Here is a 57,671-nt window from a genome sequence, read left to right as displayed (position 1 = left end):
CAACCATGCCTTTACCCAATATAGGTAATGGACTGGCGGTAGAGGATATCACGATATCGGCTTTAGGTAGATAGTCAGGTATTTCTTGTAGCGTAATTGCTGTGGCATCGAACTCTTCACACATGGCTTGAGCGCGTTCAACCGTTCGGTTAGCCACCACAATACCAGCAACTTCATTGTCTTTTAAATGCTTAGCAACCAACTCAATGGTTTCACCTGCGCCAATTAGCAATACGTTAGTGGTGCTCAGTGACGAGAAAATATGTTTAGCCATACTAACAGCGGCAAATGCCACTGACACTGCGGCGGCTCCGATTTCAGTTTCGGTGCGCACTTTTTTAGCAACAGAGAAGGTATTTTGAAATAGGCGATCAATCGTGACAGCAGTGGTACCTGCTTCTTTGGCTTTTACAAAAGCTTGCTTCACTTGGCCTAAAATTTGAGGCTCACCCAGCACTAACGAATCAAGTCCAGAAGACACACGCATTAAATGCTTGGCACACTCTTGATCCTCGTAACTGTAGATACAAGGCATTAATTCGTCATGGGTCAAGTCATGATAATCTTCTAGCCACTCAATAATGTCTGCTTTAGATCCATTATTACAATAGAGTTCGGTGCGATTACATGTTGACACGATCACGGCTTCACCAGAACTAGTGCGACTAGCCAGACTCTTCATGGCGTCATGAATCTTGTCTGGTGAAAAAGCGACTTTCTCACGAAGGTCGACCGTGGCGGTTTTATGATTTATTCCGATTGCTACTAGGCTCATTTGACTCGTTTTAAGTTCTTCGCGGGATCATTAATTAGGCTATTCTACTTAATTGCCAAAACTAAAAACACAATTGGCTTAACAAAACCGAATAATTGTCTATATTTTTTCTAAATATTCTATCTTGTTAACAAAACGATAGGAAATTTGACCCATTTAATTAAACATTATGATGCCTATAAACGCCTAACAAGCAAAGCATTCTTACTATATTTACTTCTGTAGGTTAGGGTCTGTTGTTCTTTTAAGGTTGTTTTTGCAGCAAATTGTTGACCATTTGTACAAGGCAGAGACTTTGTGATGTAGTTATTCTACATAAAAAGTCGATAACGCAGTAAAAATAGTCAACAAACACTGCCCGAAGGGTTCGACTAAAAGCGCTTTACTCTTTGAAGTAAATAAAGAGTTGCTTAGATTGCTAGGCGGCAATCCACTCACCTCGGCTAAAATGCTTTTATTTCGAACAAAACTTAACTGCGAAAGAACAACAGGCCCTGATAAAAATGCAAAAATCAAAATGGATTTTTACAATCATGGTCTAGGTCAGTATTATAAAGCAACACTATATATAGGTAGCGAACTCTTTTGCGATATTTAACATTTTCCTTCCAACGCTTAATGCTACTTTGTTGTCTTTTTCTTGCAGCTTGTTCGGTTAAGCCTCCCCATACTCTGACCAATATTGACGTATCACAAGCCAGTGAAGCTAATGCCTGGGAGATACAGGGCAAGCTTGCATTTCGCTCGGATGCAGACAAGTTCAGTACCAATTTGTTTTGGTTCCATGACAACACCTTTAGCGAGCCGCAAGATGAGTTAAAGCTCACGACAGTGATAGGTACAACGGTATTATCATTAACTTCTCAATACGGTTTAGCCAGTATTGATGTGCAAGGTAAAACGTATACCGATAGCAATCCGCAGCAACTAATTACTCGCGTCAGTGGCATGCAAATACCGTTAAATAAATTGCCATTGTGGATCACAGGTCAAGTCACTGAAGATGATCAGGTTTTAGAATATAACCAAGATGGCACTATAAAAGCGTTCACCAGTAAAGATGTCGGTGAAGACTGGCAGGTTAAATTTATCAGCTACCAGCAACAAAGCGGCGCGAGTGTCCCGCGGTTATTACAAATCAATCGCGCTGATGTGCAAATTAAAATTCAGATAAACCAATGGCAAGCATTAGGGCCTGTGGTTACTCCTATTTAGCGCTATTCTGTTAACCCAATAGCGTTAAGGCATTACAAACCAGCTTATCTAAAGCCTGTATTTGGTTAACCAGAATTACGTTCAAACTTTATATTGTCACTAAGAAGCATTTTATGACCACAAACCCAAGCAACACTGCCAACATTTCAAAAAATTGGCCTGCGCCAGCAAAGCTTAATTTATTTTTGCACATCACAGGTCAACGCGCTGATGGTTATCATGAACTGCAAACCTTGTTTCAGTTTGTTGATCAATGTGATTATTTGGACTTTTTACCCACTGAAGATAAATCCATACGGTTACATTCGGAGTTATCAAAAGTTGTCGCAGAAAAAGATAACTTAATTCTAAAAGCCGCAAAATCATTACAAGAATATTGCAATTATCAAGGCGGCGCTGAGATTTGGTTACGTAAAAACTTACCTATGGGTGGCGGTTTAGGCGGTGGCTCTTCAGATGCAGCGACCACATTAATTGCCCTAAATAAGTTGTGGCAACTCAATTTACCTCAACAAACTTTAGCTGAAATCGGCCTCAAACTTGGCGCGGATGTCCCTGTTTTTATTAATGGTTTTGCAGCTTTTGCCGAAGGTGTAGGTGAGCGTTTAGTAAATGTTCAACCGCCAGAATTATACTATTTAGTCATAGTGCCAAATGTACATGTATCTACTCAGGCTATTTTTCAAGATCCACTACTCCCCCGTAACACGCCTAAGTTATTAATAGAAACATTAATGCATAATAAATGGACAAATGATTGTCAGAACTTGGTCGCAGAAAAGCACCCTCAAGTTGCCAATGCATTAAGCTGGCTGGTAGAATATGCGCCGTCAAGAATGACCGGAACTGGCGCATGCGTCTTCGGTGAGTTCGAACTGCAACAAGCAGCGTTAGATGCTCTGGCAAAACTGCCTAAATCTATGCAAGGTTTTGTTGCTAAAGGCTTGAATCAGTCACCTTTGTTGACCCGATTAAGCCAAAGTTAAAATATTTCTAAAAGTGTATTACGATAAAGTTTACTGTTCAGTTCACAGTTATTTATCCACATTTTTAGCCACTAACATTAAAGCCAACACCTGAGGTTCATAAAGTGCCCGATATCAAGCTCTTTGCTGGTAACGCTACCCCTAAACTAGCCAAAAAAATAGCCGACCGTTTATTTTGCAAACTTGGCGATGCAGTAGTAGGCCGTTTCAGCGACGGTGAAATCAGTGTTCAAATCAATGAAAACGTACGTGGTGCTGATGTATTCATCATCCAGTCTACTTGTGCACCGACTAACGACAACCTAATGGAACTTATCGTTATGGTTGACGCGTTACGTCGTGCATCTGCAGGCCGTATTACTGCCGTTATTCCTTACTTCGGTTATGCTCGCCAAGACCGTCGTGTACGTAGTGCTCGTGTACCAATCACCGCGAAAGTTGTTGCAGACTTCCTTTCCAGTGTTGGTGTTGACCGCGTACTAACTTGTGATTTACACGCAGAGCAAATTCAAGGTTTCTTTGATGTGCCTGTTGATAACGTGTTTGGTAGCCCAGTGTTACTAGAAGACATGTTAGGTAAAGAACTTGATAACCCAGTTGTGGTTTCTCCAGACATTGGTGGTGTAGTACGTGCTCGCGCCGTAGCTAAACTACTTGATGATTCTGACTTAGCCATTATCGATAAGCGTCGCCCACAAGCGAACGTTGCTCAGGTAATGCATATCATTGGTGACGTACAAGGTCGTGACTGTATCATCGTAGATGACATGATCGATACTGGCGGCACACTTTGTAAAGCGGCTGAAGCATTAAAAGAACATGGCGCAAACCGTGTTTTTGCTTACGCAACTCACCCAGTATTCTCAGGCAACGCAGCAGCTAACATTGCTGAATCTGTTATCGATGAAGTTATCGTCACCGATACTGTACCGTTAAGCCCTGAAATGCTTAAAGTTGAAAAAGTGACTCAGCTGACTATGTCAGCGGTACTTGCAGAAGCTATTCGTCGCGTAAGCAACGAAGAGTCTATTTCTGCGATGTTCCGTCACTAATTAAGCAAGTTATTTGCTAGTCGTAAAAAAACGCACTCCATGAGTGCGTTTTTTATTGGCTCTTATTTATTGCCAATGATTTATTGCCTATATTTCAATCATAAACAAAGGTAAATCAATCTAGATATATCCCCCATAACTCAGTACCCTATTGGACATAACAATATTAAGAATTGAGTGTTCAACTCCATGTTCAATTTCAAACCAAAACTCTGCTCATTGGTAAGCTTATGTTTTATTAGCCTGCTATTACCTTCTCAAGCGTTGGCTCAGTGGCATCAAAAAAGCTTTAAAGTGATGGGCACTCAAGCCCATGTTGAATTTTGGCTTGCTGATAAAGATTCGACAATTGAAAGTACAAGCTCTGCATCTGAACTGATTAACGCAGTCGAGCAAGAGATGAACCGTATCGACAGGTTAATGAGTCCTTACAAAGCAGACAGTCAACTAAGCTTGGTTAACCAACAAGCAGGCATTGCACCAGTTAACGTCAATCAAGAGCTGTTCGATTTACTGATTGACTCACACAACATTGCAGAGCTCACCCAAGGCACTTTTGATATCACCTACGCCTCAATCGGCTATCAATATGATTACCGCCAAGGTCAAAAACCTGCAGACAATGACATTCATCAAGCTCTTGATGCCATTGATTACCGCGCAGTGATATTAAATAAACAGCAATCTAGCGTTAAATTCAAAAACCAAGATGTCAGAATAGATCTAGGCGGCATCGCCAAAGGCCATGCAGTAAAGCAGTGCCTCGCCATACTAAAAGCCGCAGGTGTCGAACATGCCCTTGTTAGTGCAGGCGGGGACACAGGATTATTAGGCGATAGACGCGGCCGTCCTTGGTTTGTGGGGATTAAACACCCACGCGCCGCTGATAAAACTGCAGTGCAACTACCTTTAAGTGATGAATCAATCTCAACCTCAGGGGATTATGAGCGTTATTTCATAGAAGATGGCGTTCGTTACCATCACATCATTAACCCAAAGACGGGTGATTCAGCTAGAAAGGTTGTTAGCGTATCGATAATAGGTAAAGACTCAACTTACGTTGATGCCCTATCTACCGCAGTGTTTGTTAAAGGCTTACAAGAAGGCATGGCACTGATTAACCAACTACCAGAATACGAAGCGATTATTATTGATAATCAGCAAACCTTACATGTGTCTAAGGGATTGCAAGAGAATTAGTTTTAACTATTAATTGGAATAATTGGAATAATTGGAATAATTGGAATGTTTGGAATAATTGGGAGAGATTTTGATCTTCCCCACTTATTTGTATTAGTCTCGACTTGATCTGAAAAGTACAAAATCATGTGTTTTTCTATTAATAATATAGTTTATTGCTATGGCTCAAATTGTTCTACAAGTTCTATTACATGTTCAATTTTTGTCACGAAAGCGACGTCCGATTTTTCATAGTATTCGATAAATACACCAGCTAAATAGAACTCATTAACTTTTCTTTTATTTGGAATAAACCAGTAAGGGCCTCCACTACAACCTCTAGGATTAAGTGTTTTTTGACCATTTATTTTTTTAGACCAATGTATTGGATAGTGCGAACCAGGAATTTTATTATATTTAGAAAAATCGCAGTTTTGAAAGAAGTTAAATGAGAACGTCCATAGTACACCTGAGAAGTGCTTAGTCTGATTATTAAGGCGCTTTGCTGTTTTATTCTTAGAAGAAGGAAAACCCTGTAAAATTTGCATATCCACTTTTGAAAAGTGCCTGTTTAAAGTTGTTTTAGATACAGGAATAGCTAGTTTTATGCAGCGATTGTAATAATTACTTTCAGGTAGGATTGGAATTGCAGCTATATCAAATTGACTATCCGCGACTTCAGTGCCTATTTTCACAGTTCTCTTAGAACCAAGCAAAGACAGTGAAAAAATTTCCGTTTCTAATGCTATAACAAAGCGGCTTTCAGCAAATTGAATGGCATCTATGACGTGAGATGCAGTGATAAAATAAACTCTGAGGTTTTTCTCAATGAAAAACCCTGTTCCTTCCATTTCCGGACGGTCAAACTTATCTAAACAGAAAATAGGAATAACATAGCTATCAAGAAGCTCACCAGCTTCTTTTAATATCTCACCATATTTTTCATGAGACTCTACTTCTAACATTGAAACTTCCTTGATTTGACGCGCTAATAATGTGCGACAAGCTCTAAATATTTGCTATGTGAATTATGACCGTTTACCTTGACCAAACGCACCTCCAGATACAACGTGTCTATTGTACTTTTTAACCTCTCCAAATAAAGCATTTCCCTGAACAGGCTTTTGCAATAAACGTTTGTAATCCTTTTCCTTTTTAATATCTATAGCTTTTTGTTGTTCAATTACTGCCTGGTCGTTTAAACGTTTAGTTACACGAATAGACTCTTGAAGTAATTTAGAAACCAAAACCTGACGATTAAGCCGCATTTCCTTAGCTGTTTCATTGAATACCACTTCTGACTCTAAACGCCTAACTTCTTTCTCTAACGCAGCTTGGCTTAAAGTTCTCTTAAGTTCAATATATAGCTTGTTAGACTTTTTGGGGCTGCGGCTATTTATTGCCCACTCATAAGTTCCAACTATAGAGGCTCGGGTCTGCCTCACAGCTTTAGGAAGCGACTCTATAAATGAGGGCTTCAAACTATAAGCAAATTTTTGGCATTTTGGTTGATGAGTTTCCATTGCTTTTTCTGATTCAAAATCGCAACAACAGTATTTACATTTCCGTGGTTTCATAGTTAATCAACTCAAATAAAATTTAATCAGTGCACTTAACTATCAGCCAAAACGCACACGTACTTTTGATAGATCCATTCTTAAAACTTTGCTATCCCAAACCCATTGATTAATAGTCACTCTAGCAGAGGCCTGTTCAATAAACGAGTATCCATATTGGGTTACAAGCTTTTATGGTAATGGTCTATTTCATTGCTTCATTTCCAAACTTCGTTTGGATTAAGGTCAACGTCGTGGCGCTTCGCCCACACCCGACGAAAGGGAAACAACAGCATTTCCCTTTTCGATATCCCTTGCCGCCCCTAAGAAATTGCTCTTAAAAGCGAGCAAGCCTCATGCTTATTCGAAAATAGCTAACGCTTTAGACTGGCCATCCATGGCCAACTAAAGCTAGCCTGACGTCCTGTCAGGCTTACGCTATTTTCTTCAACGCATTTCAGCAATTTCAACGGGATTCTTTGTGCCCGCAGATTCATTTGTTTTAGCTAAAGTCATTAAGTGATGTTGTAGACTATGAATGTCCAATTTGAATTGAGGTAGGCAAGAAAATCGCGTGAGTCCAGACATGGATGTCTGGCTAGATTTCGAGGGGAAGGGACGCCCCATCGTAAGCGTTAGTGATTTTTGTAGCTTGCTGAAGCGGGCTCAAAATGAAGTTTGAAGCTGGATGATTCTCCGTTGGAAATTTTGCTGTTTAAATTTCGCCGGAGCTGCGGGGTGTAGCTCTTAGCAAAAAGTAAGAGGGAGTCGCAGTTCACTCCCTTTTAGTCTGGTGTGGGCGAAGCGCCACGACCTTGATTTAGATTTTGACTTTCATATAACTAACTGTCGAATCACTAAATCATATAAAAATACCAAACAAAAAAGCTCAGAGGAAAACCTCTGAGCCTTTCAATTCAACCAGCAAAATAAGCCTAGGCTTCAATCAAACAATCGGTTGAAACGCTGTCAGTGAATCCAGCATCGTACTGTTCCCCAAACCTTGTCTTGGGGCTACCGTATTAAACTGGCCTTGTTCGCCATGAAGTGCCATGTAGTTAAGTAACACTGTATCCACTAACAAGTTCACGTTATTCGCCGATGGCGCTGATGCGGTGTCCACTGAGGCGTCAGAGCGCATAAATCCTATCTGTTGGCTTTGTGCCATTTGATCCGCATTAGCCCCCATCAATTGTGGTTTACCTGAAGGGTTATAAACTAAAAAGAACGATGCGCCTGTTGATGAGTTATCACCAGTCCATTCGCCCTTGCCTCGCCCTTCCATTGACTCATCGATGCGGCCATTACTAGCAACTGAGCCATCACTAAACACATACATCATTAAAGGTTGGTTGCGCCTTGCAGCGTACTCTAAACAAGCGCCCATACACCGACCTGCACGTAAATCTCGTAATTCACCCGTGCCGCGCTCACCTGTATGGTAGTCAAAGCCGCCCATAGTGACGGTGCCAGCACCAGAAAAACCATTAACCACTAGCTTCATAATCGATGCGGTTTTTTGAAACTCAGATTCAGAGTCAAATTCGTTAATGGTAAATATACCGCTCGGGCCAACTATATCAGGATCTAGCACTGGGTTAAGGGTCGATGGGTCGCCAAATCGATCGGCTAAATCGGCACTTTTGACATAGCCGCAATTAACTAAGTCTTTAATGACATCATCGCGGGTCACTTGGGTATTCACAGCTCCCATTTTTTGGGCACTGATCCGTTGAATACTTTCCATCACGGTAACGGCGTCACGCTGTGACAGCAGGCTGAATAAATCGCCCACATCCACTAAACCTGTTACGTCTGACGGGCGGTCAATTTTGGTAGGACGCATGCTTAAGTCAATGAAGTTATTCGCTGCCATTGAATTGCCGCCAGAATCAGTGCTGCGCGAGCCAATGAGTGGCATTAACGAGCCGTTAGCCCCAGCTGCAGCAATGGCATACATGGGGTTATGTGGGTTATTCCCTGTGTCGTTATCTGAGCGGCATGGGATCACTGCGCCGTTAATTCGTGATGCGGTATCTGCTGATACTTTCTCTAAAATGCCCCGTAAAAATGCAGAGTCAGAATGAAAAGCCAAACCTAAATCTGTATTGATAAAATCAGACATACCAACATCAGGGTTTGCAATCGAGGGTGCCATATCACCGGGTAAACCTAGCTTGTTATAACCTGCGGTGGAGAGAAAATCTTGCTGGCCACCAGCGCCGCCAACCAATACATTTGAGCCTGCGATATTAGCTCCGCCCGCTAAATCAAAGCTGATAAACGGAATTTTGCCCGCGCCTTGAACGCTTATCCCGCACGAGTCTCTAAGTGCTTCTAAGTCTGATGATAAAACGGCATTGGCTTGGTTTGGGTTCGCAAACATGCTCATTAATGATAAACCCGCAACCGCTTGGCCACCTTTCGCTAGCCCGGTTGAGATGAACTCGCGGCGAGTCATGGGTTTACGATGATCGGAAAACAATAAAGGACTGTCAGGATGAAGATGAGTACGTTTAGTCATGTTGAAGTCCTTTCATACTGTTTTTAATCACACTTACTTTGTTGGGTCTTTTCTCACTCAGGCGCTTAGTACTGAGGCTCTGAGCATAAGAATGAGCATTTATTTGATTACAAACCAAAGCCGTTAATTGAGTCTTGCTCATGATTGCCAAGGGAGTCATATCGATTTGATTAGTCATTATCAGTCTCCTATTGGATCAGCATAACGGCACTGGCTAATACTGCCGCACACGATGCTTTAGCAATGGTCTGAGTTCGTTCAGGGTCGCAATTGGTGCCGCACACTGACAAGTTAGTGACCAAGGAATCAAGTTCGCCATACACCAATGCACTGTCAGGTTGGGTCGATAAACTCAGCGGCATTAACTGGCTAATTAATGGGTTTAAAAAATCAGCTCGGTTACTGGCACTGAGTGCATCTGCTGGCGCTTGAGTGAAATCGATACTTGGGAACCAGTTACTGCGAATATCGTCATCATCGATAGCGACATCACAATATGCGATAGCAAGCTGAGTCACACCCATCTGCTGCGCTGAAATAAAGGTGTCGATATTTTCAATACTCGGCAGTTGGCGCTTAACCAAATCATAAGTCGTGAACACTTTGGCAGTATCTTGCGCAACACCAGTGAGCACACTCATGGAGTGGTTAATTTCAGCAAAATTTCGCAAACCGATATGGGCAGTTTCAGTAGTTGCTGGTAACTCATCAGGGGTGACAATGACACCCGGAACTACCACATTGATATGCTCGCCGATTTGCTCGAAAGTTAAAAAGAACTCATCCTGACTTGCGCCTTTTTCAAGGCCGATAATCGTGCCTAACGCTGATAACGGCATTGGTTCAGCTAATGCTTGGCCACTGGTAATGGATAAGTCGATATTTGAATATGCCTGACCTTGAGCGCTTTCTTTACCATTCATGCCAATGCGAATAGAGCGCATATCGAATGGTTCAGATACTGGGGTACCATCAATATTCACTAACGAAGCGCCCGTAAATAAGTAGCTATAATTATCGAACTGGCTTACCTCAAACATCACGTATGTTTCAGGCAAATCAATTAAATGACTGACCGAGAAAAGTAAGAAGAATTTCTCACCGACGCCAACATCATAATTTTGGCTAATCTGCTCTTGTTCTAATACGCGGTTATAAATGGCGAGTAGTCGAATATCGCCTTGCCATACATGCTGATTCGATGCTTCACGACCTAAAATCAATGCGAAACTGTCGTCCCACGAGGCCAGCGGGGCAATGTCTTCATCAACCACTTCGATTAAATTGCCGTTAACGTATATACGACGACCTTCTGTGGCGTTATAGGTTAGCACCACATGCTGTAGCGTCGCTTGCAGCACTTCATCTGCATCAGGCGTACTTAATGAAGGCTCACCATTAACACTTGAGCTTTCGGTTCGCAGCATAAAGTCATAGTTATATTGGGTCTGACCTAAAGTGAAGTTACGGGCATCATCACCAGCTGAATAAGTGATGATTCTTGCAGGGCCTTCTTGAGTCACATTATTTGGGGTAACCCAAGCTTCAATAGAAAACTCACCTGTTGAGGTGATTAAGTCGTGCAGTTTTTTACTGTTCGCTGTGCTCGCTTGTGCTTTGCCGTTAGTAAACGATAAGCCCCAACTGCCAAGCCATTCAACATCACCAGTCAGTGATAAGTTAGCTTCAGGTGCGATACCAGAAGTATCGTATGCCGTTGTCCCTTCACCGGTTTTAAATTGATAAAGCGCAATAACGTCAGTTTCAAATCGACCGCCACTTGAAGCCGTTATCCCGTCTGTCAGCCTTAAGGATTTAGATACCACCATCTCAGGCGATATTTCATCAAGTTCAATGGCATCACTCATGGCTGTAATCGCTGCCAACATTTCATTACTGTTTTCTTGGCAATTAGTCCAACAGTTATGGAACTCGCTACCTAAGCGCACGACCAAACGTGACTGCGCAGGCTCATCGATGTTGATGACATTTTTAGCTGACTCGTAAGCTTGAGTAATATCGTTACTGGCAAAAAATGGGGACTGAGCGAAAGTCGCTCCTTCGTTATGACAATCAGCGCAGTACTGACTAACAATAGGATAAACATGTTGAGAAAATAAACCGCTATCATCAGGGAAGCTTTTACTTGAACCAGGCTCCCGAATAACTGGCGCAGTCAATTCAATGGTATTGGCACTGCTAACTCGTTCATCCGACCATAATTTTATCCACGAGGTCATGGTTTCGCCACAGGCGCTATCACTGTCTAACCAGCAGTTATGACCACCAGCAACTTTTTCAACTAAACGTGAAGCAGCAGGATCAGCTAAATCCACCAATGGATTGGTTGCAGCATAAGCATCATTAACATCTTCGCGGCTAGCAAAGTACGGCGCTTGATTGCCTTCTGTATGACAAGCACCACAGCGATTTTGACCTGAAATGTTATCCCACAATGACACCTTATATTTTTGAATATCTTCGGTGGCAGGCGCAGGCCCTGTGTAAACATCAGAGTCAGGATCTTGCTGCTGAGGAGGGTTACTTTCTACATCGCCACCGCCACAGGCAGTTAATACCAGTGACAGGGTTAAAACTGAGAATAGCGATAGCTTTTTATGAGTAAGTTTCACCGTTATTCTCCCATACAGTAATTGCCAACTTCAGCGAATACCCGCTTAAGTTGATAGGAATTTTGTTTGAAAGATTCAGTGGTGGCAGCTATTTGAGAAAGATCATCATTCGATTCAGCATCTCGTAAGCACACAGTTTTAAACACTTTCTTAACTTGGCATTGAGCAAAAGTTTGGCTATTAGCAAACTCTTCACCTAAGGATTTTGCTCCAAAACCTTTACCATCTAGACTTTGATCCCAACCTAGCTTTTGGTTAACTCCTTCACGCCAATAGTTATTCCACTCATCATCTTCAGTGACATAACCATAGGGAAAGCTGGTCGAGTTGATGTGATATTTGCCTTGCACTCGGGTGCCAGTATCAGGGTCAACTTGACCATTTTGATTGTAAGCAATCGCACCACTGTCGCCATCGGGATCGGCTTCGACATTAAAATCATACTGATAAAATGCAAACGCCTGCGCCAATGGGTCCATGCCACTGTGACACGCTAAACAGTTATTAATAAACAAGCGACTATCGCCGCCAGGGCTACGACTGACATCTTGACGGATCCTATCGGGTGAACGGGTATTGTCTTTAAGCGGTTCTAAATCGGTACACAAATGGTTCATTAAGGTAAAACGGACCATGGCGCGATTTGTGCCTAAATAAAAGAAGGCTTTTGCTGCCGCTCGACTTGTTAGCACACCTGCAGTCGCATCGCTTGGCAAGCCATTTAAGCTAGACTGACTGGTGCGCTCTAATCCATCTTTTAAATCAATGAACTGATCTTCTAGTGCTTGGTAATGCTGGTTATTACTGGTGCTATATGCTGGAAGGTTAAGACTATTGTCACCTACGTAAACCATATCAGCCTGTAATAACTGCCTAAAGTCTACGTCATCTCTTACCGCACCTATCACTGTGGCGCTGTAATCATTTAGCGGCGCAAAGCTATCTTGATCAATATTGGTCCAAGGCGTGGCAAATAATTTGAGGGTAGTTGAATAAAAAGCAGGGTTTTCCATGGCTAAGTAAGCGGCTTCAATTGGCTTACTGTCACTGAGTAATGCAGCTATATTATTGAGGGTTTGCTCAGAGGCTGGCACTCCTGCAATTCGGTCATGTAACTGTTTTGCTTGTTCGAGGGTTCCTGCTGAGCTGATTGCTGAAAAAACAGCCACCCCACCTAATGCAACAAGCTTAAAAACACGACTGCAACGCTGCGAATGCTCACTAAAACTACTAGAAAAATGCCGACTTTTTTGCGTACAAAGTTGCCCCTTCATACTGTCTCCTTGTCAATATTTTTAGCTAACAAATGCTTTATATAGCAAAGGGATAAAAACACAGACAATGATCGGTAATTCTAAAATCATAAAGCTTATTGTTTTTATTTTGTTAACTTTATTTTTTTACTTGGCAAAATAAAATTTGCTAAAAAGTATTGAAACACTGGGGCTAGGGGGCAATAATGTCAAGAGTTATTACATTTTTACTATGTAACAATAACAATAATAACAATTATATATTAAGGGTAATAAATGAGGCCATTCGTAGGCTCTAATGCTTTAGGCTGTAAAGCTTTGCTGGCCTTTGTTCTTCTTTCTGGTTGCAACACCGACACTGCCATCAAAGATGAACAACCCGATCCTGTCTTGGTCGAATACCCTGTCGTTTATATTCAACGTGATTTGATAGTCCAGGCGGATGATGACGATCCCCAAGGCGCCAGCTTCGAGTCCAGAAATCCAGCCCAATTCAACCCGGGTGCACAACTATTTGTAAAGCGTAATGCCTTTACCGACTCCCCTGTCACCAATATTACCGCTGAACTATTCGCTGACTTGTTAGGCGAAGACGCCGATCCTGAAACTGTTCAACGCATCGATATTCGAGACCTATCTGTCTCTGATGATGGCCAACAATTTTTAGTGTCAATTCGTGCACCTGAAATTGAAGGTGTAGATGAGATGGAGCAACCTAGTTGGAACATTTGGCGTTACCAGTTAGCTAGCCAAACCCTTGAGCGGGTTATCACTAGCGATACTACGGCAGCTCAAGGTGATGACTTAATGGCATCATTCTTACCTGATGGTCGGATTGTATTTGCATCAACTCGCCAGCGTTTATCTCGCGCCATATTGTTAGATGAAGGTAAGCCACAATACACTGCGCTTGATGAAAGCCGCGATACTGAGGCTTTCAATATTCATCTGATGAACCCCGATGGAACGGGCATAGAACAGCTGAGTTTTAATTTAAGCCATGATTTTTACCCATTAGTTCTGCAGAACGGTCAAATTCTTTATAGCCGCTGGGATAACATGGGTGGAAATAAAGGCATTAACTTATACCAAATGAATCCCGATGGGACTGACAATCAACTGATGTTTGGTTGGCATTCGCATCAAGTGGATTTTGACGAACAAAGCGAGCTCATTGAGTTTATCAAGCCGCAACAACTTCCCAATGGTGAAATATTAGTTTTACTGTCATCACAAGATGACATGAGTTATCAAAAACGTCCTGTGGTCATCAATATTGAAGAGTTCACTGATAACCAACAAGCCACAGCGCAATCTGGCGCCAACGATAACGCCATTAATGACTTAGAGATGAGCTTTGACTTTAATTTTAACTTTTCTAATGCACTCTCTCCTTCTGGTCGATTAACTCACCTTTACCCGTTACCCGATAATAGCCAGCGCTATTTGCTGAGCTGGGATTTATGTCGGGTGGTGGTTGAAGAGCAAATCCGTGCCTGTGGTCAGTTAACCGACGAGCAGTTATTAGATCAAACCCTTGAACTTGCCGAGCCTTTGTATGAACTATGGTTACTGAATGATGCCGACGGCACTCAGCAATTAGTGGCCGACAGTGAAGTAGGTAAAGTCATTACAGAAGCATTGGTGATGCAACCTTCTTCACAACCTAAAACCTTTATTGCGGATAAAGTCATTGGTAATGAACTTGACCCTCAATTACATGAAGAACTTGCCGCAGCGATTCATATTCGCAGCGTTTACGATTTCGATGGCCAATACAGCAGCAGTAATCTTGGTGGAATTGCTCAATTAAGCGATCCTTCCTTAACACCAGCAAGCGAGCTACCCGCACGCTTTTTGAAAGTTGTCCGCGGCGTACCCATGCCATCTGATGAAGTAAGAGATATTGCTAATACTGATTTTGGTCGAAGCCGCAATCAGCTCATGCGCGAAATCATTGGCTACACGCCGATTCAGCCAGACGGTTCAGTAAAAATTAAAGTCCCCGCTAATATCCCTTTAGCCATTAGTGTGCTTGATATTAACGGCCAGCGAATTGGCGGACGTCACAGCCAGTGGATAAGTTTAAAAGCGGGTGAAACCCTGCAATGTACTGGTTGTCATACTGCAAACAGTCAATTACCCCATGGCCGATATGCTGCTCAAGCAGACAGTATTAATTCAGGTGCCATCGGCGGCTCAGCCTTCCCTAACGCCAGTCAAAATATCATTCCAATTCAAGGCCAAACGATGGCGCAAGCTGACGCCATGGTCAATGGTATCGCTGAGTTAACATCAAGCTTAGATTACCAAGACCGTTGGACCAACCCTGATATTTCGGCTGTTAACAACAGCGTAAATATTGCCTACGAAAACCTGCAAACCCCAGCGCCCAATGGCAGCGAATGCTTTAATAATTGGAATACCTATTGCCGTATTCAAATCAATTACGTCGAGCATATCCAGCCAATTTGGGATTTGCAGCGTCTTGCAATCGATGAGGTCACTTTAGAAGTCCTTGCCGACAACACTTGTACAAGCTGCCACAACATTGTCGATGATAATAACCTTGCTCAAGTACCAGCGGGGCAACTTGAGTTACTGGCAACTCCGTCAATAGATCAAGTCGCCCATCTCACCAGCTATCGAGAATTATTTTTCAATGATGTTGAACAAGAAGAGATTGACGGCATCATCGTCGACAAACTCGTCGTTGTGCTCGATGCAGACGGCAATATTGTTTATCAAGTTGATGCTGAAGGCGAACTGATACTCGACGCAGAAGGTAATCCAATTCCTGTGATGACCACAGTGAATGTGCCAGCCATTATGTCGACCAATAGTGCCAGAGCCAGCGCTAACTTTTTTGACACCATGAACAACGAAACCCATCAAAATATGCTGACAGCAGATGAACTTAAGCTATTAAGTGAGTGGATAGATATTGGCGCTCAGTATTACAACACGCCATTTTACTCTCAGGATTAACTTTAGAGCTAAACAAACAGGGATTGATGATGTTACAACAAGGAAGCCATGCTTAATTATCGCCACATATTCAACACTGTGTTATCAGGTGCCTTACTTTGCCTGACATTATTGAATCCGAATCTAGCTCTGGCAGAATCTGCGGCGGCTAAATTAACCATCGACGTGCCTTTTATTGAACTCCACTCTGGTCCGAGTGCGGGTTATCCCGTGGTGCATGTGGTCGAGCAAAATGAACAAGTTAGCGTATTACTTAAACGCACCTCATGGTTAAAAGTTCGAGATAAGCGCGGTATTGAAGGCTGGTTCCATGAAGATGACTTACTGGGCTTTAGCCAGCATGGTGAAGCTGTCAATCAACAAGTGATAGGAACCGAAGCCTACCTGCAACGAGATTGGGAAGCCGGCGTTATGTACGGCGACCTTGAAGGCGCTAATTTCTATCAACTTCAATTTGGATATGTATTCACCCCAGTGTTTACTGCCGAACTGTCAGCAGGTAAAGCACTTGGCAGTATTTCCGACAGTGATTTATTTGAAGCCATGCTCATCAGCCACCCTTTTCCTGATTTACTCATTAGCCCTTACTTAGGTGTGGGCGGCGGCATTATCAACACTAAGCCCCATAGCGTTATCGCCGACTCTGAATCACGAGAAAGCACCTTAATGAGCGCTGCAGCAGGTATTAAATATCACTTCGCCCGTAACTTTATTTTACGTGCTGAATATAAATTTTCGTTGGCATTAACCGACCGAGATGAAAACGAACAACTTCAATCTTGGAAAGTAGGCTTTAGCGTATTTTTCTAACCCCATTAACGGAACATCAAAGTCGTCATGAAGGTAGCAATGAAAACAATAATAACAAACCGTGCTAAAACCGCGCTCAAAAGCCTATCAACGATAAGCCTTTTAGCCCTTGGGGTTAACTTGAGTACAGGCGTAATGGCTGCTGATTCACAGGCAAGTGTTGGCGTAAAAGCCGACGTTGAGCGCCGAGAAGTGCTTGATGATGTACTTGATACTGAGAACTTTGAAGTAGGCATTCAAGGCGGCTTAATGTCGATTGAAGACTTTGAAAATAGTCCTTGGATAAGTGCACACCTTGGGTATCACATCAGTGAACACTTTTATGTTAAAGCCCGTTACGCTGTTGCTGAAGGTGGAGACACTAGTTTCGAAAAGCTTGCCAATACCGCGCCCCTTCTGACCGATGAAGAACGCGAAATGAGCTATTACGGATTGAACATTGGCTATAACTTTTTGCCTGGTGAAATATTTTTCAGTGAAGACTTAGTGTTTAACAGCGTGTTCTCTTTCGAACTGGGCGGTGGCAGCACAGAATTTGCTGGCGATGAACAATTTACAGTTAATTTAACCGCTAATTATCGAGTGTTTTTAAATGATTGGGTCGCATGGGATTTAGCCATGAGCGACTACATCTTTGACACTCAAATTACCGGTTCATCAAAAACCACCCATAACTTAACGTTTGCGACGGGTATTGCAGTTTATTTTTAGGGGTGCATTAACACTCCCTAAATGCGTAAAAGTCTCGCCATCGACGGCAGACTAAATCATCAAAAACGAAATAAAAAACATAATAAAGGATTATCAATGATGTTTTCAAAGCGCTGGTTTATCGCCTTATGCACCTTCTTAGCCCTGAGCGTGTCGATACAAGCCCACGCATTGTCAGAAGGAGACATGGCACCTGATTTTACGCTCAAGAATATGCAAGGTGAAAACCTTAAACTATCTGAGCAGCGCGGCAATATCATTTTAATTAACTTTTGGGCCTCTTGGTGTGGGCCATGCCGTAAAGAGATGCCTGTATTGCAAAAACTTGAGGATAACTATCAAGACTTAGGTGTCGCGGTTTGGGGAGTTAACGTTGAACAAGAGAACCAAGCTGGTAAGGATTTCCTCGCCGATCTTAATTTAAGTTTCGATATATTTTTTGATGAAACCAACTCCCTTTCTGAAACCTACGATGTAAAAGCCATGCCAACCACAGTGATTGTCGACCGTGATGGCAAAGTGCGATATGTGTTTCTTGGATACCAAGACGGTTACGAGAAAAAATATGCCGCTGCGATTAAAAAGCTGATCAGAGAATAACCCTATGGTGAACCCAATGACAAAACTAATCATCACAGCAACAGCCTTAGCCTCGTTACTGACATTATCAGGTTGCTCAAGCTTAGATATTGAGCCTTGGGTTAAACCCTATGAACGTCAAAACTTAGCCGATCCCATTATGCGCTTTGGCCGCCACCCTATCGCCAATATGCATGTTGCTCACGTATTAGAAGCACGTGAATCTGCCCGCGGCGCTGAAGGAACAGGAGGCGGTGGTTGTGGTTGTAACTAATATGATGAAGTCGCCTTTGATTAAGCTAATGGCTTTGCTGCTAGTGACTTTACACGCTCCATTGTCTTGGGCTGCGGTATTAGAGCCTGATCGCGCTGATGTGCTCTATCATAGCTACGAAGGCGGCGGGATGAAGATTGATGGGCCATCAGTGTTACTTCGTAAAAAAGCCACTGAGTCATTAGCTTTCACAGGCTATTACTACCTCGATACCATTTCTTCTGCCTCGGTGGATGTCATCAGTACCGCGAGTCCGTACAGTGAGAAACGTCATGAAGGCCAAGTTGGGGTTGAATACCTGAATGATAAAACCTTAATGTCTTTTAATGTACGCCAAAGTGATGAAGATGATTACTTAGCTCAGTCGTTTAGTGTCAATGTTTCTCAAGATACCTTTGGCGATCTAACCAACCTAAGCCTTGGTGTGTCTTATGGCGATAATGAAATTCGCCGTAACGGTGATGACCTGTTTGAAGAGCAAAGCCAGCAATACCGTATTCGCGCTGGTATCAGTCAAATCTTAACCAAAAACTTAACTGCACAACTCAATTTTGAGGCAATTGCAGATGAAGGTTACCTAAATAATCCATACCGTACAGTGCGTTATTTGGATAGCAGTAACCCATCGGGTGTGGGCTATCAATCTGAGATATACCCTGAAACCCGTAATTCATTTTCAAGTAAATTATCAGCCAGTTATTTTCTTCCTTACAGAGCCGCATTGTTTTTTCATTACCGTTACTTCAACGACAGTTGGGAAATCAACGCCAATGATGTTGAGTTAGGTTACCGTCATCCTATTGGTGACTTTTTAGAACTTGAATTTAAAGTGCGCTATTACCAGCAAACCCAAGCCGAGTTTTATAGCGATTTGTTCCCTTATCAAGATGCACAAAATTACTTGGCTAGAGATAAAGAACTCAGTGATTTTAATGATTTAACCCTTGGTCTTGGGCTCACATACCTAATGCCTGAAAGCTTATCCTTTGGCGACACTCGCTCAGAGGCCAGTTTGCAATGGGATTATATTACTTTCGATTACAACAATTTTAGAGATCCAACCGCTGATGGCGGTGTGGGAAATGAACCGTTTTATAACTTTTCAGCTAACGTAATACGCGCCTTTTACAGCGTTTACTTTTAATCATGATGCGCACTGTTAGCCATTTACCCATTTTCAAGGCAGAGAATATGAATCAAGTAGAACACGGATTTACAAATCCGCAATTGATGTTTAAAAGCGTATTTTTCAAACCGTTTATATCGAAGCTTTTGTCAGCGATAACGCTATGCACCATGCTCATTAATCCAAGCTATGCGAATGATGACGTTGATGCCAATCTTGGTGCTAATGTTGATGCTAATGTCAAAAATCTCTCAGCAAATAGCGCTGTCGCCAGTGAGCTAGAAGACATTAAGAGCCAAGTTATCAAGCTTAACCGTGACCTATTTATCCTCGAAGAAGATCTATTGTTTCCAGCCAGTACTCAAGTTGCGGTATTTGTGTCAGTGGATGTCGGGCGATTTTTTACCCTAGACAGTGTTGAGCTTAAAATTAATAGCGACAATGTGGCAGGATTTTTATATACCGAGCGTCAACGCCGCGCATTAGAAAAAGGTGGCATACAAAAGGTTTATATGGGTAATTTGAAAACAGGCCAACACCAGCTCACCGCCATTTTTACCGGTGCAGATGCTGAAGGACGACCAGTTCAAAGAGCCGTTAATCATGAGTTTGAAAAAAGCGATGAAACCGTCATGCTGGAGCTCAAGCTTGAAGATAACGCATCGAGCTATCGCGCTGATGTGAAAGTTGAAGAGTGGGTTTTATAACTGATTATGCCAGTTTACTTAGCAAAAACTCACCGCTCGTTAATGGGATCAATGATTAACTCGTTAACACTAGTTGGTTCGTTAACACTAGCTCGTTCGTTAACACTAGCTCGTTCGTTAACATCAGTGAGCTCATTGCCACTACTTAGCAAAAACCTTAAGTCTGCATTACCGCGCTTTGTAGTAGCAAGCTGTCTTATTGTTTCTTGCTCGGTCAATGCCGCACTAGCTATTAACGAGCAGACTAATACAGCTCAGATTGAAAAGTCCGCTATCGCAGAAGAATCAGCAGTAGCAGCAACGCCAGAGCAGCAGGCAAGTTTTCGAAATAAACTCTATCGCCAAGCCTTATATTATTACTTCGAAGGCGACTATAACGCCGCATTAAGACAAGTTGCCTTTAATCGACAACGCTTTGAAGCCGACACAGCTAAAAGTCATTTATTTGAAGCTGGCTTACAGGTTTCTATTGGTTTACATCATCAGGCAACTGAGACATTAGCCACATTTGAACAAGTGTTAATAGAACAGCAAGCTAAAGACAAACTGGCAGGATTATCGCCACAGTCAACTGATAGCACTAACGACAATAATAATGAAAGCACTAATGACAATCATAATGAAAGTAACAATGCCAAATCTAACACCTCAGCTGCTGAGCTTAAATTAATTGCCCTTTTGCAATTGTCAGAGCAACAAATCGAGCAAGGAAAAGTAACCGCAGCCCAGCGCACATTAGGCAAAATAGATAAGCTACCCGCGTCTTATGCCGAACAATATCTGATTTTAAATCAACTAGCCCATTGGCCTGCCATTAATACGCCTTCCGCTAATATCATAGGTGAAGCATCCAGCAAGTTTGCAGTTAACCTGGATGATGAAACTGAGGCGACTGGTTATTCATCGCTATCAGCTTACGTGATGCTAAACCAAGCATTACAAATGATTGAAGTCGGTGACTTTAAAGAAGCAGAGCTGCTGCTGACGCGTGTTAAAAATATTCGTTTAGCGCACACTGAAACCAGTTTTTGGCAAGACTTATTTACCGAAAAAAGCCTTCAATCGGTTAATCGCGATGAAGACAGCGCAAACGATAAAGTGCTACAACAGCAGGCCATAAAAGATTATGCGCAGCTATTACTTGCGCAAATGTATGTTAAACAAGCGCAATATCAAGCCGCATTTGATCAATTAAAAGACTTCCCGCAGCACAGTCCATATATCGAGTCGGCTCTATTTTTATTTGCTTTTTCAGCCCAACAAGTTAACCAATATAGTACTTCAACCGCCCTGCTTGATTTATTAACTCGTCAATACCCGCATTCACAACTTGGCTGGCAGTCAGCATTACTTTTATCGGCGCAAATCAAACAACAAAATACATTGGCAGAAAGCTTAACCAGCTACCAACAAGCCGAGCAGCTTTATCTTGAGCAATTAGCCGATTTAGCTCGCTTTCAAAAAGACATTAAACAGCTTAAGTTCGCCACTATTTTCGATAAACAAAATCCACTGACAACGCAAAATGATAGCCAAAGCTTATGGCTACAAAAAGCGTTACAAAACCCTGAACTTAAAAACGATGTCGATACCTTAACCGAGCTGACATTACTCAAGCAAAACCTCTTAGAGCAGCAACAAAAAAATGCTTGGATAAAGGAAACCATTGAGCTTAATAAGCAACGCCAAGCACGAATTATTCAGCAGCAAAAACAAACGCCTTATGCTGAACTGATTCAGCAACTAACACTTCAACAGCAGCAACTCAGTATCACCATTAGTGAGGCAGAGCTGCAGCAAAATGCTCGCGTTTTTGCCAATGAGGCTGAACAAGACTGGCTTAACCGAGTTAATCAAAGTCATCAAATAATCGCTGCAGTGAATGGTCAAAGAAATACCGAAGACTATCAACAAAGACTTGCTCGGGTTGAAGCAGTATTAGATTGGAAGCTACAGCAACAATTCCCGCAACGATTATGGCAACATAAAAAACTGTTAAAAGAGGTTGAACAACAACTGATTATTGCCACTAAGCAACAAAAGCGTTTTGCGCTATTAGCTAATACTCAGCAGCAAACTAACCCGTTTGAGCAACGTCAGGTACAAGCTGAGGTAGCACTGACTAAGGTGACCGAAAACATTGCTCAACTCACAACAGCTACTGAGCAAAAAATCCAGCAAAAAATAACCGTATTTGTTACACAACAACAAAGCCAACTGCAGCAATTGTTACTGACATCTCGCCACGAAATGGCTGCAGTTTTAGAGCAAATGTCACAGATGGACTCAGTGCCTATGGCAAGTTCAGCTCCAAAAGCAGCATCTTCTTTAGTCAATACTAAGGAGGGATTGTAATGATTCAGCCTAGATTTAAATTATCAGTATTAATCACTTGCATGCTCACTGCTGGTATCAGTATTAGCGGCTGTAAAAGTACCTCTGATACATCAAATGTGGGTCAATCCCAACGGGCAACATTGACTGATTTAGCCAAGCAACAACCCGCATTAAATTTGGATTCAGCCGCTTTAACTAAAGCGCAGCGTACTCAAGCTTTAGCAAAAATTTATCAGCAGCTGCTAACTTTAGAACCGAATCCTGAAGTGCGAACCAATGTTGAATATCGTCTAGTTCAAATCAAGACCGAAAACCTTGAAGAGCAAATGTTTGGTGGGTTTGACGCTGAGCTTGAGACATCTAATACCAACCCAACAGCAGTGGCACTTATTACTGAGAAAACAAAAAGTACTGAACAAGCAATAAGTACTGAGCAAGCAGCTTTAGCTCAGTTCAAACAAAATGATCAGCAGCTGGCCAAGTTAATTAGTGAATACCAAGGATTATTAGCGCGTTACCCGAATAGAGCAGACAATGAACACTTGCAATATCAGCTTGCAAAAGCATTAGATTTACAAGGTGAACTAGATGAAAGTTTACTTGAAATGGAGTCCTTGTTAGCTCGATACCCTAATACGCAATACCTTGCTGAACTCAATTTTAGGCGTGGCGAAATTTATTACAATCTGCAAGATTACCCTGCTGCGATTAGTGCCTATAAACAGGTTCAGTCGGCTGAAAATAATGAAAAATACTTATTAAACAGCATCTATATGTCTGGCTGGTCACTATTTAAATTAAACCGCTTACCTGAAGCTGATAAAACTTTCTTAGCTGTATTCGATACCATTTTAGCTAATCATATATCAGCAAGTTCTTTGGATGACGCAGACAGTGATATTGGCAGTCAAGCAAACCAACTACACTCAACCAGTTTTAGCTTTGACAGCCTGAGTAGTCGAGAACAAAATCTCGCGATAGATGCTCAACGCGTGTTAAGTATCTCACTTAGCCAACAACAACAAGCTGAATCACTAGTCGAGCTGGTTACATCGCAACAGACGAATACCAGTTACTTGCACATTTATCAGCATGTATTATTTGATAATTTAGCTAAATTTTTGCTTAAGCAAGATTTACAGCATGATGCTGAATTGACTTACCAAGCCTATATCGAATTGGCCAAAGACAATATCTGGTCGGCTCGCTATTCGCTGGCATTACTTGAGCTTTATCAGCGTCAGGGCAAATTTGCCTCGATGCATAAACTTAAAAATAACTATATCACCCAATACGGGCTCAACAGCCGCTTTTGGGCTCAAGCACCTATTGAGCAGCAACAAGAGTTGTTGCCTCATTTACTGAGCTTTAGTGATGAGCATAGCCGTAGAGTTTATGCTAACGCGCAGCAGCAACCAGCTGGCATAAACCGAATCAATGCCTTTAAAGATGCAGCAAACGCCTTAGCTACTTACCTAGAATTAGCCAAGCTTCCTCAGGCAGCGCAGTTACTTACCAAAGATATATTAGCCGATGAATATCTTTATGCTGATGCCAACTTTGAAGCGCAGCAATTCAGACAAGCACTCACCAGCTATAAAGCCATTGCTTATGGTGAGCCAATAGCTGATAAACTGCCAAAACAAGAATCAGAACAACAGTCAGAACAACAACCGAATAAAAAGCCTGAATTGACTGCTGACGTTCAAGAGCAATTGACTCCAGAGAGAGCACGTCTTAAAAAACAATCAGCTTACGCCACAACAGTTACCATTCGCGAGATTTTGCAACCTTTACAAAATCAAGCTGATACCGAAAATCCCCAAAGGCAACTTATTCTCGATGAAAGATTAGCATTAGATAAGCAGTTTATTGACCATTATCCAACAGATAAACTCGCATTAGAGCTAGCAACACATGCGAGTCAATATTCTTTTGAAATGAAGAATTACCAAGACTTAAGCCAATTTACTGAATTTGTATTTGTCGCCCACGGTGTGATAAATAAACCCAAAAAGGTTGAAGTCAGCGAAAAAGACATAACTCTTTCTACTACAAGGTTAGCAACACAAACACCTGCTGAAGCGATATTAGCGACAGATTTAGAACTTGTTCAGCAGCAAGCTCAAATCAGAGCCATTGACCTTAGCGATACCGCAGTAACTAATCCACTGCAGCATGGAAAAATGCTTTCCAGTGCTAACTTAAAGCAAGTACAAGTGGTCAGTCAGTTATATGCCCATGGTTTATATCAACAAAACCAATATGTACTTGCTGAACAATCTTATAATTTGGCGCTTAAGTACTTAAGTGCCGACAGCAATAATACTGTCCAACAACAAAAACAGGCTCGCGCAGAAATGCGTGACTTATTAGCTTCTAGTATCTACTTCCAGGCGCAAGCCAATAAAGTCCAAGCACCTGAGCTTGCCGTCGTGGATTTACTGCGGATAAGTAAAGTGGTACCAGAATCTAAATATGCCATCAGTGGTGAGTTTGAAGCGGCCAACCTGTTGCTATCACAGCAACAATGGCAACAAGCCGTTGCTGTACTAATTCCCTTTCAGCAGCGTTACCCTCAACACCAGTTCAGTAAATCTATCCCAGCGAAACTTGCACAATCATATGAAGCATTAGAACAATGGGATTTAGCCGCTGAGCAACTGTTGATTATTGTTGCTAACCAAGCTTCTGGTGCGTTAAAACGAGAAGCGCAGTACACCGCAGCAGAGTACTACCTTAAAGCAGGCGAAACCGAAAAAGCACGCTTAACCTATCGTACTTATGCAAAAACTTATCCTGAGCCGTTGGATATCGCCCAAGAAGTCCGATTAAAAATGAGCGGTTTTTATCAGCAATCTAACGAGCCAAATAAAGAGTATTACTGGTATCGCCAGATTTTAAGTTTCCATAACAAGCAAAGTGCAAGCAGCAAGCCTGTTTCTGGCCGTGAAATAGAAATAGCCTCGATTGCAGCATCAAGACTTGCCCATGCTCATCAACAAACATTTATCGCGATCAAGTTAACTGCGCCATTAAATAAAACCTTGAAGCGTAAACAAGACGCCATGAAGCAAGCCATTAGTTATTACCAACAAGTGTTGGATTTCCAGCGGGCACAATATGTGCCACAAGCAACGTTTAACTTAGCTGAAATGTATCGCCAACTCGCTGCAGATGTCATGGACTCAGAGCGCCCTAATGACTTAGATGAATTAGCCTTAGAAGAGTACGAAATATTACTTGAAGAACTCGCCTATCCATTTGAGGAAAAGGCGATTGAAATTCATATCAGTAACACTGAGCGGGCTTGGCAAAATATCTATGACCAATGGATTGGCAAAAGCTTCGCAACCCTAACTGAGCTGTCACCTGCGTTATATAACAAACAGGAGGTGACACATGATGTCGTTGAATCAATTCACTAAACCTTTAAGTAAGGTAGTAAACGGGCACGTGAACAATAAAGTGAATAAAACGCTTTTATCAGCTCATGTAAGCATCAAGTTATTAATGGGTTTCAGCCTAATAATCTTGTCTGGGTGTGCAACTGTTGCGAGTGACAGTGCCAGTGATAGCAGCGAAGCCAAGGGGATTGATGCCCTAGATAGCAGTATGGTGGATATGGTCAACACAGATGCTGGCAACACTAACTCAGTGGAAGTTGGTTCTGTAGCAAGCAGCTCAAACAAGCAAACGGCAAGTCATGGCACTTTAAAAGATATATCAGCCAACAATTACAACTTATACGCTGAGCAAGCTCAGCAACGTTTAGCCAATGTACCCAATTCAGTGCTAACCCAGTATCAAGATGCACTAGCGCTGATGAAACAGCAGCAATTTGATCAAGCTGATACCTTATTTGATCAAGTACTCTTGGCGCAGCCAAGCCTATCAGGTGCATTAGTTAACAAAGCCCTTATCGCTATCAATAAAAATGACTTTGAATTGGCTGATAGCCAATTAACTCAAGCTATAGCTATCAATAATAAAAACCCCTACGCCTTTCAACTCAAAGCACAGGTTGCTAGACAGCAAGGCCGATTTGAACAGGCTGAACAAGACTATTTAACCGCGCTTTCCATCTGGCCTAATTACCCTGAAGCCCAAGTAAACCTCGCAATTTTACTCGAGCTATATCGCGGTAAACTATTGGATTCTCGACGTTATTATCAATCCTACTTGTTGTTAAAACCAGATGATGAGCAGGCCAAGCGCTGGTTAGCTGGGGTAGAAATAAAAATCCAACGTGCGGGATTAAGCTTACCTGAAGGAGAGAGCTAAAATGAGCAACTCATCTACTCGACTGTTTATGGATGTATTTGTAGATAGATGTGCAACAGAATGTGCAGCTAGATCTTCAGCTAGGAGTGCAGCGATATTGACTAAAAACAACAAGCGCCTCATTAAGCAAGCGTCATTAATGACACTTATTCTGCTGCCTTTTGCTGGCTTTAACAGTGTCAGCGCAGAAAAAGCTAATACTTCAAACCAGCCCGTTTTAATAGAAAGTAAGGTCACCGGCACGCAAGAGCAGCCTAAAGTGCTCTACATCATGCCTTGGCAAGGCATTACCAATCCGATTGCAATTCAAGATAAAAACATGCAAATCACTTTGCCAGAATTTCGACCGATTAATCCCAAACATTTTCAAAAAGAAGTCAGAGAATTCAGTGCAGCTCAGGGAGTAAAACAATAATAAACACTTGGGAAAAACAAATTAATAGTACTAATAAAAGCAATATTTTAACCCGTAACAGTAACACGTAGATTTACATTCAGGACGAGTCAATAAGAACACATTCGTTCAACTCAATAAAAAGGAAAATATCATGAGTTTTACCGACCATATCATTGCATTTTTACAAAATGGCGGACCTTTCATTTACCCTATCGCGTTGGTTTTAGTGGTCGGTTTGGCCATTACTATCGAGCGTTGGCTCTACCTCAGCTCAGCCCAAAGAACCAATCAAAAAGCGTTTTCATTGATCAAAGAAGCCCTTAAAAATGGTGATGTGGCAACCATTAGTCAGCACGCACAAAATAATAAAGCGCCTGTTTTTGATGTACTGCAATCTGGGATCGTGCGGATCTCACAAGCTAACCGCCGTGAAGACGTGGAATATGCGATGGAAGAAACCATCATGGAGTACATGTTAAGACTTGAAAAACGTACGCCATTTATTGCTACTTTAGCCAATATCGCAACATTACTGGGTCTACTAGGAACCATTATGGGTCTTATCGCAGCCTTCTCAGCGGTAGCCAGTGCAGATCCTGCTGAAAAAGCTAACCTACTTTCATCAAGTATTTCAGTCGCGATGAACACCACAGCATTTGGTCTTATTACCGCCATTCCACTGATTTTATTTCATTCAACACTACAAACCAAAACGGCAGCAGTTGTAGATTCTATTGAAATGGCAGGTATTAAATTACTTAATTCATTGTCATTTGCTAAGCAAGCGGATTCAGACCGAGGCTAATAATTATGAGACGCCGTCGTCGCCCCAATACCGAAGATGCAGAACTCGATATCACTTCATTTATGAATTTGATGATCGTACTCGTGCCTGTGTTATTGCTTAGTTTGGTGTTTTCACAAGTGCGGATATTAAACCTGCAGCTGCCAGTTATGTCAGAGTCTCAACAAGCTGAAGATGAACAAGAATCTAAAATATTAGAACTGGTCATCACTCAGCAAAGCCTTGAGCTTAACTACCCTGCTGGCATATTGCTAAAGCGCTTTGAAGCCACCGAACAGGGTTATGACTTCAAGGCTTTATCTGTTTACTTACAAGACTTGAAACTGACCTTTCAGCAACAATCTATCGAAAAGAATGACATCGTATTGTTACTTGAGCCCGATATTGATTATCAAACCATTGTCACGGCCATGGACACAGTTCGTTCCTATAAAGCCGTTGTTGCAGCAAGTTTAGTGGATGCCGAGTTGTTTCCGATGATTTCCCTAGGTGATGCGCCAGAAGATCTCCTAACAGATGCTCAAGAGAGTATGAATACGGGAGATAAATCATGAAGCAATCATCCAGAACGAAACGACTTGCAAAACACCATAAGCGCTTTAAAGCTGGAGGTAAGCTTAACCTCGTTGCCCTGATGGATATTTTTACCATTTTGGTGTTCTTCTTGATTGTGAACCAATCTGAAGTGCGAGTGCTTCAAAACATTGAAAAGATAAAGCTGCCTGTTTCAATTGCAGAAGAACTGCCAGTTGAAAATCTGGTGATTACGGTTTTAGAAGATACCGTGCTCATTCAAGAACGTGCAATTTGGCAAAACAGTGATGATAAACCTAACTTCAGTGAGCAAGAAAATACTGCGTTTATCGAAGCTATAACCACAGAGCTTAACTATCAAGCAAGTAAACGAGTTGAGTTAACCGAATCAGAGTTAGAAAAAGGTCGTGCTGTAACCATTATTGGTGATAGTTCAACGCCTTACATGGCGCTGAAACAAATCATGGCTGCATGTGCTGAAACGGGTTACCGCAACATGTCTCTGGCCGTTGAACGTCAAGCCAGTAAATCTGTTGAGGAGGGCTAATATGACAACAGCAAGTTTAGCCCAACCGATGAGTGGAACCAGTAATAGCTTTAATGATATTGGTGATTTGTTTAAGCCTAGCAAGCAAGATAGGTTGTTTAAGCAAATCTTAGTTATTTTACTGGTGGTTTATGCCGTTTTCGGCATAGGTGTGCCCTTTCTTGAGCAAGTTGAATTGCCAAGGGAAGTTAAAGAGCAACTGCCACCGCAATTAGCTAAAATCATGCTCAAAGAAAAGCAATTACCGCCGCCAGAAAAACCTAAGGAAGAGCCTGAACCTGAAATCAAGCCAGAACCTGAAAAGCTTGAAGAGCCGCCAGTCGATAAACCTGTTGAAAAGCCAATAGTGCAACCGACAATGACCCGAGAGGCTGCAAAAGAGAAAGCGCAAACCTCTGGTCTTGCAGCAATGAAAGATGAGCTTTTCTCAATGCGTGAAGCGTTTGACATTAAACCTGCCTCTCAAAGCACACTTGAGCAAACTGAGGCTCAGGAAGTTAAAGTTAAACGTAAAATGCTGGCTGCATCGGCTAACACTCAAAGCGAAAGCTTAACCACTTCAACCGTAAGTCAAACCGTTGCTTCTGATGCGTTAAGCACTAAGAACACGCAACAAATCAGACTCGCAGAAGAGGAAGTGTTGGCAACTCAAGGGGCTATCGCTGAAGAAGCTCAGTTAGCATCAGCGGGAAATCAACGCTCAGAAGCGGCATTAAGACGAACGCTTGAGGCTAATAAAGCCAGGTTATACGCTTTGTATAATCGTGCTTTACGTAAAGATCCTTTCCTTAAAGGTAAAGTGATGTTTGAGATTGAAATACAACCCAACGGCAGTATTAGTCGTGTTGATATTCAATCAAGCCAGTTAAACAATGCCAAGCTAGAGCGCCAATTAAAAGTTGTACTGCGCTCAATCGTCTTCCCTGCTGAAGATGTGGCAACAATGACAACCATTTGGGCAATCGACTTTTTACCGAGTTGATCGTCTGGTTAAATTTTCACCCAATAAAAAATACGGCCAACTGGCCGTATTTTTTTGATTATTAGAAAACAAAGTAAAACCAGTTAAAGAATTTGCGTCATCACCTTGGCGCCTTCGCCATAACATTCGTTCGCCAATTGATTTCTATCGACTATAAAGCCCATTTTTTGCCAAAAAGGCACAGAGCCTTGAATCGCCACCAATTGTATTTGCTGATAGTGATGCTGCTTAGCGATAGAAATTAACCGCTGCACCATTTGCTTTCCTACCCCAGAGCCATTAAACGAAGCTGATACGGCCAAATCATGTAAAAACAACCTACTGCAGTTATTTTGTTCACAAAGCGGCTGATAAAGCTTAGGAGGTGTTTCTTCACCCCAAACATGGGCTAACAAATAAGCACCGACTTTATTGTCTTCATCTTGGTATACAAAACAACAATGGGGAGAGTGCAGCCACTTGTCTCTTAAAACTTCAAGGGACTCTGGCTCAATATCCACATAAGCACGGGATTGCAGCTCAAATATCTCAGGCCACAAAGTTTCTGTAATAGGGTTAATCGGCATGTGTTATTCACTCAAGCTTGAAACGACTAGGTTAGCTTACATTCTTCTACAAACAATAGAATCAATAAATTTCAGACAACAAAAAGCCCGTCATAAGACGGGCTTTTTGCTCTAGCTGTTAAGCTAAATATGGCTGGGATACCAGGATTCGAACCTGGGGATGCCGAGATCAAAACCCGGTGCCTTACCACTTGGCGATATCCCAAAATTTGGATATGTATCACTTAAACTAGGAAGGTTTACATATTGAAGAAAAATTTGATGGTACGGGAAGAGAGACTTGAACTCTCACACCTTACGGCACCAGAACCTAAATCTGGCGTGTCTACCAATTCCACCACTCCCGCATCAAATTTTTACCAGAATAAACTCATTTACATCATGAGTAAACTCTGTTTCTTGCTCTTTTCTAACTAAGTAGTAAAAGGTTTCCCTCTATTCTACCTTCAAAATATGGTAGCAATGGCGGGACTTGAACCTGCGACCCCAGCATTATGAGTGCTGTGCTCTAACCAGCTGAGCTACATTGCCGAAGATGGCTGGGATACCAGGATTCGAACCTGGGGATGCCGAGATCAAAACCCGGTGCCTTACCACTTGGCGATATCCCAATAATCTTTTACTACTTACTTTAAAATGGCTGGGATACCAGGATTCGAACCTGGGGATGCCGAGATCAAAACCCGGTGCCTTACCACTTGGCGATATCCCAATCTAAAGCTTTTTGAAAAACCCGCTTAAAGCCAGCCTTTCTTAATAATGGTACGGGAAGAGAGACTTGAACTCTCACACCTTACGGCACCAGAACCTAAATCTGGCGTGTCTACCAATTCCACCACTCCCGCACTGACTCTGTTTAACATCCAGAACACGATGCTCATTTAACCTTGAGAAGGTAGCCAGTCATATTTCTAAAATCTTACGATTTTAACTAACTAGCAAATCTCATTTTTTACATCTTGAGAAGATGGTAGCAATGGCGGGACTTGAACCTGCGACCCCAGCATTATGAGTGCTGTGCTCTAACCAGCTGAGCTACATTGCCACTTCATTCTTACTTGCCCTCGTCGTGAGGACGGGGCGTATTATGCTTATTCAGGGTATCGAGGTCAACTGCTTTTTTTAGCTATTTTCATCAATTGTTGTTGTTCGGCTATAAGTTCACCAAACTGAGCGTCAAATCGACAAAATATCCTAATAAAGTTAACCTCAATACTCTTTATCGGTGATCTTCAGACTATTATAGTTTGAAAATACCGATTAAACGTTAAATAGGAAATGCATTACATCGCCATCTTTAACGATATAACCTTTACCTTCAACGCGTAATTTACCCGCATCTTTAGCGCCAGCTTCACCTTTAAACTCAATAAAGTCATCATAGCTCATTACTTGAGCACGAATAAAGCCACGTTCAAAGTCAGTATGGATCACACCAGCAGCTTGTGGTGCACTCGCGCCTACTGAAACAGTCCAAGCGCGAACTTCTTTTACGCCTGCAGTAAAGTAAGTTTGTAAATCTAATAAATCGTAACCAGCACGGATCACGCGATCAAGACCAGACTCTTCAAGGCCAAGATCAGCCATAAACTCTATACGGTCTTCAGCGTCCATTTCAGCAAGTTCTGATTCAATTGCGGCGCAAACAGCGACAACAACGGCATTTTCAGTCTCAGCAATGGCTTTAACAGCATCTAAATGCGGGTTATCTTCAAAGCCATCTTCAGCAACGTTAGCAATGTACATCGTTGGTTTCAGTGTTAAGAAGTTAAGGTATGCAACTGCTGCAATCTCTTCTTTGCTTAACTCTAATGAACGCAGCATTTGGCCTTCATCTAGAGTTGGGCGCATTTTTTCAAGAACTTCAACTTCAAACTTCGCTTCTTGGTCGCCGCCTTTAGCACGTTTCTGTTGACGGAAAATAGCACGCTCTAGGCTATCTAAGTCAGCTAACGCTAGTTCAGTGTTAATTACTTCTATGTCGCCAGCAGGATCTACCTTGTTAGCAACGTGAACAATGTTTGGATCTTCAAAACAACGTACAACATGACCAATCGCATCAGTTTCACGAATGTTAGCAAGGAATTTATTACCTAGACCTTCACCTTTAGATGCACCTGCAACCAAACCTGCAATATCAACAAATTCCATTGTTGTAGGTAGAATGCGCTCAGGGTTAACAATTGCTGCTAACTTGTCTAGACGTGAATCCGGCACTGGAACAACACCAGTGTTAGGCTCAATGGTACAAAACGGGAAGTTAGCTGCTTCAATTCCTGCTTCTGTTAATGCATTAAATAGTGTTGACTTACCTACGTTTGGCAAACCAACAATGCCGCATTTAAAACCCATATTTGTTACCTTTATATATGTTGAACTGCATCAAAACTGAAGCAGTGAATATCAATAGTTATTTTGAAACGAATAATTTTACTACTTATATAGGGAGTAAAATTTAAACCGCTTTAAAAGTATGTAATCTGTTCATCGCTTTCGCCATGTCTTGCTTAAATAAAATCTCAGTTGAACGCACAGCTTCATCAATCACTGCGTCCATCTTTTCTTGTTCGCTAGCTGGCGCTTTGCCTAACACATAACCGCTGACACGGTTTTTGTCGCCAGGATGACCAATACCTATCCGTAGACGGTGAAAGCCTTTGTCATTGGCCATTTTCGCAATAATGTCTTTTAAGCCGTTATGACCACCATGACCGCCGCCGAGTTTGAATTTAGCAACACCAGGTTCCATATCGAGCTCATCATGAGCGACTAATATCTCTTCTGGGGTAATTCGAAAGAAATTGGCTAACGCCCCCACAGACTTACCACTTAAGTTCATAAAAGTGGTTGGGATCAATAATCGTACGTCTTTACCGTCAATGGTGACTCTGGCAGTTAAACCAAAATACTTACTGTCGGGCACTAAAGTGGCGCCGCATAATCGGGCTAACTCTTGAACATACCATGCACCCGCATTATGGCGAGTTTGGGCGTATTCAGCACCTGGATTGGCAAGACCTACAATCAGTTTAATTTGACTCATTAGCACTCATTTTTAGCGAATAATATGACCGCGCTGACTCCAAATCATTCAAATATAAAACATCAAATATGATCTGAAGGCGCTAAAGCGCGGCATTTTAACACTCAAAACTGAACTCAACAAATACCCTGCATCATTTATAGTCAGAATATCTGTTTCACGCTAAGCCTAAGGCGTATTTGAGGACTTTCTTTTTGATGGGATTATCGTGATTTGCCAGTTTTAACATGCCATTACGTAATAACTTCATCGGTAATAAATCATTACTGAACCCAGCATAGAATGCATCCATGGCAGACATCATTAATAAGTTATCGCTATAACGTTTACATTGGTATTGCTTTAAGGTGCTTTGTGTCCACCATGGGCGGTCGTTACCAACGGCATCTGCAATGGTTGCGATGAGGACATCCACATCTTTAAAACCAATATTAACCCCTTGGCCAGCAAGTGGATTAATCGTGTGGGCTGCATCACCTAATATCACCACATTATCTTGGCAATAGGATTGCGCGTGACGACGGGTTAATGGGAAGCTGCCACGGTCTATTACAGTAAAGTCACTGTCTAAACGGTTTGGAAAATGTTGTCGAATTTGCTCAGCTAATTGTTGATGATTCAATTGCATTAATTGTTTAATACGGCTGCGACTGTCATACCAAACGAGTGAAGCATTGTTGCCAGGAAGGGGCAATAAAGAGCGCGGACCTGCTGGCGTAAATTGCTGCCAAGTGACATCTTGTTGCTCTGTGGCAGTAGCAACATTAATTAGCATGGCCGATTGCGCGTAATCCCATCCCGTAATTCCAATGCCAGCCCATTGCCTCACTTGTGAGTTAGCCCCATCTGCGCCAACTAATAAAGTGGCGCTCAATGCTACGCCAGATTGCAAAGTCACTTTTATTTGTTGTTGGCCATTTGAGCTTATACGCTCAAAAGCACTGACGCTATCAGGACAATAAATAGTGATATTGTCCATGGTGTAGATTTGCTGCCATAAACAAAGTTGAATTAGTCGATTTTCAAAAAAATAACCTAAATGCGGTTCATCAATTTGATCTGCATGAAACTGGGTAATGCAATCTTCCATTTCCCAGGTTTCTAAGCCTTTATAGGCTACATGGCGTAACGTAAGTAACTCGTCCATCACGCCTAGGCGCTCAAGTAACTGCTCAGAGGCGACACTAATTGCAGAAACACGAAGGTCTAATGCTTGCTCGGGCTCGTAAGCTATAGGTTGTTGCGCTTCTATCATAGCGACATTAAGCCCTAGTTGACCTAAACCAACTGCCACTGCAGCGCCAACCATACCTCCCCCTACAATCACGACATCATGGTGGATTGTTTTATCTTGGTCAGCTTGATTTACTTCATCTTGCATTATTGAACCCTTCTCATCGCACTTTGTACTTATTATTAGCAATTAGCTCTAGCGGTCAAAATATGTACAAATGTGTCTATAATAGCCTAATCGTGTCGATATGTTACTAGGTCATCTTTGAGCAACACCTGCTTACAATGGTGACATATTAACCAGTAAACCTCTTCTTATACTCAAACTGTCTAATGGAAACACCTTGCAGCAAATCCGTCATGCCAAGGTAAGAGAGGATACTATGTCTAGTCATTGCACGGTCGTACATTCTACAAAAATTAGCACCACAAATTCGACAGTCTCTTTAGCTTCCAAAGCTAAAAGAATGACTCAAGTTGTTGTTACTGGTTTTCTGGCCTTTACTGCATTATTTTCAGTTGCTTCACAAGCGCAAATGAAACCAATGGAAACTATCACAGTGATTTACCGTTCTGCGTTTGATTATGCCTTATATCAACAAACCACGGAAATACTCACACGCTTTAATCGAGAGCTACCCCAAAAAATAATTGCTCAAGCACGCCAAGATAACGTGGCAATGGCCAAAGATTTTGGATTTTCAATCCAAGAAGCGAATCATTTAGTGTCATTTGATTACCATGCAGATGAACTTCAACAAAACCTGATGACTCAAGCACGTCAAAATAATCAACTAATGGCCAAGCAATTAGGCTTTTTTGCTAATCAATCAAACGAGTTAGCCAACTCAAATAAATACCCTGAAAAAATAGGGGTATTAAGCTTTTCAGAATAAAGCTCACTAGATGTGCACAAAGGCTAGCCAGCGAGCCTTTGTGCAGTTAAAATATGCGGCTATTTTTCTGTGGTATATAGAACGGCGTATCTGATGAGTAAAAAACTACACATAAAAACCTGGGGCTGTCAGATGAATGAGTATGATTCATCTAAAATGGCTGACTTGCTAGACGACTATCAAGGTTACACCTTGACTGAGAATGCTGAAGAAGCAGACGTACTGCTGCTTAACACATGCTCGATTCGTGAAAAAGCACAGGAAAAAGTGTTTCATCAGCTTGGACGCTGGAAAACCTTAAAAGATAAAAATCCTAATTTAGTCATCGGTGTTGGTGGCTGTGTTGCTTCACAAGAAGGTAAAGCGATTAAAGAGCGCGCCCAATGTGTCGACATCATCTTTGGTCCACAAACCTTGCACCGTTTGCCAGAAATGATCACCCAAATTAATAACGGCGACAAAGCAGTTATTGATGTGAGCTTCCCTGAAATTGAAAAGTTTGACCGTTTACCAGAGCCAAAAGCTGATGGTCCATCGGCATTCGTGTCAATTATGGAAGGTTGCAGTAAATACTGCTCATTCTGTGTTGTACCTTATACTCGTGGTGAAGAAGTTAGCCGTCCAGTAGATGATGTGATTTTAGAAATCGCTCAACTCGCTGAGCAAGGCGTACGTGAAGTTAACCTTTTAGGTCAAAACGTCAACGCATTCCGCGGTCCAACACACGATGATGAAATCTGCACATTTGCTGAACTCATTCGCTTAGTTGCTTCAATTGATGGTATTGACCGCATCCGTTTCACTACCAGTCACCCTATTGAGTTTTCACAAGACATCATTGATGTTTATGAAGACACGCCAGAGTTAGTGAGCTTCTTGCACTTACCGGTTCAGTCGGGTTCTGATCGCATCCTAACCAATATGAAACGTGGCCATATGGCGATTGAGTACAAATCAATTATTCGTCGTTTACGTAAAGCTCGTCCTGATATTCATATCAGCTCTGACTTTATTATTGGCTTCCCAGGCGAAAGCAAAGCTGACTTTGAAGACACCATGAAGTTAATTGAAGATGTAAGCTTCGATCACAGCTTTAGCTTTATTTACAGTGCTCGCCCAGGTACACCTGCAGCGGACTTGCCTGATGATGTTTCAATGGAAGAAAAGAAGCAGCGTTTGGCGATTTTACAAGACCGTATTACCCAACAAGCGATGCGTTATAGCCGTCAAATGTTAGGGACTGTGCAGCGTATTTTAGTCGAAGGTCCTTCTGTAAAGAATCCAATGGAGCTTCGTGGTCGTACTGAAAATAACCGCGTGGTGAATTTCGAAGGTAACCCTAAGAGCATCGGCGGATTTGTTGACGTTGAAATCGTCGATGTATATACCAACTCACTTCGTGGCGTATTTGTTCGCGCTGAAGATGAAATGGATTTACGCCGCAGCTTACGTCCGTCAGATATTTTAGCTAAACATAAAACTGATGATGATCTAGGTGTAACTCAGTTTACTCCTAACTAAAGATTAAAATCAGTGATAAATTTTAGTTAATAAAGGCGGCTATAAGCCGCCTTTATTGTGCTTTTGCCTTAATACCGTGGTATTTTAAGAGCAACACACGTTGTTAATTAACATATCGTTTTTGGAGCTATATTTTTGTCCACTAAAGTTACAACCATGAATTTGTATCTCGAGCCTGCTGAGACTCGAAGAATAGCCTCATTATGTGGTCCTTATGATGACAACATTAAGCAACTTGAACGCCGTTTAGGTGTTGAGATTGTTCACAAGAACAACCACTTCAAAATTGTTGGTTTGCCTCGTAATACATTTAACGTCAACAATTTACTCAAGCAACTCTACATTGAGACTCAGACCATTAAAGGCAGTACGCCTGATCTTGAGCCTGAACGAGTGCATTTAGCCATTCAAGAAGTCATTAATCTTGAAGCTGAATCTTCTGCTGAAGACGACACCCTGCACATTAAAACCAAGCGCGGTATTATTAAGCCACGTAATCCAAACCAAGCAAATTATGTGGCTAATATTGCCAAACATGACATCACCTTCGGTATTGGACCTGCTGGTACGGGTAAAACCTTCTTAGCCGTAGCAGCTGCTGTGGATGCTTTGGAGCGCCAAGAAGTAAGACGTATTTTATTAACTCGCCCTGCGGTTGAAGCGGGTGAAAAGCTCGGTTTCTTACCGGGTGATTTAAGCCAAAAAGTCGACCCGTATTTACGTCCACTTTATGATGCATTGTTTGAAATGCTCGGCTTTGAGAAAGTTGAAAAACTACTAGAGCGCAACATCATTGAAATCGCCCCGCTGGCATACATGCGTGGCCGAACGTTAAATGATGCCTTTGTTATTTTAGATGAAAGCCAAAACACCACGGTCGAACAAATGAAAATGTTCCTGACTCGTATAGGTTTTAACTCTAGAGCTGTCATAACTGGTGACATCACTCAAATCGATTTGCCTCGCAGTCAAAAGTCGGGATTGCGTCAAGCGATTGAAGTGCTCAGCGAGGTTAATGACATCAGCTTTAACTTCTTTATGTCTCAAGATGTTGTACGTCATCCGATTGTCGCGCGCATTGTTGAAGCTTATGAAGCCTTTGATTCCAAAGAAAGCGCCATAAAAGCAGAAAAAGAGCGTCAATATAAGCAGCGTCAAAACGCATTTAATGAACAAATGAGCAATGACGACGTCACAGCTGTGGGAGTCATTAATAATGACAATTAACGCCAATGTGGACGCTAAGCTAAATTCAAAGTTAAATTCAAAGTTAAATTCAAAGCTCGATTTAGACTTAGATTTACAAATTGCTGTAGATGACCCACAACAACTCCCAACGGAGCAAGAGTTTGAGTTATGGGTTAAAACAGCACTAGGTAACACTATGGATACCGCTGAACTGACCATTCGTATTGTTGAAAATAGCGAAAGTCAGCAGCTTAACCATACTTACCGCGGAAAAGATAAACCGACCAATGTTTTATCATTTCCATTCGAGGCGCCACCAGGAATCGAATTACCACTTTTAGGTGATTTAATCATTGCTGCTGAAGTCGTAGAACTCGAAGCAAAACAACAGAATAAGCCCCTTGTTGCACATTGGGCCCACATGGTTATACACGGCTGCTTGCATTTGCTAGGTTATGACCATATTATCGACAACGAAGCTGACGAAATGGAGTCATTAGAGACTCAACTCATTGAAGGCTTAGGTTTTTCAAATCCGTATAAGGAAGCATAAATAAGTCAAAGGATTGCATGAACATGCTTCCAATGATTTAGTAAAATATTATGAGTGACGACATCCCACCGAGTACCAACGCCCGTAAAAAAAACTGGATTGACAAAATAGGTCAGTTGTTTCAGGGCGAACCTCAAAATCGCGAAGATCTTGTTGAAGTAATTGCGGGCGCTGAAGAGCGCGACTTAATTACTGAAGATACTCGCGAAATGATGAATGGCGTATTAGAAGTATCAGGATTACGCGTTCGCGATATCATGATCCCTCGTAGCCAAATAGTCACACTACAAATCGACAGTACCGTTGAAGAATTACTAGAAACAGTAATCGAGTCAGCTCACTCTCGTTTCCCTGTAGTAAACGAAGACAAAGACCATATCGAAGGTATTTTGCTTGCAAAAGACTTACTGAAGTATGGCTTCAAGCAATCAGACCAACCTTTCTCGCTACATCAAGTTATTAGACCTGCTGTAGTCGTCCCAGAAAGCAAACGCGTCGATGTGCTACTCAAAGAATTCCGCTCCCAGCGATATCATATGGCCATCGTGGTCGATGAATATGGTGGGGTATCCGGTCTTGTTACTATTGAAGATATCTTGGAAGAAATCGTCGGTGAAATTGAAGATGAGTTCGACCATAGCTCAGTAGAAGATACGGAAATCAAAAAGATCAGTAACACCGTGTTTATGATTAAAGCACGTACACCTATTGATGAATTTAACGAAGCTTGTGGTACCAACTTCAGCGATGAAGAATTTGATACTGTTGGCGGCTTAGTGTCACACGCCTTTGGTCATTTACCAGAGCGTAACGAAAGTGTCCTAATCGATAATATCGAATTTAAAGTCACTAACGCTGATACAAGACGTTTGATTCAACTGAGTGTTAAGTTACCTGATCCTAAACTTCAAGAAGATAACGACGACTAACACTGTGCTTAAAAAACTCAATATCACTAAGTCATCACTGATAAAGATGGTGACGGCTTTTGCTGCGGGCGCAAGTACTACTCTCGCCTTTGCTCCTTACGCAATTTGGGCGTTTTACCCTGCGGCAATGATATTTGTGCTCTATCAAAGCCGACACTTAACCCCGAAAGAGAACTTCTTTCATTGGCTAAGTTTCGGTTTTGGTTGTTTTGCATTTGGCATCAGCTGGGTACATGTCAGCATTGATACTTTTGGCGGGTTACCGCTAATTGTGTCAATGGGACTGATGGGCTTGTTAGCATTATATTTAGCCCTTTATCCTGCTTTAGCGGGTTACCTCACCGCTAAGCTCAGTCAATTCCCCCACTTTAAACACTGGCATAGCGCCTTCCAATATCTTGGTTTATTCCCTGCTCTTTGGGTGCTAACCGAGTGGATGCGTGGTTGGGTATTAACAGGATTTCCTTGGCTGTGGGCTGGCTACAGTCAAACCCAAGGACCGATTTCTGAACTTGGCAGTGTTATTGGCGCGCTAGGATTAAGTTATCTCATCGCTCTGTTTTGTGGCAGCATCGTTTTAGTGTTAAAGAAACGCTTTATTAGCGCTGCAGTCATCACAGCCTCAATTATCTTGGCGACTGTGGTTGCACCTTTAATTTCTGACATTACCCCGCGCGGCGAAACTGTAAAGGTCGCTTTAGTTCAGGGAAATATCGAACAAAGCATGAAGTGGGAGCCAGATGCACTATGGCCAACACTGCTAAAATATATGGACCTAAGTCGTCCAAATTTTGATGCTGATATCGTTGTTTGGCCAGAAGCTGCAGTGCCCGCGCCAGAGTCAATGGTGGGTGACTTTTTACATAACACCGACAAAGTGGCGAACATGAATGACAGCGCCATCATCACAGGTATTATCAGTCTACAGCAGCAAGAATTTTATAACTCGCTTATTGTGCTGGGTAATGCAGATGAATCAGTGCAGCCCCAAGGTGACTATCAAGGCAATGGCATTAATGATTACAAGAAACATCACCTACTGCCTATTGGCGAATTTGTTCCCTTTGAAAGCCTGTTAAGACCCTTAGCGCCATTTTTTAATTTACCGATGTCCTCTTTTGCTCGCGGAGCTTTCCAGCAGCAAAACTTAAATGCCATGGGCTATCAAATTGCCCCTGCATTGTGCTACGAAATTGTGTTTCCTGAACAATTGCGTGCTAATGTTGATAAAGAGACTGATTTACTGTTAACGGTTTCAAATGACGCTTGGTTTGGCGATTCAATTGGTCCATTGCAACACATGGAAATAGCCCAAATGCGCTCAATTGAATTAGGCCGTCCATTGGTTCGAGCAACCAACAATGGCGTCACTGCCGTCGTCGATATACATGGCCGTATAACGCATCAAATCCCTCAATTTCAAGAAGGGGTACTCGTTGCCGATATACCTTTATACGACGGTGAAACTTGGTTTAAACATATTGGCCAAACGCCATTACTACTTCTCTGTGGTTTATTGTTTTTGATAGGGTTAATTCAACAAATCATTCTTTGGAAAAAAGGCCAACGTAATTGAGTTTGAAACGATTTAATCAAGGTTTTACCTTAATAGAGCTTGTGGTGGTCATTATCATTTTGACCATCATAGCCATTATTGCTGCACCGAAGTTCATCAATTTTGCCACTGAAGCCCGTATTAACGCATTATCACAATTACAAAGCAGCGTTAAAGCAGCTAATACCCTCGTTTATGCCCGCACGCAAATGACCAGTATTTCTACCCGAAGTGTCTCAGGTCGTGATGATTTAACCGATATCGATTTAGAAGGCGATGGCAGTTTCAATACCCGTTTAATAAACGGCTATCTTGATAATACTGATATCGAAAAATGGATTGTGTCGATGGACGATTGGGAAATCCAATACCGAGGCGCACCTGAAACTTATATTGGTTATGATCTGGATGACGATGGTGAAGTGCGTAATGACAACTGTTATTTTTTGTACACTCAGGCCAGTAGCGAAACTAACCCGCCAACATACGAAGTTAGTACCACGGGTTGCTAATATGCTCTTTTAACACACTTAATCCATAAAATATTTGTCCATAAATCACTCTTTCATAAAATTAAGCCATAAAACACTATGCCACTTAAGTCAGCTAGCATAGTTGCTTTCTCAAACAATCTCTAAAACCTGGCTGTTATTTGTTTGGAATAAGCTGCACTTTATGGCGTTAGCGCTTCTCGGGTAAACATTTCATTGTCACATTGAGGGCAATCAGGAATTAAGCTCGGAAACTCAATATTCATTTCATGATTACATTCAGTACAAATCACTTTACCTTGGTTAATCACCTCACCAGCCATGTAGAAACCTTTATGTTTAAAGTCTTGGGCGATTTCATGCCACTCAACTTGGCTGCGGTCAGTAATTTCACCTAACCAATGCCAAAGGGTGTTTTCTAAGGTAATCACAGTTGGGCTATAACTGAGATTATCGGCATTTTCGTCTTTTAGGTAACTTGCAATGTCACGCTTTAAAAATTCTTCTACTAAAGCGAGCTCTTCTGCTTTCGCTTCTGACTTCAATTGCAAATAATCTTTACACTGGGTAACCGATGCAAAAAGCCCCTTTGCAGTCAATGAGTTATCTTCATCATAAAGCTGCTTAACTTGCTCGAAAAGCGTGTGATAAAGCGCTAATAACGCTGAACTTCGTCCACTCATAAAAAATACTCCTTCATCTGAACCTTTTTAATGCATCACTTCTAGTTTATTCTATGCAGATCTCACTCGCGCTTTTTAGCGTTAGATCAAACAATGGGCGGCATAGGCCGGAATAGTTGATGCAAGAGCAATATAATCCCTCAGAAATTGAAGCCCTAGTGCAAAAGCACTGGGAAGACAAAAAAACCTTCGAAGTAACAGAAGATGAAAACAAAGAGAAATTTTACTGTCTCTCTATGTTCCCTTATCCATCTGGCCGACTTCACATGGGACACGTCCGTAACTACACCATAGGTGATGTTGTTGCTCGTTACCAACGTTTGCAAGGTAAAAATGTATTACAACCTATTGGTTGGGACTCATTCGGCCTACCTGCTGAAAATGCGGCAATCAATAATAAGACTGCCCCAGCACCGTGGACATACGAAAATATCGACTACATGAAGAACCAACTTAAGTTATTAGGTTTTGGTTATGATTGGAGCCGTGAAATCGCCACATGTACGCCAGAGTACTACCAGTGGGAACAATGGTTCTTCACTCAGCTTTACGAAAAAGGCTTAGTCTACAAAAAGACTGCGTCAGTAAACTGGTGTCCAAACGATGAAACAGTACTCGCCAATGAGCAAGTACAAGACGGTTGCTGCTGGCGCTGTGACACTGAGGTGGTTCAAAAAGAAATTCCTCAGTGGTTCATCAAAATCACCGATTACGCTGAAGAGCTGTTAAATGACATCGATAAGCTAGACGAATGGCCTGAGCAGGTTAAGTCTATGCAACGTAACTGGATTGGCCGCAGTGAAGGTATTGAAATGACCTTTAATGTTGCCGGTAGCGACGACACGTTTGATATCTATACCACTCGTCCAGATACTGTTATGGGCGTCACGTATGTTGCTATTGCAAGTGGTCATCCATTAGCTGAGCAAGCTGCCAAGAACAACCCTGAGTTAGCGGCATTCATCGAAGAATGTAAAAACGTTGATACTACCGAAGCCGCTATGGCTGTAATGGAAAAGAAAGGTGTTGCTACTGGTCTTAATGCCGTTCACCCACTGACTGGAAAAGAAGTGCCAATTTGGGTAGGTAACTTTGTATTAATGAACTACGGTACTGGCGCAGTCATGTCTGTACCTGCTCACGATCAACGTGACTACGAGTTCGCGAAGAAATACAACTTAGCTATTGAAGCTGTGATTAAGCCAGCTGACAGCGAAGTAGACATCAGTGAAGCAGCATATACCGATAAAGGTGTGCTATTTAACTCTGCTGAATTCGATGGTCTTGACTTCCAAGCAGCATTTGATGCCATTGACGCCAAACTGACTGCTGAAGGCAAAGGTAAGCGCCAAGTAAACTTCCGTCTACGTGACTGGGGGGTATCTCGTCAGCGTTACTGGGGCGCGCCAATTCCAATGGTGACCCTTGAAGACGGTACTGTTATGCCAACTCCAGCTGAACAACTTCCGGTTATCCTACCTGAAGATGTGGTCATGGATGGTATTCAAAGCCCAATCAAAGCAGACAAAGAATGGGCTAAAACCGAAGTTAACGGTCAGAGCGCTCTTCGCGAAACAGATACGTTTGATACCTTTATGGAATCTTCTTGGTACTACGCGCGTTACTGTAGCCCGCACGCAGATCAAATGCTTGATCCTGCTAAAGCAAACTACTGGTTGCCAGTGGATCAATACATTGGTGGTATTGAGCATGCTTGTATGCACTTACTGTACTTCCGCTTCTTCCATAAGTTGCTACGTGATATTGGTTTAGTTGACTCTGATGAACCTGCAAAACGCTTATTAACTCAAGGTATGGTTCTAGCTGATGCTTATTACTATAACAACGAGAAAGGCGCACGTGTTTGGGTTTCACCTGCTGATGTGACTGTTCAAGAAACAGATGACAAAGGCCGTGTAGTCAAAGCAGTAGACAATGAAGGTCATGAAGTGGTTTACACTGGCATGAGCAAAATGTCTAAGTCTAAGAATAACGGTATTGACCCACAAGAAATGGTTGATAAATATGGTGCAGACACCGTACGTTTATTCATGATGTTTGCAGCGCCGCCTGAATTAACGCTTGAATGGCAAGAATCAAGTGTTGAAGGTGCGCACCGTTTCATTAAGCGTTTCTGGAAAACTGCACATGATCATGTTGCCCAAGGCGAAGTGGTTGCATTAGACCCTAAAGCACTAGACAACAATCAAAAAGCACTACGCCGTGAACTACATAAAACCATTGCAAAAGTCAGCGATGACATTGAGCGTCGTCAAATGTTCAACACTGCGATTGCTGCAATCATGGAATTAATGAACAAATTGCAAAAAGCGCCGTCTGCCAACGAGCAAGACCGTGCCCTGATGCAAGAAGCATTAACTGCCGTAACGCGTTTACTTTACCCAATCATTCCGCACACTAGCTTTAGTTTGTGGACTGCATTAGGTAACACGACAGATATCGAAGATAGCTTATGGCCAACGGTTGATGAATCAGCATTGGTTGAAGACAGCAAGCTCATCATCGTTCAAGTAAACGGTAAACTTCGCGCTAAAATCACTGTTGCTGCAGATGCTTCTAAAGAAGAAGTTGAAGCGCTCGGTTTAGCCGATGAAAACGTGCAGAAGTTTGTTGATGGTGTAACAGTACGTAAAGTGATTTACGTTCCTGGTAAGCTATTAAATATCGTTGCTAAGTAAACGGTACTGATGTATTTATCATTATCTTTAAGGTAATGATTAATGCTCAACAAATTGCTTAAGTAAACTGTAAGGTTGCTATTAATTAGCAACCTTACTTATTTCCCTGTAATCTATTCTCAGGGTTGCAAAAGCAATTAATTTCAATTTAAAACTTAAGTAAAAGGATGCCAATAACAGTGATGCTAATAAAACGCATTAGCTTGGCAATGATGGCGCTGGTTATTCTAACCACTGCAGGTTGCGGCTTTAAATTACAACGCAGTTATTCAATACCAGCAGAGCTTGAAGAGTTACACTTAAGCACTAACGATCAATACAGTGAACTTTCTCGTTTGGTTAACGATCGATTACGAATTCACGCTATTTCTACAGTCCCTGCATCTGATACCACAGCGACTTTAAGACTGGTTAATGACTCTCTTGAACGTGCCACTTTGTCTTTATACCCAACGGGTAACGTTGCAGAGTACGAGCTTATTTATCTGGTCAATTATTCAGTGACCTTACCAGGATCAGAGCCACAGTCATTCCAAACTGAAATTCGTCGTGATTACCAAGACGATCCTCGTACAGCACTGGCTAAAAGCCGTGAAATGGATATGTTGGTAAAAGAAATGCGCATACAAGCAGCTGACAATATTATTCAAACTCTGGCCTCAATCGAGGTGAATTGATGCGGGTTTATCCTGATCAACTAGGCCAACACCTTAAAAGTCCTCAAGGTTGTTACCTTTTATTCGGTGATGATCCTTGGCTTATTGAGAACTGTAAAAGCCAAATCTTAGTGGCCGCAAAAAAACATGGCTTTGATGAACGTGTTCATTTAACTCAAGAAACTGGCTTTAGCTGGAATGATTTAATTCAAGAATGGCAATCAATGAGCTTATTTGCCAGCCGTCGCATTATCGAGCTGACCTTACCCCAAGCTAAACCTGGCGCCGAAGGTTCTGCTGCATTTATTTCAATGATGCAAAACCCAAACCCAGACATCATCTTGTTAATTCATGGCCCTAAGCTTTCAGCCGAAACTAAAAGTAAGTGGTTTAAAACCCTTGATGCCGCTGGTATTTATTTACCCTGTACCACGCCAGAAGGTAAGCAGTTTCAGCGTTGGTTAGATAACCGTATCAGTCATTACAAGTTACACGTGCAGATAGATGCGAAAGCCATGCTGTTTAACTTGTTTGAAGGTAACTTGTTAGCTGCAGAGCAAGCATTACAGTTATTACAATTATTAAGCCCCAATGAGCCCATTCATAGTGACCATTTAACCGATTACTTTGAAGACCAATCACGCTTTACGGTATTTCAACTGACCGATGCGTTACTGGGCAATCATCAAAAACATGCCCAACATATGATAGTGCAGCTCAAGGGCGAAGGCACTGCTATGCCTATTTTGATGTGGGCACTGTTTAAAGAGTTAAACGTACTATTAAGCCTTAAAACTGCCGTTGAGCAAGGCGCACAACTTAACAGCCTGTGGCAGCAACACCGTATTTGGGATAAACGTAAGCCTTTATACCAAGCGGCATTAACACGTTTGACCCTTAGCCAAATCGAACACATGCTAGCATTCGCATCAAAAATGGAAATGAACCTTAAGCAACATGGCATCGAAGATTGGACTGCTATGAGCCATTTATGTTTGTTGTTTGATCCTAATGCGCACCGACGTCTAGCCCATATAGAACTGCAGACATGAAAATAGGTTTACTCGGTGGCACCTTTGACCCCATTCACTTTGGCCATATCAAACCAGCTTTAGAAGTTAAGCAACGCCTTGGGCTCGATAAAGTCTGGTTAATGCCAAATCATATTCCCCCCCACAAACAAACGACCCAAGTCAGCAGCCAGCATCGACTCGCAATGACTCAACTGATTTGTCAGCAATATGATGAATTTGAAGTGTGCGATATTGAAATAAATCGTGATACACCCTCCTACACAGCAACAACCTTGCAGCTACTTACTAAGCAATATCCACAGCACCAGTTTTACTTCATCATGGGGACTGACTCCTTTATCCAATTTCAATCATGGTACCAATGGCAGTCGATATTGAAATTATGCAATGTCGTTGTATGCCAGCGCCCGGGCTGGCAATTAGATAAAACCAGTCCGATGGCAGCAATACTCGAACAAAACATAGCTGTTTCAGCGTCGGCAAAGACAGGTAAAATTTTTCCTGTCGACGTAAATTTACAAGACATCTCATCAACTGAAATTCGACATATCCTCAATCAAAATGGACAAAAGAGTTTTGGCTTCACTCCAACTTCAAAAACGTCAAACGTTGCAGAAGTCTCTCATATGTTGCCAAATGTGATCCAAGAGTACATTTTCGAACATCATCTGTACCAAATTAAGTAAAACCGATTTTAGATGCTTAATTGAACACGGCTTCAATTGCGCTAGCATGGGTATTTTGCGTATAATGCTCCGTTATTTTTACATATTGAGGTAAGTGACGTGCAGAGCACGGAATTAAAAGATTTTGTTGTCGATAAAATTGACGACCTAAAAGCCAAAGACGTTGTGGTATTAGACGTGGCAAACCAATCACACATTACTGATTACATGGTAATTTGTTCAGGTACATCAAAAACTCATGTTCGTGCAATCGCCGAAAACATGATTGTTGAAGCTAAAACTGCTGGCAACCAACCTTTAGGTGTTGAAGGCCGTGATAGCAGCGAATGGGTTCTGGTTGATTTAGGTGGCGTAATCTTACACGTAATGCAGCAGCAAACACGTGAGTTTTATGACCTAGAAAAGCTATGGACTGAAAACGACGCCTAATGAAGTTACAACTGATTGCTGTTGGCACTAAGATGCCAGATTGGGTAACCCGCGGGTTTGAAGAGTACCAACGCCGATTTCCTCGAGATATGGCGCTAGAACTCATCGAGATCCCAGCAGGAAAGCGCGGTAAAAATGCTGATATAGCACGCATTCTTCAAAAAGAAGGCGAACTTATGCTAGCAGCAGTGCCCAAAGGCAATCACATTGTAAGCCTAGATTTGCCTGGCAAGAACTGGGAAACGCCCCAGCTTGCTCAGCAACTCAGTAAATGGCAACTTGATGGCCGCGATGTCAGTTTATTGATTGGCGGTCCTGAAGGTCTTGCTCCAGATTGCAAAGCTGCCGCTAGTCAAAGTTGGTGTTTATCAGCGCTCACGCTACCCCATCCATTAGTTCGAGTTTTGGTTGCAGAAAGCCTTTATCGAGCATGGAGCATAAATAACAACCACCCCTACCACAGAGAATAATCCTTATTGGTAAACCTCTGGTAAAAGTGAAGTTAATTCAGCTAATATAGCTATTCTGAATTTTTCAGCCTGAACCCTATCGGAGATAGCTTAAGTGTCGCCAAAAAAGCGCATTGCCATGCACGACCACGCTGCCGAGGCGTCGCTATTCAAACGTCGTGCTTTGTTCACTTTCCTGTGCGTGTTTATCTTAATCAGTTTATTGCTTTCCAACTTGTATCAGTTGCAAGTCGTCTCATATCAAGATTATGAAACTCGCTCTAACGATAACCGTATCCGTGTTGTCCCAGTTGCCCCAAGTCGTGGGCTGATTTACGACAGACATGGTCAGCTTTTAGCTGAAAACCAACCTTTTTATACCCTTGAACTTATCCCTGAAAAAGCACAAGACATTACCGCTTCACTAGATAAACTCAACGAATATATTGAATTAAGCGCAGATGAACGTGAGGCCATCACCGAAAGACTTCGCTACCATCGCCGCTTTAAGCCGTTAACAATCAAGTCGCGTTTAACCGAAGAACAGGTCGCGACTTTTAGCGTCAATCAACACCAATTTCCAGGTTTTAGAGTCGAAGCAGGACTTAAACGTCATTACCCTTATGAAGGTTTGATGACTCATGTATTGGGTTATGTGGGTAAAATTAATACCCGAGACAAAACTTCGCTTGAAAAGTCTGGCCAGTGGAAGAATTACGCTGCAACCAATGATATTGGTAAGCAAGGCATTGAAAAGTTTTATGAAAGCCTATTGCTCGGCAAACCGGGACATTTAGAAGAAGAAGTCAATAACCGTGGCCGCGTCATCAGAACGCTTAAAGCTACGCCACCGACACCAGGCCAAGACATTTACTTGACCTTAGATTTAAAGCTTCAACAAAAAGCCATGGAGTTACTGAATGGTCGCCGAGGTTCAGTGGTGGCAATCGATCCACAAGATGGTGGCGTATTGGCTATGGTATCAAGTCCGAGTTACGATCCTAACTTATTCGTACATGGTATAAGCTCGAAGGCTTACAGCGCGCTGTTAAATGATAAATCTAGGCCGCTTATTAACCGTGCGACTCAAGGCCAATACTCTCCTGCTTCAACCATTAAACCCCACGTTGCCTTGTTAGGGCTGGAAGAAAAAACCATTACCGAAAAAACGCGCATTTGGGATCCAGGGTTTTGGCAAATTCCTAACGTTGAACGAAAGTATCGAGATTGGAAACGCTGGGGTCATGGCTGGGTTGATGTTTATAGTTCAATAATGGACTCATGTGACACCTTTTTTTATGACCTCGCTTACAAAGTCGGTGTCGATAAAATGGCTGAGTTCATGTCTAAATTTGGTTTTGGTGAACCAACGGGGATCGACATTTACGAAGAAGCCAACGGCATCATGCCTTCTAAAGATTGGAAACGTATGCGCTATAACCAACCTTGGTATATCGGCGATACTATCTCGGTGGGTATTGGACAAGGCTATTGGACAAGTACGCCTTTACAGCTTACTAATGCGGCCACCATTCTAGCTAATCGTGGCCAGCGCTTTACGCCGCATTTGCTGAAATCATTCAAAGATGAAACCGCTAAAATCGATAGCCCAATCGATGAAAGAGAGCCAATAACCCTTAACGATGAAAACAACTGGGAAATTATCAACGAAGCTATGCGCCGCACAGCCGATAAATCTCGCTTTACCGATGCCAGTTACACTGCGGCAATGAAAACCGGTACAGCACAGGTATTCAGTGTGGCACAAGATGCCAAGTATGATTCGGAAACCGTTGCTGAACACTTAAAAGATAACGCATTAATCATTGCTTACGCACCATACGAAAACCCTAAAATTGTATTAGCTGTTGTGCTAGAAAATGCAGGTTGGGGTGGTGTTAATGCAGGCCCCGTTGCCCGCGCCTTATTGGATGAATATATGTTACGTGACGAATGGTTGGTGGCAGAATGAATACATCTCACCACCCCCATAAAAAGAACATTTGGCAAAAGCTACACATAGACTTGCCGTTATTATTAGGCTTATTGGCGCTAATGGTATTTGGTCTATTCGTCATTTACTCTGCCAGCGGCGAAGATGCTGCGATGATGGAAAGACAACTCGTTCGTTTAAGCTTGTCGCTGTGTGTGATGTTTGTATTTGCACAAATCAACCCAGAAATACTGCGGCGATGGGCACTGCCTATTTACATTGCTGGCATCATTTTGCTTCTTGGGGTGCACTTTTTTGGCACCATCAACAAAGGAGCACAGCGCTGGTTAAACCTTGGGTTTATGGAGTTTCAGCCGTCTGAGCTAATCAAACTCGCCTTCCCTATTACCATGGCTTGGTACATTAGTAAGTTTCCACTGCCGCCTAAAAAGCGTTACCTTGCTGGCGGTTTAGTCATTCTATTAATTCCAACACTGTTAATTGCAAAGCAACCTGATTTAGGCACCTCAATTCTAGTCGCTGCATCAGGTGTATTCGTGTTGTTTCTATCAGGAATGAGCTGGGTGATTGTTGGCAGTTGTGTTGCTGCAGTTCTCGCATTACTGCCAATTTTATGGTTCTTCTTGATGCATGATTACCAGCGAACTCGAGTAATGACCTTGTTCGACCCTGAGCGCGACCCATTGGGCGCGGGATACCATATTATCCAATCCAAAATCGCGATTGGCTCAGGCGGTTTATGGGGTAAAGGTTGGCTACAAGGCTCGCAATCTCAGTTAGAGTTTTTGCCTGAAAGACACACAGACTTTATTTTTGCGGTGATCGGTGAAGAGTTTGGTTTAATTGGTAGTTTAATATTACTGGCCTTATACATGTATATTATTGGCCGTGGGTTAGTTATTGCATCACGGGCGCAAACCAGTTTTGCTCGTTTACTTGCAGGCAGTATTACGCTGACTTTCTTCGTTTATATCTTCGTTAATATTGGTATGGTATCAGGCTTATTACCAGTTGTTGGTGTACCGCTGCCTTTGGTCAGTTATGGTGGTACTTCCATGATGACCTTGATGATAGGTTTTGGAATATTAATGAGTATTCATACCCATAGACGTTTCATAGACCGTTAAGTTTTGCCCTGTATATTCAATTATCGGCTGAAAAGCCAGACTGAAGATACCAAGATAACAAAAGGATTGTTAATGCATTTTAAAACAACATTTGCTGCGGGTTTAGCCTTATTACTTAGTTGCTCAAGTATTCAAGCAACCGAGATAGACTCAGCAGACAGCCCAGAAGTCACGGCACTTAAACAAGCATTTATTACTGAGCAAGTGAGCAAAGGCTTTTCAGAACAGGAAGTCACTGAGTTTCTCACCACAGCCAATCATAACCAAGCCGTATTAGATGCTATATCTAAACCTTGGGAAGCCAAGCCTTGGCATCAGTACTATCCTATTTTTCTAACGGATAAACGCTTAGAAAAAGGCTTAGCTTTTTGGCATGACAATGCCGAAACCATCAAAAAAGCGGCAGATAAGTTTCAAGTCGACCCGCAAATCATAGTCGCGATTATTGGTATAGAAACCTTTTATGGTGGTTATATGGGCAACTATAAAGTCCAAGATGCGCTATACACTCTTGGGTTTTATTACCCACCAAGAGCGACCTTTTTCCGTAGTGAATTTGGCAACTTAATGTCATTGGTTAAAGAAGAGCAATTAGATAATGACAACCTAAAAGGCTCTTATGCAGGGGCAATGGGTTTTGGCCAATTTATTCCATCAAGCTACCGTCATTACGCCGTTGATTTCAGTGGTGATGGCCGTCGTGACTTACTGAATAATAAACAAGATGCTATTGGCAGTGTGGCGAACTACTTCCATCAACATGGTTGGCAACGTGGCGCACCTGTCACATTAGAATTAAACCATACCGTTGACACAGCCCCTAAAGCTAAAGTCTGGGTGAAAGGTAAGCCGACTCAAACTGTTGGTGACATTTTATCGCCAACCTTGAGCTTAGCTAAAGCGAAAGATATCGATGCCTCCCAACCTGCTTTATTGGTTAAATTGGAACAACCAGAAGCCACTGAATACTGGTTAGGTTTAAACAACTTTTATGTGATTACGCGTTATAACCGCAGCCCGTTATATGCCATGGCCGTTTATCAATTCAGCCAACAGTTAGAAGCTGCTTATAATGCAAAATAAACTGAGTATTTCGTCAATGACACTGAAAAATAACCTTATCACTATTGGTACGTTGAGCTTAATAACACTGCTTAGTGCATGTTCAAGCTCCTCACCTACCAGCCAAGATGATCGTTATCAGATGAAAAACGACCGTGCGCCTCAAAGTGCGCCAGATGTCAGTAAAGTTGAAGACGCTCACCCTAAATACGAGCCATATAGCCGCCAAGGCAATAAACGAACTTATACGGTTCGCGGAAAGTCTTATACAGTCATGCCAAGCGCCAAAGATTTTAGCCAAAGTGGTTATGCGTCTTGGTACGGCTCAAAGTTTCATGGCCATTTAACCTCAAATGGTGAAACCTACGACATGTATTCTATGTCGGCGGCGCACAAAACCTTGCCGTTACCGAGTTACGTTAAAGTCACTAACGAAGCTAATAATAAACAAGTGATAGTGCGTGTGAATGACCGTGGGCCTTTCCATGAAGGTCGCATCATCGATTTATCTTATGCTGCCGCTTACAAGCTCGATATGCTTGGAAGTGGTACGGCCAAAGTGAATATTGAAACGATTCACATAGAATCACCAGAGTCGATGGCGCTGGATGAACTCAAAGACGATAGCATTCACATCATTCAAGTGGTCGCCTCTAAAGATCAGGTTCGAATTAATGTGCTCGCAAAAGAGCTTGAAGCTAAGTATCAAGTCCCAGCTTCTGTTGAATCGGCTAATGGGTTTTATCGCTTATTGCTGGGTCCAATAGGACAAGGTTATTTAGCGAATAAATTGCTGCTGAAAATTAAGCAAGACGGCTACCCACAGAGCTATTTACGAACGCCAACTAAAAAGTAACCACCAAATGATTACTTTTTCATTGGGATAGTTAATTGAAATAGTTAATTGAGATAGTTAATCGAGATAGTTATTTGGGCTAGCTCACTTAATTCGCCCCTTTAAGTAGACGTGTTAAGGAACCTTAATGCCAAATTGAGGTCGACTAATGATATAATCTTTTTAATTGTGTCGTTTAACTATGTAAATCAGTTGAAGTAGCTAGCTACTTTTTATTTAACTCGCTGTAATATAATTAAATATTTTATAAACGACTTACCTCTTTCATGACTAACCAGAGATGTGCAACTCAATGAAGAATATTGTTAACACTCCGCTTAAATCTTTGCTGCTGCTTTCCGCTGTATCTGTATCTTTTTCTTCTCTAGCAGCCAACGCACCCATGGTTATGCCTAATGCGCCTACAGTAGCCGCTAAAGCTTACGTTTTAATGGATTACAACTCAGGCCGCGTTATCGCTGAAAGTAATGCCTACGAATCACTAAACCCTGCTAGCTTAACTAAAATGATGACCAGCTATGTAATTGGTCATGAAGTAAAAGTGGGTAATATCTCTCTTGAAGATGAAGTGACCATCAGTAAAAAAGCGTGGTCAAAAAACTTCCCAGACTCTTCAAAAATGTTTATTGAAGTCGGTAAAAAAGTTACCGTAGAAGATCTTAACCGCGGCATCATTATCCAATCAGGTAACGACGCTTGTGTTGCAATGGCTGAGCACATTGCAGGGACCGAAGACGGCTTCGTTGATTTAATGAACTCATGGTCAAAGCAGCTGGGTATGACCCAAAGTTACTTTGAAAACTCACATGGTTTAGATTCTGACAATCACAAAACTACCGCTTACGACATGGCATTATTAGGCGCAGCCTTAATCCGTGACGTACCAGATGAGTACCGTGTTTACTCTGAGAAATCATTCACTTTTAATGGGATCAAACAATACAACCGTAACGGCTTATTGTGGGATAACAGTTTAAACGTTGACGGCATTAAAACCGGTCATACATCTGGCGCAGGTTATAACCTAGTATCATCAGCCACTAATGATGGTATGCGTTTAATTACGGTTGTAATGGGTACAAACAGCGAATCAGCACGTAAAGCTGAAAGCAAAAAACTGCTTAATTATGGTTTCCGATTCTTTGAATCAATTACTCCTTATAAAGCTGGCGATACGTTCGTAACCCAAAAAATCTGGTACGGCGATCGTGAAACCGTTGATTTAGGTGTAGTGACTGACACACCAATCACCATCAACCGTGGCCAAGCTAAAAACTTAGAAGCAAACTTTGAGCTAACTAAGCCGCTAACAGCACCTTTAGCAAAAGGCGAAACCGTTGGTCGTATCTTCTTCCAACTAAACGGCAAAGACATTGCAGAGTTCCCACTGGTCACGCTTAACGAAGTTAACGAAGGTAGCTGGTTCAGTAAGTTAATGGATTACTTTAAGCAAATGTTTGAAGGTTGGTTTAGTTAAGCTATACCCGCAATTAATCAGATATTTAAAGCTACCTTTGGGTAGCTTTAATTTTTTGCGCTAAGGATAAATACACAGACTCTGTGTTATAGGCCTTGTATTACAGTATAATTCCCCCATATAGAACTGATAGCACTTATTACAACTGCAGAGAGCAAACACATGTTAGAAACAAACTTTGGCGAACTAATGGAATTTCCGAATTCTTGCCCATTCAAAGTCATTGGCACAGCAGATGATACCCTTGCTGATCGCATTGTCGCTGTAGCTCAACAACTTGCTCCAGGTGACTATGCACCGACTGTAAAAGCCTCAAGCAAAGGGACTTACTACGCAGTTTCAATCCGTATTACCGTCACCAGCAAAGAGCATATTGAAAAAGTTTATACCGACCTTGCTGCAATTGAAGGCGTAAACCGCGTACTGTAATCACCAACAAAACGTGATCAACCTAACACTTTGATGTCATTTTGGTGTTAGGTGCGTATAATAAGCCATCTTTTTTGAGGGGAGAGGTTGCCCTTGCAAACTCAAGCGTTACATATCAGACATCTTGGCCGTCAAGATTACGAATCCGTGTGGCATGCAATGCAGGCTTATACCGATAATCGTGATAGCGACAGCAACGACGAATTGTGGATTGTTGAACACTCGCCCGTATTCACCCAAGGCCAAGCAGGCAAAAGCGAGCATATCCTCAACCCCGGTGACATCCCAGTTATCCAAGTCGACCGTGGCGGGCAAGTAACCTACCACGGACCAGGCCAACTAGTTGTCTATCCACTTATCGACATAAAACGCGGTAAACTCGGTGTCAGACAATTAGTGAACAATATTGAGCAAAGTATTGTTGATATGCTGGCAATGTACGATGTGAACGCCTACGCCAAAGCAGATGCCCCAGGGGTATATGTTGATGAGCGTAAAGTTGCCTCTCTAGGACTTCGTATTCGTAAAGGCTGTTCTTTCCACGGCCTAGCACTCAATGTCGATATGGATTTAGCCCCGTTTCAGCGTATTAACCCTTGCGGTTATGCGGGACTGGAAATGGTGCAATGCAAAGCGTTAGGCGGTCCACAAACCGTTGAAGAAGCTGGCGATAAACTGATTCAAACATTAAGCAAAGTATTGGGCTACCAAGAACTTGTACATCATCAAGGATTAGCAGAATAATATGAATAGGCCTGAAAGATTACAACCTGGCGTAAAACTGCGTGATGCCGAAAAAGTCGCACGTATTCCAGTAAAAGTGGTTCCTTCTGAAAAAGAAACCATGTTGCGCAAGCCAAATTGGTTACGCGTTAAGTTACCTGCTTCAAATCAGCGTATTACTGATATTAAGTCTGCTTTACGTAAAAACGGCTTACATTCAGTATGTGAAGAAGCATCTTGCCCTAACCTAGCAGAGTGCTTTAACCACGGTACAGCGACCTTTATGATTTTAGGTGCTATTTGTACTCGTCGTTGTCCTTTCTGTGACGTTGCCCACGGCCGCCCACTTAAGCCTGATGCTGCTGAGCCTAAAAAGCTTGCGCAAACCATCAAAGACATGAAGCTTAAATACGTGGTGATTACCTCCGTTGACCGTGATGATTTGCGTGATGGCGGCGCACAGCACTTTGCTGATTGTATCCGTGAAATCCGTATTTTAAATCCGCATATCAAAATCGAGATTTTAGTACCTGATTTCCGTGGTCGTATTGATGCTGCGCTAGACATTATTGCTACTGAGCCACCTGATGTATTCAACCATAACCTTGAGACTGCGCCTAAGCATTACCGTAAAGCGCGTCCAGGTGCGAACTATCAGTGGTCGTTAGATTTGCTGAAGCGATTTAAAGAGCGTCACCCAGACGTACCGACTAAATCGGGCTTAATGATGGGGTTAGGTGAAACTAACGAAGAGATTGCACAAGTACTTCGTGACTTACGTAGCCATGATGTGGAAATGCTAACCTTAGGTCAGTACTTACAACCATCTAAATTCCATTTGCCGGTTGAACGTTACGTACCGCCAGCAGAATTTGATGAGTTAAAAGATTTGGCTGACGAGCTGGGCTTTACCCACGCAGCGTGTGGCCCACTAGTTCGTTCAAGTTACCATGCTGATCTACAAGCTCAAGGTAAAGAAGTTAAATAATGTTTTGTTAGGCACTAACACTGCTAACTCTCAATGCTAACTCTCAGCTTATAAAACAAAAACAGCGCCTATGGCGCTGTTCAGATTAATGACAAACCCCCACTTTTTTTAAGTGGGGGTTTTATTTTATTGGTTTATACGCATTTCACGACGTTTATTTAAAAACACATCTTGAGCAATATTGTTGGTT

The 57,671-nt window shown here is 42.2% G+C and carries 52 protein-coding genes and 7 tRNA genes (1 of these 59 running past the window's edge); 40 read left to right on the top strand and 19 right to left on the bottom strand.

All coding sequences use genetic code 11. The annotated features are described in order from the left end of the window. Positions 1-775, bottom strand: the 5' portion of a protein-coding gene (gene hemA / locus L2735_RS15160; RefSeq protein WP_248985509.1) for a glutamyl-tRNA reductase. The gene continues 476 nt to the left of window position 1, outside the view; only the first 775 of its 1,251 coding nucleotides appear in the window; the start codon lies at positions 773-775; its stop codon lies beyond the left edge, outside the window. A 585-nt stretch (positions 776-1,360) separates the two neighbouring features. Between hemA and lolB the strand changes: the two genes are divergently transcribed. The 4 genes from lolB (at position 1,361) to L2735_RS15135 (ending at position 5,228) form a co-directional block, all read left to right on the top strand. Further along, positions 1,361-1,990, top strand: a complete 630-nt coding sequence (gene lolB, locus L2735_RS15150) for a lipoprotein insertase outer membrane protein LolB (protein WP_248985508.1) — start codon at positions 1,361-1,363, stop codon at positions 1,988-1,990. A 113-nt stretch (positions 1,991-2,103) separates the two neighbouring features. Continuing rightward, positions 2,104-2,976 (top strand): 4-(cytidine 5'-diphospho)-2-C-methyl-D-erythritol kinase, encoded by an 873-nt coding sequence (gene ispE, locus L2735_RS15145; protein WP_248985507.1) that lies wholly within the window; start codon positions 2,104-2,106, stop codon positions 2,974-2,976. Positions 2,977-3,080: 104 nt separating this feature from the next. Then, on the top strand, positions 3,081-4,028 hold the full coding sequence (locus L2735_RS15140; RefSeq protein WP_102528060.1) for a ribose-phosphate pyrophosphokinase: 948 nt from the start codon (positions 3,081-3,083) through the stop codon (positions 4,026-4,028). A gap of 189 nt (positions 4,029-4,217) precedes the next feature. Next, a complete protein-coding gene (locus L2735_RS15135) occupies positions 4,218-5,228 on the top strand; it encodes an FAD:protein FMN transferase (protein ID WP_248985506.1) in 1,011 nt (336 codons plus the stop codon). A gap of 158 nt (positions 5,229-5,386) precedes the next feature. Here L2735_RS15135 and L2735_RS15130 read toward each other — a convergent pair whose 3' ends face one another. The 6 genes from L2735_RS15130 to L2735_RS15105 all read right to left on the bottom strand — a co-directional run bounded on the left by L2735_RS15130 (position 5,387) and on the right by L2735_RS15105 (position 13,194). Next, complete coding sequence (locus L2735_RS15130; protein WP_248985505.1) at positions 5,387-6,172, bottom strand: hypothetical protein; 786 nt, start codon at positions 6,170-6,172, stop codon at positions 5,387-5,389. Between the two features lie 63 nt (positions 6,173-6,235). Then, complete coding sequence (locus L2735_RS15125; RefSeq protein ID WP_248985504.1) at positions 6,236-6,730, bottom strand: hypothetical protein; 495 nt, start codon at positions 6,728-6,730, stop codon at positions 6,236-6,238. 979 nt (positions 6,731-7,709) lie between these two features. Beyond that, positions 7,710-9,287 (bottom strand): general secretion pathway protein GspF, encoded by a 1,578-nt coding sequence (locus L2735_RS15120; RefSeq protein ID WP_248985503.1) that lies wholly within the window; start codon positions 9,285-9,287, stop codon positions 7,710-7,712. Further along, positions 9,280-9,465 (bottom strand): hypothetical protein, encoded by a 186-nt coding sequence (locus L2735_RS15115; protein WP_248985502.1) that lies wholly within the window; start codon positions 9,463-9,465, stop codon positions 9,280-9,282. The genes L2735_RS15120 and L2735_RS15115 overlap by 8 nt, the downstream gene beginning before the upstream one ends. A 10-nt stretch (positions 9,466-9,475) precedes the next feature. After that, positions 9,476-11,920 carry a LamG domain-containing protein gene (locus L2735_RS15110; protein ID WP_248985501.1) on the bottom strand — a complete coding sequence of 815 codons (2,445 nt, stop codon included), beginning with the start codon at positions 11,918-11,920 and terminating at the stop codon, positions 9,476-9,478. A 2-nt stretch (positions 11,921-11,922) separates the two neighbouring features. Beyond that, positions 11,923-13,194 carry a hypothetical protein gene (locus tag L2735_RS15105; RefSeq protein WP_248985500.1) on the bottom strand — a complete coding sequence of 424 codons (1,272 nt, stop codon included), beginning with the start codon at positions 13,192-13,194 and terminating at the stop codon, positions 11,923-11,925. A 255-nt stretch (positions 13,195-13,449) separates the two neighbouring features. On the opposite strand from L2735_RS15105, the gene L2735_RS15100 reads away from it, so the two are divergent. The 15 genes from L2735_RS15100 (at position 13,450) to L2735_RS15030 (ending at position 30,254) form a co-directional block, all read left to right on the top strand. After that, on the top strand, positions 13,450-16,161 hold the full coding sequence (locus L2735_RS15100; RefSeq protein WP_248985499.1) for an HzsA-related protein: 2,712 nt from the start codon (positions 13,450-13,452) through the stop codon (positions 16,159-16,161). 48 nt (positions 16,162-16,209) lie between these two features. Then, positions 16,210-16,971, top strand: coding sequence for an SH3 domain-containing protein (locus L2735_RS15095; protein ID WP_248985498.1), 762 nt, complete (start codon positions 16,210-16,212; stop codon positions 16,969-16,971). A gap of 39 nt (positions 16,972-17,010) precedes the next feature. Continuing rightward, positions 17,011-17,682 carry an outer membrane beta-barrel domain-containing protein gene (locus tag L2735_RS15090; RefSeq protein WP_248985497.1) on the top strand — a complete coding sequence of 224 codons (672 nt, stop codon included), beginning with the start codon at positions 17,011-17,013 and terminating at the stop codon, positions 17,680-17,682. Positions 17,683-17,778: 96 nt separating this feature from the next. Continuing rightward, positions 17,779-18,282 (top strand): TlpA family protein disulfide reductase, encoded by a 504-nt coding sequence (locus L2735_RS15085; RefSeq protein ID WP_248985496.1) that lies wholly within the window; start codon positions 17,779-17,781, stop codon positions 18,280-18,282. A 16-nt stretch (positions 18,283-18,298) separates the two neighbouring features. Beyond that, positions 18,299-18,535, top strand: a complete 237-nt coding sequence (locus L2735_RS15080; protein WP_248985495.1) for a DUF4266 domain-containing protein — start codon at positions 18,299-18,301, stop codon at positions 18,533-18,535. Continuing rightward, complete coding sequence (locus L2735_RS15075) at positions 18,522-19,679, top strand: DUF3570 domain-containing protein (RefSeq protein WP_248985494.1); 1,158 nt, start codon at positions 18,522-18,524, stop codon at positions 19,677-19,679. The genes L2735_RS15080 and L2735_RS15075 overlap by 14 nt, the downstream gene beginning before the upstream one ends. Before the next feature lie 47 nt (positions 19,680-19,726). Then, positions 19,727-20,368: an AraC family transcriptional regulator gene (locus L2735_RS15070; protein WP_248985493.1), complete on the top strand. Its 642-nt coding sequence runs from the start codon at positions 19,727-19,729 to the stop codon at positions 20,366-20,368. Positions 20,369-20,374: 6 nt separating this feature from the next. After that, the gene (locus tag L2735_RS15065) at positions 20,375-22,723 is read left to right on the top strand and encodes a tetratricopeptide repeat protein (RefSeq protein WP_248985492.1); all 2,349 of its coding nucleotides are present in this window, start codon (positions 20,375-20,377) and stop codon (positions 22,721-22,723) included. Then, positions 22,723-26,133: a tetratricopeptide repeat protein gene (locus tag L2735_RS15060; protein WP_248985491.1), complete on the top strand. Its 3,411-nt coding sequence runs from the start codon at positions 22,723-22,725 to the stop codon at positions 26,131-26,133. Before L2735_RS15065 ends, L2735_RS15060 begins: the two co-directional genes overlap by 1 nt. Beyond that, positions 26,108-26,989, top strand: coding sequence for a tetratricopeptide repeat protein (locus L2735_RS15055; RefSeq protein WP_248985490.1), 882 nt, complete (start codon positions 26,108-26,110; stop codon positions 26,987-26,989). Before L2735_RS15060 ends, L2735_RS15055 begins: the two co-directional genes overlap by 26 nt. Before the next feature lies 1 nt (position 26,990). Beyond that, positions 26,991-27,404 (top strand): hypothetical protein, encoded by a 414-nt coding sequence (locus tag L2735_RS15050; RefSeq protein WP_248985489.1) that lies wholly within the window; start codon positions 26,991-26,993, stop codon positions 27,402-27,404. Between the two features lie 133 nt (positions 27,405-27,537). Further along, complete coding sequence (locus tag L2735_RS15045) at positions 27,538-28,191, top strand: MotA/TolQ/ExbB proton channel family protein (RefSeq protein ID WP_248985488.1); 654 nt, start codon at positions 27,538-27,540, stop codon at positions 28,189-28,191. 5 nt (positions 28,192-28,196) lie between these two features. Next, positions 28,197-28,745: a biopolymer transporter ExbD gene (locus tag L2735_RS15040; protein WP_248985487.1), complete on the top strand. Its 549-nt coding sequence runs from the start codon at positions 28,197-28,199 to the stop codon at positions 28,743-28,745. Then, on the top strand, positions 28,742-29,272 hold the full coding sequence (locus tag L2735_RS15035; protein ID WP_248985486.1) for an ExbD/TolR family protein: 531 nt from the start codon (positions 28,742-28,744) through the stop codon (positions 29,270-29,272). The genes L2735_RS15040 and L2735_RS15035 overlap by 4 nt, the downstream gene beginning before the upstream one ends. A gap of 1 nt (position 29,273) precedes the next feature. Then, on the top strand, positions 29,274-30,254 hold the full coding sequence (locus L2735_RS15030) for an AgmX/PglI C-terminal domain-containing protein (protein WP_248985485.1): 981 nt from the start codon (positions 29,274-29,276) through the stop codon (positions 30,252-30,254). Positions 30,255-30,337: 83 nt separating this feature from the next. On the opposite strand, the gene L2735_RS15025 is transcribed toward L2735_RS15030, so the two are convergent. The 11 genes from L2735_RS15025 to L2735_RS14975 all read right to left on the bottom strand — a co-directional run bounded on the left by L2735_RS15025 (position 30,338) and on the right by L2735_RS14975 (position 35,244). Continuing rightward, positions 30,338-30,820 carry a GNAT family N-acetyltransferase gene (locus tag L2735_RS15025; RefSeq protein ID WP_248985484.1) on the bottom strand — a complete coding sequence of 161 codons (483 nt, stop codon included), beginning with the start codon at positions 30,818-30,820 and terminating at the stop codon, positions 30,338-30,340. Positions 30,821-30,950: 130 nt separating this feature from the next. Continuing rightward, positions 30,951-31,025, bottom strand: a tRNA-Gln gene (locus L2735_RS15020). Positions 31,026-31,082: 57 nt separating this feature from the next. Next, positions 31,083-31,167, bottom strand: a tRNA-Leu gene (locus tag L2735_RS15015). A gap of 107 nt (positions 31,168-31,274) precedes the next feature. Next, positions 31,275-31,351, bottom strand: a tRNA-Met gene (locus L2735_RS15010). Between the two features lie 5 nt (positions 31,352-31,356). Then, positions 31,357-31,431 (bottom strand) — tRNA-Gln (locus tag L2735_RS15005). 26 nt (positions 31,432-31,457) lie between these two features. Next, positions 31,458-31,532, bottom strand: a tRNA-Gln gene (locus L2735_RS15000). A gap of 48 nt (positions 31,533-31,580) precedes the next feature. Beyond that, positions 31,581-31,665: transfer RNA gene (locus L2735_RS14995), tRNA-Leu, on the bottom strand. A 123-nt stretch (positions 31,666-31,788) separates the two neighbouring features. Further along, positions 31,789-31,865, bottom strand: a tRNA-Met gene (locus L2735_RS14990). 215 nt (positions 31,866-32,080) lie between these two features. After that, positions 32,081-33,172 (bottom strand): redox-regulated ATPase YchF, encoded by a 1,092-nt coding sequence (gene ychF / locus L2735_RS14985; protein WP_248985483.1) that lies wholly within the window; start codon positions 33,170-33,172, stop codon positions 32,081-32,083. Positions 33,173-33,275: 103 nt separating this feature from the next. Then, complete coding sequence (gene pth, locus L2735_RS14980; RefSeq protein WP_102528076.1) at positions 33,276-33,863, bottom strand: aminoacyl-tRNA hydrolase; 588 nt, start codon at positions 33,861-33,863, stop codon at positions 33,276-33,278. A gap of 157 nt (positions 33,864-34,020) precedes the next feature. Beyond that, positions 34,021-35,244 (bottom strand): FAD-dependent monooxygenase, encoded by a 1,224-nt coding sequence (locus L2735_RS14975; RefSeq protein WP_248985482.1) that lies wholly within the window; start codon positions 35,242-35,244, stop codon positions 34,021-34,023. 196 nt (positions 35,245-35,440) lie between these two features. On the opposite strand from L2735_RS14975, the gene L2735_RS14970 reads away from it, so the two are divergent. The 7 genes from L2735_RS14970 to L2735_RS14940 all read left to right on the top strand — a co-directional run bounded on the left by L2735_RS14970 (position 35,441) and on the right by L2735_RS14940 (position 42,250). After that, entirely contained in the window at positions 35,441-35,992 is a 552-nt protein-coding gene (locus L2735_RS14970; RefSeq protein ID WP_248985481.1) for a hypothetical protein, read from the top strand. A gap of 93 nt (positions 35,993-36,085) precedes the next feature. Continuing rightward, positions 36,086-37,513, top strand: a complete 1,428-nt coding sequence (miaB, locus tag L2735_RS14965) for a tRNA (N6-isopentenyl adenosine(37)-C2)-methylthiotransferase MiaB (protein WP_248985480.1) — start codon at positions 36,086-36,088, stop codon at positions 37,511-37,513. A 135-nt stretch (positions 37,514-37,648) separates the two neighbouring features. After that, positions 37,649-38,740: a PhoH family protein gene (locus L2735_RS14960; protein WP_248985479.1), complete on the top strand. Its 1,092-nt coding sequence runs from the start codon at positions 37,649-37,651 to the stop codon at positions 38,738-38,740. Next, positions 38,730-39,254, top strand: a complete 525-nt coding sequence (gene ybeY / locus L2735_RS14955) for an rRNA maturation RNase YbeY (RefSeq protein WP_248985478.1) — start codon at positions 38,730-38,732, stop codon at positions 39,252-39,254. Before L2735_RS14960 ends, ybeY begins: the two co-directional genes overlap by 11 nt. Before the next feature lie 50 nt (positions 39,255-39,304). Continuing rightward, the gene (gene corC, locus L2735_RS14950; protein WP_248985477.1) at positions 39,305-40,183 is read left to right on the top strand and encodes a CNNM family magnesium/cobalt transport protein CorC; all 879 of its coding nucleotides are present in this window, start codon (positions 39,305-39,307) and stop codon (positions 40,181-40,183) included. 46 nt (positions 40,184-40,229) lie between these two features. After that, positions 40,230-41,759, top strand: a complete 1,530-nt coding sequence (gene lnt / locus L2735_RS14945; protein WP_248985538.1) for an apolipoprotein N-acyltransferase — start codon at positions 40,230-40,232, stop codon at positions 41,757-41,759. After that, positions 41,756-42,250: a prepilin-type N-terminal cleavage/methylation domain-containing protein gene (locus L2735_RS14940; protein ID WP_283104659.1), complete on the top strand. Its 495-nt coding sequence runs from the start codon at positions 41,756-41,758 to the stop codon at positions 42,248-42,250. Before lnt ends, L2735_RS14940 begins: the two co-directional genes overlap by 4 nt. A gap of 161 nt (positions 42,251-42,411) precedes the next feature. On the opposite strand, the gene L2735_RS14935 is transcribed toward L2735_RS14940, so the two are convergent. Next, positions 42,412-42,912 (bottom strand): zinc ribbon-containing protein, encoded by a 501-nt coding sequence (locus tag L2735_RS14935; protein ID WP_248985476.1) that lies wholly within the window; start codon positions 42,910-42,912, stop codon positions 42,412-42,414. A 119-nt stretch (positions 42,913-43,031) separates the two neighbouring features. On the opposite strand from L2735_RS14935, the gene leuS reads away from it, so the two are divergent. The 14 genes from leuS to lipA all read left to right on the top strand — a co-directional run bounded on the left by leuS (position 43,032) and on the right by lipA (position 57,481). After that, positions 43,032-45,611, top strand: coding sequence for a leucine--tRNA ligase (gene leuS / locus L2735_RS14930; protein ID WP_248985475.1), 2,580 nt, complete (start codon positions 43,032-43,034; stop codon positions 45,609-45,611). A gap of 182 nt (positions 45,612-45,793) precedes the next feature. Beyond that, positions 45,794-46,288, top strand: coding sequence for an LPS-assembly lipoprotein LptE (locus tag L2735_RS14925; RefSeq protein WP_248985536.1), 495 nt, complete (start codon positions 45,794-45,796; stop codon positions 46,286-46,288). Further along, positions 46,288-47,319: a DNA polymerase III subunit delta gene (holA, locus tag L2735_RS14920; RefSeq protein WP_248985474.1), complete on the top strand. Its 1,032-nt coding sequence runs from the start codon at positions 46,288-46,290 to the stop codon at positions 47,317-47,319. Before L2735_RS14925 ends, holA begins: the two co-directional genes overlap by 1 nt. After that, positions 47,316-47,987 (top strand): nicotinate (nicotinamide) nucleotide adenylyltransferase, encoded by a 672-nt coding sequence (gene nadD, locus L2735_RS14915; RefSeq protein ID WP_248985473.1) that lies wholly within the window; start codon positions 47,316-47,318, stop codon positions 47,985-47,987. The genes holA and nadD overlap by 4 nt, the downstream gene beginning before the upstream one ends. Before the next feature lie 99 nt (positions 47,988-48,086). Beyond that, positions 48,087-48,416, top strand: coding sequence for a ribosome silencing factor (rsfS, locus tag L2735_RS14910; protein WP_102528089.1), 330 nt, complete (start codon positions 48,087-48,089; stop codon positions 48,414-48,416). Next, a complete protein-coding gene (gene rlmH / locus L2735_RS14905; protein ID WP_055025767.1) occupies positions 48,416-48,886 on the top strand; it encodes a 23S rRNA (pseudouridine(1915)-N(3))-methyltransferase RlmH in 471 nt (156 codons plus the stop codon). Before rsfS ends, rlmH begins: the two co-directional genes overlap by 1 nt. Positions 48,887-48,980: 94 nt before the next feature. Beyond that, positions 48,981-50,837, top strand: a complete 1,857-nt coding sequence (gene mrdA, locus L2735_RS14900) for a penicillin-binding protein 2 (RefSeq protein WP_248985472.1) — start codon at positions 48,981-48,983, stop codon at positions 50,835-50,837. Next, complete coding sequence (gene rodA / locus L2735_RS14895) at positions 50,834-51,946, top strand: rod shape-determining protein RodA (protein ID WP_248985471.1); 1,113 nt, start codon at positions 50,834-50,836, stop codon at positions 51,944-51,946. The genes mrdA and rodA overlap by 4 nt, the downstream gene beginning before the upstream one ends. Before the next feature lie 72 nt (positions 51,947-52,018). Then, positions 52,019-53,029: a lytic murein transglycosylase B gene (gene mltB / locus L2735_RS14890; RefSeq protein WP_248985470.1), complete on the top strand. Its 1,011-nt coding sequence runs from the start codon at positions 52,019-52,021 to the stop codon at positions 53,027-53,029. A gap of 16 nt (positions 53,030-53,045) precedes the next feature. Next, complete coding sequence (locus L2735_RS14885) at positions 53,046-53,864, top strand: septal ring lytic transglycosylase RlpA family protein (protein ID WP_248985535.1); 819 nt, start codon at positions 53,046-53,048, stop codon at positions 53,862-53,864. A gap of 292 nt (positions 53,865-54,156) precedes the next feature. Beyond that, positions 54,157-55,341 carry a serine hydrolase gene (locus L2735_RS14880; protein ID WP_248985469.1) on the top strand — a complete coding sequence of 395 codons (1,185 nt, stop codon included), beginning with the start codon at positions 54,157-54,159 and terminating at the stop codon, positions 55,339-55,341. A gap of 162 nt (positions 55,342-55,503) precedes the next feature. Beyond that, positions 55,504-55,770 (top strand): DUF493 family protein YbeD, encoded by a 267-nt coding sequence (ybeD, locus tag L2735_RS14875; protein ID WP_248985468.1) that lies wholly within the window; start codon positions 55,504-55,506, stop codon positions 55,768-55,770. A 93-nt stretch (positions 55,771-55,863) separates the two neighbouring features. After that, positions 55,864-56,514 carry a lipoyl(octanoyl) transferase LipB gene (gene lipB, locus L2735_RS14870; protein WP_248985467.1) on the top strand — a complete coding sequence of 217 codons (651 nt, stop codon included), beginning with the start codon at positions 55,864-55,866 and terminating at the stop codon, positions 56,512-56,514. 1 nt (position 56,515) lies between these two features. Beyond that, positions 56,516-57,481, top strand: coding sequence for a lipoyl synthase (lipA, locus tag L2735_RS14865; RefSeq protein WP_248985466.1), 966 nt, complete (start codon positions 56,516-56,518; stop codon positions 57,479-57,481). Positions 57,482-57,671 lie beyond the last annotated feature (190 nt).

Source organism: Shewanella olleyana (assembly GCF_023283825.1).
GTDB classification, from domain to species: Bacteria; Pseudomonadota; Gammaproteobacteria; order Enterobacterales; family Shewanellaceae; genus Shewanella; species Shewanella olleyana.
This window is presented reverse-complemented; position numbering and strand designations above follow the sequence as displayed.

Excerpts from the sequence above, each read along its gene's own strand:
- ybeD (WP_248985468.1), top strand. The coding sequence starts at position 55,504 with ATGTTAGAAACAAACTTTGGCGAACTAATGGAATTTCCGAATTCTTGC.
- L2735_RS15045 (WP_248985488.1), top strand. The coding sequence starts at position 27,538 with ATGAGTTTTACCGACCATATCATTGCATTTTTACAAAATGGCGGACCT.
- pth (WP_102528076.1), bottom strand. The coding sequence starts at position 33,863 with ATGAGTCAAATTAAACTGATTGTAGGTCTTGCCAATCCAGGTGCTGAA.
- L2735_RS15095 (WP_248985498.1), top strand. The coding sequence starts at position 16,210 with ATGCTTAATTATCGCCACATATTCAACACTGTGTTATCAGGTGCCTTA.
- corC (WP_248985477.1), top strand. The coding sequence starts at position 39,305 with ATGAGTGACGACATCCCACCGAGTACCAACGCCCGTAAAAAAAACTGG.
- L2735_RS14925 (WP_248985536.1), top strand. The coding sequence starts at position 45,794 with ATGCTAATAAAACGCATTAGCTTGGCAATGATGGCGCTGGTTATTCTA.
- L2735_RS15025 (WP_248985484.1), bottom strand. The coding sequence starts at position 30,820 with ATGCCGATTAACCCTATTACAGAAACTTTGTGGCCTGAGATATTTGAG.
- rodA (WP_248985471.1), top strand. The coding sequence starts at position 50,834 with ATGAATACATCTCACCACCCCCATAAAAAGAACATTTGGCAAAAGCTA.
- L2735_RS15035 (WP_248985486.1), top strand. The coding sequence starts at position 28,742 with ATGAAGCAATCATCCAGAACGAAACGACTTGCAAAACACCATAAGCGC.
- L2735_RS15130 (WP_248985505.1), bottom strand. The coding sequence starts at position 6,172 with ATGTTAGAAGTAGAGTCTCATGAAAAATATGGTGAGATATTAAAAGAA.
- L2735_RS15070 (WP_248985493.1), top strand. The coding sequence starts at position 19,727 with ATGAATCAAGTAGAACACGGATTTACAAATCCGCAATTGATGTTTAAA.
- L2735_RS15080 (WP_248985495.1), top strand. The coding sequence starts at position 18,299 with ATGACAAAACTAATCATCACAGCAACAGCCTTAGCCTCGTTACTGACA.
- lipA (WP_248985466.1), top strand. The coding sequence starts at position 56,516 with ATGAATAGGCCTGAAAGATTACAACCTGGCGTAAAACTGCGTGATGCC.
- L2735_RS15120 (WP_248985503.1), bottom strand. The coding sequence starts at position 9,287 with ATGACTAAACGTACTCATCTTCATCCTGACAGTCCTTTATTGTTTTCC.
- L2735_RS15115 (WP_248985502.1), bottom strand. The coding sequence starts at position 9,465 with ATGACTAATCAAATCGATATGACTCCCTTGGCAATCATGAGCAAGACT.
- L2735_RS15060 (WP_248985491.1), top strand. The coding sequence starts at position 22,723 with ATGATTCAGCCTAGATTTAAATTATCAGTATTAATCACTTGCATGCTC.
- holA (WP_248985474.1), top strand. The coding sequence starts at position 46,288 with ATGCGGGTTTATCCTGATCAACTAGGCCAACACCTTAAAAGTCCTCAA.
- L2735_RS15085 (WP_248985496.1), top strand. The coding sequence starts at position 17,779 with ATGATGTTTTCAAAGCGCTGGTTTATCGCCTTATGCACCTTCTTAGCC.
- L2735_RS15135 (WP_248985506.1), top strand. The coding sequence starts at position 4,218 with ATGTTCAATTTCAAACCAAAACTCTGCTCATTGGTAAGCTTATGTTTT.
- lnt (WP_248985538.1), top strand. The coding sequence starts at position 40,230 with ATGGTGACGGCTTTTGCTGCGGGCGCAAGTACTACTCTCGCCTTTGCT.
- rlmH (WP_055025767.1), top strand. The coding sequence starts at position 48,416 with ATGAAGTTACAACTGATTGCTGTTGGCACTAAGATGCCAGATTGGGTA.
- ybeY (WP_248985478.1), top strand. The coding sequence starts at position 38,730 with ATGACAATTAACGCCAATGTGGACGCTAAGCTAAATTCAAAGTTAAAT.
- L2735_RS15055 (WP_248985490.1), top strand. The coding sequence starts at position 26,108 with ATGATGTCGTTGAATCAATTCACTAAACCTTTAAGTAAGGTAGTAAAC.
- L2735_RS15090 (WP_248985497.1), top strand. The coding sequence starts at position 17,011 with ATGAAAACAATAATAACAAACCGTGCTAAAACCGCGCTCAAAAGCCTA.
- ychF (WP_248985483.1), bottom strand. The coding sequence starts at position 33,172 with ATGGGTTTTAAATGCGGCATTGTTGGTTTGCCAAACGTAGGTAAGTCA.
- nadD (WP_248985473.1), top strand. The coding sequence starts at position 47,316 with ATGAAAATAGGTTTACTCGGTGGCACCTTTGACCCCATTCACTTTGGC.
- L2735_RS15125 (WP_248985504.1), bottom strand. The coding sequence starts at position 6,730 with ATGGAAACTCATCAACCAAAATGCCAAAAATTTGCTTATAGTTTGAAG.
- miaB (WP_248985480.1), top strand. The coding sequence starts at position 36,086 with ATGAGTAAAAAACTACACATAAAAACCTGGGGCTGTCAGATGAATGAG.
- ispE (WP_248985507.1), top strand. The coding sequence starts at position 2,104 with ATGACCACAAACCCAAGCAACACTGCCAACATTTCAAAAAATTGGCCT.
- L2735_RS15030 (WP_248985485.1), top strand. The coding sequence starts at position 29,274 with ATGACAACAGCAAGTTTAGCCCAACCGATGAGTGGAACCAGTAATAGC.
- mltB (WP_248985470.1), top strand. The coding sequence starts at position 52,019 with ATGCATTTTAAAACAACATTTGCTGCGGGTTTAGCCTTATTACTTAGT.
- L2735_RS15105 (WP_248985500.1), bottom strand. The coding sequence starts at position 13,194 with ATGAAGGGGCAACTTTGTACGCAAAAAAGTCGGCATTTTTCTAGTAGT.
- L2735_RS14935 (WP_248985476.1), bottom strand. The coding sequence starts at position 42,912 with ATGAGTGGACGAAGTTCAGCGTTATTAGCGCTTTATCACACGCTTTTC.
- leuS (WP_248985475.1), top strand. The coding sequence starts at position 43,032 with ATGCAAGAGCAATATAATCCCTCAGAAATTGAAGCCCTAGTGCAAAAG.
- L2735_RS14880 (WP_248985469.1), top strand. The coding sequence starts at position 54,157 with ATGAAGAATATTGTTAACACTCCGCTTAAATCTTTGCTGCTGCTTTCC.
- L2735_RS14885 (WP_248985535.1), top strand. The coding sequence starts at position 53,046 with ATGACACTGAAAAATAACCTTATCACTATTGGTACGTTGAGCTTAATA.
- L2735_RS15100 (WP_248985499.1), top strand. The coding sequence starts at position 13,450 with ATGAGGCCATTCGTAGGCTCTAATGCTTTAGGCTGTAAAGCTTTGCTG.
- L2735_RS15040 (WP_248985487.1), top strand. The coding sequence starts at position 28,197 with ATGAGACGCCGTCGTCGCCCCAATACCGAAGATGCAGAACTCGATATC.
- L2735_RS15050 (WP_248985489.1), top strand. The coding sequence starts at position 26,991 with ATGAGCAACTCATCTACTCGACTGTTTATGGATGTATTTGTAGATAGA.
- L2735_RS15065 (WP_248985492.1), top strand. The coding sequence starts at position 20,375 with ATGCCAGTTTACTTAGCAAAAACTCACCGCTCGTTAATGGGATCAATG.
- L2735_RS14975 (WP_248985482.1), bottom strand. The coding sequence starts at position 35,244 with ATGCAAGATGAAGTAAATCAAGCTGACCAAGATAAAACAATCCACCAT.